The sequence below is a fragment of the Stenotrophomonas sp. TWI700 genome, assembly GCF_039673645.1.
GTDB classification, from domain to species: Bacteria; Pseudomonadota; Gammaproteobacteria; order Xanthomonadales; family Xanthomonadaceae; genus Stenotrophomonas; species Stenotrophomonas maltophilia_AA.
Genome location: NZ_JBDJMB010000006.1, coordinates 1 through 57,188, shown reverse-complemented (window position 1 = coordinate 57,188; position 57,188 = coordinate 1). Strand labels below are relative to the sequence as shown.

48 protein-coding genes and 1 pseudogene (1 of these 49 running past the window's edge) are annotated in these 57,188 nt (G+C 67.3%); 24 read left to right on the top strand and 25 right to left on the bottom strand.

The window, feature by feature from the left end:
- Positions 1-265, top strand: partial view of a DUF4105 domain-containing protein gene (locus tag ABE473_RS06865; RefSeq protein WP_346488926.1) — the final stretch only. It extends 1,553 nt beyond the left edge of the window; only the last 265 of its 1,818 coding nucleotides appear in the window; its start codon lies beyond the left edge, outside the window; it ends in the stop codon at positions 263-265.
- On the opposite strand, the gene ABE473_RS06860 is transcribed toward ABE473_RS06865, so the two are convergent.
- Together ABE473_RS06860 and ABE473_RS06855 are read right to left on the bottom strand one after the other, a co-directional pair.
- Entirely contained in the window at positions 243-1,310 is a 1,068-nt protein-coding gene (locus ABE473_RS06860; protein WP_346479431.1) for an ATP-binding protein, read from the bottom strand. The two genes, ABE473_RS06865 and ABE473_RS06860, sit on opposite strands and share 23 nt — an antisense overlap.
- A complete protein-coding gene (locus ABE473_RS06855) occupies positions 1,310-2,059 on the bottom strand; it encodes a response regulator (protein ID WP_346489004.1) in 750 nt (249 codons plus the stop codon). Before ABE473_RS06855 ends, ABE473_RS06860 begins: the two co-directional genes overlap by 1 nt.
- Before the next feature lie 224 nt (positions 2,060-2,283).
- On the opposite strand from ABE473_RS06855, the gene ABE473_RS06850 reads away from it, so the two are divergent.
- Both ABE473_RS06850 and ABE473_RS06845 read left to right on the top strand, forming a co-directional pair.
- Entirely contained in the window at positions 2,284-2,679 is a 396-nt protein-coding gene (locus ABE473_RS06850; RefSeq protein WP_346488925.1) for a nuclear transport factor 2 family protein, read from the top strand.
- A 103-nt stretch (positions 2,680-2,782) separates the two neighbouring features.
- The gene (locus ABE473_RS06845; RefSeq protein ID WP_346488924.1) at positions 2,783-3,520 is read left to right on the top strand and encodes an MliC family protein; all 738 of its coding nucleotides are present in this window, start codon (positions 2,783-2,785) and stop codon (positions 3,518-3,520) included.
- 45 nt (positions 3,521-3,565) lie between these two features.
- On the opposite strand, the gene ABE473_RS06840 is transcribed toward ABE473_RS06845, so the two are convergent.
- From ABE473_RS06840 to ABE473_RS06815, 6 genes are all read right to left on the bottom strand, one after another.
- On the bottom strand, positions 3,566-4,030 hold the full coding sequence (locus tag ABE473_RS06840) for a hypothetical protein (RefSeq protein WP_346488923.1): 465 nt from the start codon (positions 4,028-4,030) through the stop codon (positions 3,566-3,568).
- Positions 4,020-4,586, bottom strand: a complete 567-nt coding sequence (yeiP, locus tag ABE473_RS06835) for an elongation factor P-like protein YeiP (protein ID WP_121036675.1) — start codon at positions 4,584-4,586, stop codon at positions 4,020-4,022. The genes ABE473_RS06840 and yeiP overlap by 11 nt, the downstream gene beginning before the upstream one ends.
- Positions 4,587-4,654: 68 nt before the next feature.
- Positions 4,655-5,425, bottom strand: coding sequence for an SDR family NAD(P)-dependent oxidoreductase (locus ABE473_RS06830; RefSeq protein WP_176989098.1), 771 nt, complete (start codon positions 5,423-5,425; stop codon positions 4,655-4,657).
- Between the two features lie 52 nt (positions 5,426-5,477).
- Complete coding sequence (locus ABE473_RS06825; RefSeq protein ID WP_346488922.1) at positions 5,478-8,066, bottom strand: EAL domain-containing protein; 2,589 nt, start codon at positions 8,064-8,066, stop codon at positions 5,478-5,480.
- Positions 8,063-8,956: a hydroxymethylglutaryl-CoA lyase gene (locus ABE473_RS06820; protein WP_346488921.1), complete on the bottom strand. Its 894-nt coding sequence runs from the start codon at positions 8,954-8,956 to the stop codon at positions 8,063-8,065. The genes ABE473_RS06825 and ABE473_RS06820 overlap by 4 nt, the downstream gene beginning before the upstream one ends.
- Before the next feature lie 181 nt (positions 8,957-9,137).
- Positions 9,138-9,926 carry an enoyl-CoA hydratase-related protein gene (locus ABE473_RS06815; RefSeq protein ID WP_346488920.1) on the bottom strand — a complete coding sequence of 263 codons (789 nt, stop codon included), beginning with the start codon at positions 9,924-9,926 and terminating at the stop codon, positions 9,138-9,140.
- 114 nt (positions 9,927-10,040) lie between these two features.
- On the opposite strand from ABE473_RS06815, the gene ABE473_RS06810 reads away from it, so the two are divergent.
- The 3 genes from ABE473_RS06810 to ABE473_RS06800 are packed head-to-tail and all read left to right on the top strand — an operon-like array spanning position 10,041 to position 12,408.
- A complete protein-coding gene (locus ABE473_RS06810) occupies positions 10,041-10,298 on the top strand; it encodes a FeoA family protein (RefSeq protein ID WP_346479423.1) in 258 nt (85 codons plus the stop codon).
- Entirely contained in the window at positions 10,295-12,154 is a 1,860-nt protein-coding gene (gene feoB, locus ABE473_RS06805) for a ferrous iron transport protein B (RefSeq protein WP_346488919.1), read from the top strand. The genes ABE473_RS06810 and feoB overlap by 4 nt, the downstream gene beginning before the upstream one ends.
- Positions 12,154-12,408 carry a DUF6587 family protein gene (locus ABE473_RS06800; RefSeq protein ID WP_176989092.1) on the top strand — a complete coding sequence of 85 codons (255 nt, stop codon included), beginning with the start codon at positions 12,154-12,156 and terminating at the stop codon, positions 12,406-12,408. Before feoB ends, ABE473_RS06800 begins: the two co-directional genes overlap by 1 nt.
- Before the next feature lie 44 nt (positions 12,409-12,452).
- On the opposite strand, the gene ABE473_RS06795 is transcribed toward ABE473_RS06800, so the two are convergent.
- The gene (locus ABE473_RS06795) at positions 12,453-13,034 is read right to left on the bottom strand and encodes an NAD(P)H-dependent oxidoreductase (protein WP_346488918.1); all 582 of its coding nucleotides are present in this window, start codon (positions 13,032-13,034) and stop codon (positions 12,453-12,455) included.
- Between the two features lie 54 nt (positions 13,035-13,088).
- Positions 13,089-13,490: a MerR family transcriptional regulator gene (locus ABE473_RS06790; RefSeq protein ID WP_346479420.1), complete on the bottom strand. Its 402-nt coding sequence runs from the start codon at positions 13,488-13,490 to the stop codon at positions 13,089-13,091.
- Between the two features lie 190 nt (positions 13,491-13,680).
- On the opposite strand from ABE473_RS06790, the gene dapB reads away from it, so the two are divergent.
- The 6 genes from dapB to ABE473_RS06760 all read left to right on the top strand — a co-directional run bounded on the left by dapB (position 13,681) and on the right by ABE473_RS06760 (position 21,036).
- Complete coding sequence (dapB, locus tag ABE473_RS06785) at positions 13,681-14,421, top strand: 4-hydroxy-tetrahydrodipicolinate reductase (protein ID WP_346488917.1); 741 nt, start codon at positions 13,681-13,683, stop codon at positions 14,419-14,421.
- A 240-nt stretch (positions 14,422-14,661) separates the two neighbouring features.
- Complete coding sequence (gene carA / locus ABE473_RS06780) at positions 14,662-15,792, top strand: glutamine-hydrolyzing carbamoyl-phosphate synthase small subunit (RefSeq protein WP_346488916.1); 1,131 nt, start codon at positions 14,662-14,664, stop codon at positions 15,790-15,792.
- A complete protein-coding gene (locus tag ABE473_RS06775; RefSeq protein WP_346488915.1) occupies positions 15,789-16,340 on the top strand; it encodes a hypothetical protein in 552 nt (183 codons plus the stop codon). Before carA ends, ABE473_RS06775 begins: the two co-directional genes overlap by 4 nt.
- Before the next feature lie 54 nt (positions 16,341-16,394).
- Positions 16,395-19,637 carry a carbamoyl-phosphate synthase large subunit gene (carB, locus tag ABE473_RS06770; protein WP_346488914.1) on the top strand — a complete coding sequence of 1,081 codons (3,243 nt, stop codon included), beginning with the start codon at positions 16,395-16,397 and terminating at the stop codon, positions 19,635-19,637.
- Between the two features lie 8 nt (positions 19,638-19,645).
- Positions 19,646-20,110, top strand: coding sequence for a transcription elongation factor GreA (gene greA / locus ABE473_RS06765; RefSeq protein WP_026069738.1), 465 nt, complete (start codon positions 19,646-19,648; stop codon positions 20,108-20,110).
- Between the two features lie 5 nt (positions 20,111-20,115).
- Entirely contained in the window at positions 20,116-21,036 is a 921-nt protein-coding gene (locus tag ABE473_RS06760) for a phosphoglycerate mutase (protein ID WP_346488913.1), read from the top strand.
- 49 nt (positions 21,037-21,085) lie between these two features.
- Here the strand turns inward: ABE473_RS06760 and ABE473_RS06755 are convergent, their stop codons facing one another.
- Positions 21,086-22,156, bottom strand: coding sequence for a DUF1176 domain-containing protein (locus ABE473_RS06755; RefSeq protein WP_346488912.1), 1,071 nt, complete (start codon positions 22,154-22,156; stop codon positions 21,086-21,088).
- A gap of 253 nt (positions 22,157-22,409) precedes the next feature.
- On the opposite strand from ABE473_RS06755, the gene recJ reads away from it, so the two are divergent.
- Positions 22,410-24,074 carry a single-stranded-DNA-specific exonuclease RecJ gene (gene recJ, locus ABE473_RS06750; RefSeq protein ID WP_346489003.1) on the top strand — a complete coding sequence of 555 codons (1,665 nt, stop codon included), beginning with the start codon at positions 22,410-22,412 and terminating at the stop codon, positions 24,072-24,074.
- Positions 24,067-24,687, top strand: coding sequence for a hypothetical protein (locus ABE473_RS06745; protein WP_346488911.1), 621 nt, complete (start codon positions 24,067-24,069; stop codon positions 24,685-24,687). The genes recJ and ABE473_RS06745 overlap by 8 nt, the downstream gene beginning before the upstream one ends.
- Positions 24,688-24,715: 28 nt before the next feature.
- On the opposite strand, the gene ABE473_RS06740 is transcribed toward ABE473_RS06745, so the two are convergent.
- Positions 24,716-25,765, bottom strand: coding sequence for a DUF1176 domain-containing protein (locus ABE473_RS06740; protein WP_346488910.1), 1,050 nt, complete (start codon positions 25,763-25,765; stop codon positions 24,716-24,718).
- 148 nt (positions 25,766-25,913) lie between these two features.
- Between ABE473_RS06740 and ABE473_RS06735 the strand changes: the two genes are divergently transcribed.
- The gene (locus tag ABE473_RS06735) at positions 25,914-28,793 is read left to right on the top strand and encodes a VIT domain-containing protein (RefSeq protein ID WP_346488909.1); all 2,880 of its coding nucleotides are present in this window, start codon (positions 25,914-25,916) and stop codon (positions 28,791-28,793) included.
- 97 nt (positions 28,794-28,890) lie between these two features.
- Here the strand turns inward: ABE473_RS06735 and ABE473_RS06730 are convergent.
- A pseudogene (locus ABE473_RS06730) lies at positions 28,891-29,016 on the bottom strand (acyltransferase); the annotation flags it as partial.
- A 147-nt stretch (positions 29,017-29,163) separates the two neighbouring features.
- Here ABE473_RS06730 and ABE473_RS06725 point away from each other — a divergent pair.
- A complete protein-coding gene (locus tag ABE473_RS06725) occupies positions 29,164-30,033 on the top strand; it encodes a LytTR family DNA-binding domain-containing protein (protein WP_346488908.1) in 870 nt (289 codons plus the stop codon).
- Positions 30,034-30,083: 50 nt separating this feature from the next.
- Here the strand turns inward: ABE473_RS06725 and ABE473_RS06720 are convergent, their stop codons facing one another.
- Entirely contained in the window at positions 30,084-30,833 is a 750-nt protein-coding gene (locus tag ABE473_RS06720) for a M48 family metallopeptidase (RefSeq protein ID WP_346488907.1), read from the bottom strand.
- Between the two features lie 204 nt (positions 30,834-31,037).
- Here ABE473_RS06720 and prfB point away from each other — a divergent pair.
- The 4 genes from prfB to ABE473_RS06700 all read left to right on the top strand — a co-directional run bounded on the left by prfB (position 31,038) and on the right by ABE473_RS06700 (position 37,323).
- Positions 31,038-32,163, top strand: a protein-coding gene (prfB, locus tag ABE473_RS06715; RefSeq protein ID WP_346488906.1) for a peptide chain release factor 2 whose coding sequence is annotated in 2 segments (ribosomal slippage) — positions 31,038-31,112 and positions 31,114-32,163 — 1,125 coding nt in all. Because the reading frame shifts where the segments join, the coding sequence is not laid out codon by codon here.
- A 125-nt stretch (positions 32,164-32,288) separates the two neighbouring features.
- Positions 32,289-33,806, top strand: a complete 1,518-nt coding sequence (lysS, locus tag ABE473_RS06710) for a lysine--tRNA ligase (RefSeq protein ID WP_179459036.1) — start codon at positions 32,289-32,291, stop codon at positions 33,804-33,806.
- 201 nt (positions 33,807-34,007) lie between these two features.
- Positions 34,008-35,147 (top strand): two-component system response regulator, encoded by a 1,140-nt coding sequence (locus tag ABE473_RS06705; protein WP_346488905.1) that lies wholly within the window; start codon positions 34,008-34,010, stop codon positions 35,145-35,147.
- Between the two features lies 1 nt (position 35,148).
- A complete protein-coding gene (locus ABE473_RS06700; RefSeq protein ID WP_346488904.1) occupies positions 35,149-37,323 on the top strand; it encodes an ATP-binding protein in 2,175 nt (724 codons plus the stop codon).
- 50 nt (positions 37,324-37,373) lie between these two features.
- Here ABE473_RS06700 and ABE473_RS06695 read toward each other — a convergent pair whose 3' ends face one another.
- The 4 genes from ABE473_RS06695 to bamE form a co-directional block, all read right to left on the bottom strand.
- Positions 37,374-38,243, bottom strand: a complete 870-nt coding sequence (locus ABE473_RS06695) for a crotonase/enoyl-CoA hydratase family protein (protein ID WP_346488903.1) — start codon at positions 38,241-38,243, stop codon at positions 37,374-37,376.
- 158 nt (positions 38,244-38,401) lie between these two features.
- Positions 38,402-40,078: a long-chain fatty acid--CoA ligase gene (locus tag ABE473_RS06690; RefSeq protein ID WP_346488902.1), complete on the bottom strand. Its 1,677-nt coding sequence runs from the start codon at positions 40,076-40,078 to the stop codon at positions 38,402-38,404.
- A 247-nt stretch (positions 40,079-40,325) separates the two neighbouring features.
- A complete protein-coding gene (acnA, locus tag ABE473_RS06685) occupies positions 40,326-43,082 on the bottom strand; it encodes an aconitate hydratase AcnA (protein ID WP_346479401.1) in 2,757 nt (918 codons plus the stop codon).
- 247 nt (positions 43,083-43,329) lie between these two features.
- On the bottom strand, positions 43,330-43,707 hold the full coding sequence (gene bamE, locus ABE473_RS06680; RefSeq protein WP_346462216.1) for an outer membrane protein assembly factor BamE: 378 nt from the start codon (positions 43,705-43,707) through the stop codon (positions 43,330-43,332).
- 200 nt (positions 43,708-43,907) lie between these two features.
- On the opposite strand from bamE, the gene ABE473_RS06675 reads away from it, so the two are divergent.
- The 4 genes from ABE473_RS06675 to ABE473_RS06660 all read left to right on the top strand — a co-directional run bounded on the left by ABE473_RS06675 (position 43,908) and on the right by ABE473_RS06660 (position 47,964).
- Positions 43,908-44,132, top strand: a complete 225-nt coding sequence (locus tag ABE473_RS06675) for an AbrB/MazE/SpoVT family DNA-binding domain-containing protein (RefSeq protein WP_123729167.1) — start codon at positions 43,908-43,910, stop codon at positions 44,130-44,132.
- 7 nt (positions 44,133-44,139) lie between these two features.
- The gene (locus ABE473_RS06670; protein WP_123729168.1) at positions 44,140-44,538 is read left to right on the top strand and encodes a type II toxin-antitoxin system VapC family toxin; all 399 of its coding nucleotides are present in this window, start codon (positions 44,140-44,142) and stop codon (positions 44,536-44,538) included.
- A gap of 49 nt (positions 44,539-44,587) precedes the next feature.
- Entirely contained in the window at positions 44,588-47,173 is a 2,586-nt protein-coding gene (gene acnB, locus ABE473_RS06665) for a bifunctional aconitate hydratase 2/2-methylisocitrate dehydratase (protein WP_346488901.1), read from the top strand.
- 332 nt (positions 47,174-47,505) lie between these two features.
- A complete protein-coding gene (locus ABE473_RS06660; protein WP_346488900.1) occupies positions 47,506-47,964 on the top strand; it encodes a hypothetical protein in 459 nt (152 codons plus the stop codon).
- Between the two features lie 541 nt (positions 47,965-48,505).
- Here the strand turns inward: ABE473_RS06660 and ABE473_RS06655 are convergent.
- The 7 genes from ABE473_RS06655 to ABE473_RS06625 all read right to left on the bottom strand — a co-directional run bounded on the left by ABE473_RS06655 (position 48,506) and on the right by ABE473_RS06625 (position 57,032).
- Positions 48,506-49,576 carry a chemotaxis response regulator protein-glutamate methylesterase gene (locus ABE473_RS06655; RefSeq protein WP_346488899.1) on the bottom strand — a complete coding sequence of 357 codons (1,071 nt, stop codon included), beginning with the start codon at positions 49,574-49,576 and terminating at the stop codon, positions 48,506-48,508.
- Positions 49,573-50,169, bottom strand: coding sequence for a chemoreceptor glutamine deamidase CheD (gene cheD / locus ABE473_RS06650; protein WP_121036713.1), 597 nt, complete (start codon positions 50,167-50,169; stop codon positions 49,573-49,575). The genes ABE473_RS06655 and cheD overlap by 4 nt, the downstream gene beginning before the upstream one ends.
- Positions 50,166-51,026, bottom strand: coding sequence for a CheR family methyltransferase (locus ABE473_RS06645; protein WP_179459021.1), 861 nt, complete (start codon positions 51,024-51,026; stop codon positions 50,166-50,168). The genes cheD and ABE473_RS06645 overlap by 4 nt, the downstream gene beginning before the upstream one ends.
- A 52-nt stretch (positions 51,027-51,078) precedes the next feature.
- Positions 51,079-53,361 (bottom strand): methyl-accepting chemotaxis protein, encoded by a 2,283-nt coding sequence (locus ABE473_RS06640; protein ID WP_346488898.1) that lies wholly within the window; start codon positions 53,359-53,361, stop codon positions 51,079-51,081.
- Between the two features lie 166 nt (positions 53,362-53,527).
- Positions 53,528-55,888, bottom strand: a complete 2,361-nt coding sequence (locus ABE473_RS06635) for a methyl-accepting chemotaxis protein (RefSeq protein WP_346488897.1) — start codon at positions 55,886-55,888, stop codon at positions 53,528-53,530.
- Between the two features lie 95 nt (positions 55,889-55,983).
- Entirely contained in the window at positions 55,984-56,367 is a 384-nt protein-coding gene (locus tag ABE473_RS06630) for a hypothetical protein (protein ID WP_346488896.1), read from the bottom strand.
- A 173-nt stretch (positions 56,368-56,540) separates the two neighbouring features.
- Entirely contained in the window at positions 56,541-57,032 is a 492-nt protein-coding gene (locus ABE473_RS06625; RefSeq protein ID WP_176989053.1) for a chemotaxis protein CheW, read from the bottom strand.
- Positions 57,033-57,188: the final 156 nt, after the last annotated feature.

Below are 57,188 nucleotides of genomic sequence, written 5' to 3'. Positions count from 1 at the left end.
ACTGGTCAGCCCGGCGGCCCTGGTGAAGGGTGGGGGCTACGGTCTGCCCTCCGCCGGTGAGCGCGCGATGGCCGCCGAGGCCGCCGTGCAGCTGAGTGCGCAGGGCGCGCCGGCCTGGAAGGCGCTGCAACGGCAGTTGAAGCAACGCCTGCCGGTGCGGCAGCAACGCGAGCTGGCCACGATCGACAGCTCGCTGGCCCGGCTCGGCGCGCGGATGCGCGAACTGGCCCGGGAAGACGGTGTTACTGCCGCGGCAGCTCGATGACGAAGCGCGCGCCGCCCAGCGTGCTGGCTGTGCAGGCGACGTGGCCGCCATGCGCATCGGCGATTGCCTTGACCACCGCCAGCCCCAGCCCGCTGCCACCGCGCTGACGCGAGCGCGAGCCATCGCCGCGCAGGAACGGATCGAAGATCTGCTCACGCAGCCCCGCGTCGATGCCGGGACCTTCGTCGTCGATGGCGATCTGTACGTGGGTGGCGGTGTCGTGCACGGCGACGCGGACCCTGCCGGGCGTGGCGTAGCGCCGCGCATTCTCCAGCAGCGCCATCAGCGCCTGGCGGACCCGGGTCGGGTCGCAATGCGCCGGATGCTCCTCGCGCGAGGTTTCCAGCTCCAGCACGAAGCCACTGCTGCGGAAGCCCGGGTCGACCAGGGTCATCACCGACTGCACTTCCTGCACCACATCGTTGCGGGCACGGCGGACATCCAGGCGGGCGCTGTCGGCCAGGCTCAGCACGCGCAGGTCCTCGATCAGCCGCGACAGCCCTTCGACCTGGGCCAGCAGGCTGCGGAACTGCCCTTCATCCGGGGCGAACACCCCTTCGGCCAGGCCCTGCAGGCGGCCGCGCAGGATGGTGACCGGCGTGCGCAACTCGTGCGCGATCGCCGCGTGCCACATCACCCGGTCCGCCTCGATGTTCTGCAGCCGGCGCGCCATCGCGTTGAAGTCGTCCACCAGCAGCGCCACTTCGCCGAGCGAGCGATCACTGATTGCGGCGCGCGCGCCCAGGTCGCCATCGGCAAGCCGGCCGATGCTGTCCACCACCGCATTGAGCGGGGTCAGGATGCGCTGGGACAAACGCACCGAGGCAGCGACGGCCAGGGTCAGCCCGATCAGGGTCACGCCCACCATCCAGACCAGCTCGGGGCCGCTGGGCACCCAGCTGACCGGCTCCGCGGCGCCACCGGGGTAGAACGCCACCAGCACGGCATACAGCAGGTAGGAGCTGAGGATCACCATCACGATGACCGCCAGCACCATCATCGACATCGACAGCACGATGTGCCGGCTCAGGCCCGAGCGGCGCATCAATGGTCCGCCGCCAGCCGGTAACCGACGCCGCGCACGCTGGCCGGCACGTTGGCCAGGCCGACATCATCGAGTTTGCGCCGCAGCTTGCTGACGTGGCTGTCCACGGTGCGCTCCAGCGCTTCGCTTTCCGGCAGGCACGCGTGCATGAGTTCGCTGCGGCTGAAGATGCGCATGGGTGCCAGCGCCATGCAGTGCAGCAGTTTGTATTCGGTCAGGGTGAGCAGCAGTTCGTGACTGTAGCCATCGCCTTCGACATGCACGGCGTGGTGCTCCGGATCGATCACCAGGCTGCCCACGCGCAGGATCTCCGGTGCGCTCGGGCGCGGCGCATTCAAGGTGCGGCGCAGCACCGCACGCACCCGCGCGGCGACTTCGGCCGGGTTGAAGGGCTTGACCACGTAATCGTCCGCGCCCATCCGCAGCGCGGTGAGCTTGTCCAGGTCCTGGTCCAGCGCGGTCAACATGATCACCGGCGTATCGCCGCGCTGGCGCAGCGTGTTGAGCACGGTCCAGCCGTCCATGCCCGGCATCTGCACGTCGAGCAGGACCAGGTCCGGCCGCGCGCTGCGATGCAGGGCGAGGGCGCCGAGGCCGTCCTGCGCGCGCAGCGTGCGCAGGCCTTCGCGGGCCAGGTAGGCCGCGACGATGTCGGCGATCTCGGGTTCGTCCTCGACGATCAGGACCAGGGCGTTGAGCGAATGATCCCAACGCGCGGTGGGGGCGCCGGGTGAATCGGAGGCGGGCATGCAGGGCAGGGCCGGAAGGTGCTTGTGCTCCATCGTATCTCCACACTTCCTCCATCGAAACCCCACCGAGCCCACGCAGACTGCCGCCATCGTGATTTCAGCCGGTGTTCCGGCCCTGTGCTGCGGATGAAGAACTCCAGATGGATGCCCGCCCTTGGGGCGGCGAACGAGACACGGCGCGTGCGCGGTGGGCGCATGACGCTGCGACGATGGCGGGTGCACACATGAACGCGCTCCTGCAACCGGCACACGTCGAGGCAGCCGAGGCGCGGCTCTGGGATGCGCTGGTCCAGTGGCAGCCGCAGCAGTTGCGTGCGTTGCTGTCGCCGGCACTGTTCCTGACCGACCACGCTGGCCACCGCCAGGATGCGTCCCCGCTGCTGGCGGGCTGGAACGCACGGCGCATCCGCATCGCCGCGATCGAGCGGCAGCAGACCGAGCAGCTCGCCTGCGGCGCGATGGTGCTGGTCACCGGCGAGCTGCGCATCCACCTCGATGGCGAGCACGGCAGGCGCCTGCACACGATGCGCCTGCTGCGGGTCTGGACGCGCAGCAGCGCCGCGCCGGGCGTGCATCTGCTGTCGATGTGCGTGCTCCCTGCATCGCCACCGCTGCACTGAACCGCGCGTTCAGCAGGGCGGGCGGGGTCAGCGCCGCTTCACCTGTCCTCACGGCGCGGCAGGTACGATCAAGTGTTGTCGACGTTATCGCAAGGAGTTCCTCATGCGCGCATCTCCCTGGTTGTTGAGCCTGGCCGTTACCGGCGTACTCGCCGCCTGCCAACCGGCCACCGAGAGCAGCCCCGCCGCCGACGGCAGCGAAGCGCCGCCCCCCCTCGATGCCTCCACGGCCGATGAGCGCAGCTACGCCTTCCGCTGTGGCGAGCTGGAAGTGCATGCCACCTACCGCGGCCAGGATTCGGCGACGGTGGTGGTGGGCGACCGCACCTTCCCGATGTCGTCGCAGCCGGCCGCGTCCGGTGCCAAGTATGGCGATGGGCAGGGCAACGAATTCTGGACCAAGGGCACCACCGACGGGATCCTGATCCTCAAGGGCGAGCCGGACCGCACCTGCACCGGCACCGGCGAGCAGGGCGGCGAAGCACCGCCGGCCAACGCCACGGCCAATGCGGATGCCGATGCGGCGGGCGGGTTCCGCGCGACCGGCAACGAGCCCGGCTGGCTGGCCCAGGTCGGTGCGGGTGCGACGCCGGCGCTGCACATCGAGATGGATTACGGCGAGCGCAAGCTCGAGATTCCCAGCCCCACGCAGGGCCGTGATGGCTGGTCCGGTACCGCTGCGGATGGCACCCCGGTCAAGCTGACCTTCCAGCGCACGGTGTGCCAGGACGACATGAGCGGCCAGGCCTTCGGGGCCACCGCGATGCTGACGGTCGGTGCGCGCCAGTACCATGGGTGTGGCGATTTTGCCGGTGCGCCGTCGCTGGCGGCCAAGCCCTGATCGATCCGTCGTCACCGGATGCGCGCGTGCGCGTCCGGTGAGGCATCACATGCCGCGCGGGCAGGGATTGGGCAGCGCGCGGCTGCGCGTATCGAGGACCAGTTCGTTGCGGGTGCCGAGCAGCATCAGCTCGGTGTGCACCAGACAATTGTCCGCATGACGCTGCAGAAGCTGGTTGAACAGCCCGGCGCGGTCGTCGCAGTACTCGTGGATCGCATACGCCAGTTCGCGGGCGCGGTCCTCGTCGTAGGCTTCTTCGCCAGCGAAGTGCTGGCACGCGCTTTCGCGGCCCAGGAACGCCTGCACGTCGCCCGGCATCGCGCAGTACATGCGGATGTCTTCGGCCACGAACAGCTCGGCAGGCACGTCGCAGCGTGCATTGCCGGTGGTATCGACCGCGGCGGCCGCGGCTTCGGGGTCGAGCGTCTCGCTCTCCACTGCCCGCGGCGAGCACGCCGCGAGCAGCAGGAGCAGGAGCAGGACGGTCGGTGCGGACCGCTTAGTCGGCACGGCCGGCGAATTCACCGGTGGTGGTGTTGACCAGCACGCGCTCGCCGTTGGCGATGTACTCCGGCACCATGATCTCGATGCCGGTGCTGAGCTTGGCCGGCTTCGGGCGCTTGGTGGCGGTGCCACCCTTGAGCTCCGGCGGGGTCTCGACCACTTCCAGCACCACGCTGGTCGGCAGCTGCACGCCCACCGGGGTCTCGTCGATCACCTGCACGTAGATGCCGGTCAGGCCGTCGGTGATGTAGCCGGCGTCATCGCCGAGCACGTCCGCGTCGACCATGTACGGGGTGTAGTCCTCGTCGTCCAGGAACACAAACGCGTCGCCGTCCATGTACGAGTAGGTCGCCTGGCGGCGCAGCAGCTCGACTTCCGGCAGGTTGTCGTCGGCATCGAAGCTGGAATCGAGCTTGTTGCCGCCGGGCACGCTGTACATGATGAAACGGAAGCGGACATTGCCGCCGCGGCCCTGCGGGGAGCTGCGTTCGATGTCGCGGATCTGGTAGACGCCGTTGTTGAATTCGACGACGTTGCCTTTCTTGATGTCGCTGGCTTTCATGGGAATGAAGGTCGGTTCGTGGAGGTGGCGGGTGCCGGAACCGGGCACCCAGCGGGTTGCGTGCTCGATTACTTCGGCGCCAGACGCACGGCGCCGTCAAGGCGGATGGTCTCGCCGTTGAGATAGGTGTTGCCCAGGATGTAGGCGACCAGGCCGGCGAAATCGTCCGGCTTGCCCAGGCGCGGCGGGAACGGGATGGAGGCGGCCAGCGATTCCTGCACGGCCGGCGGCATGCCGTCGACCATCGGGGTCCAGAAGATGCCCGGGGCGATGGTCATCACGCGGATGCCGAAGCGCGACAGCTCGCGGGCCATCGGCAGGGTCATGCTGACCACGCCGCCCTTGGAGGCGGCGTAGGCGGCCTGGCCGATCTGGCCCTCATAGGCGGCCACGCTGGCGGTGTTGATGATCACGCCGCGCTCGCCGTCCTCGCCCGGGGTGTTGTGCTGCATGCGGTTGGCGGCGGCCTTGGCGACGTTGAAGCTGCCGACCAGGTTGACCATCACCGTGCCCTGGAAGTTGGCCAGCGGCATCGGCGCTTCCTTGCCCAGCACGCGGCCGGCGCCGAGGATGCCGGCGCAGTTGACCGCCACGTTCAGCCCGCCCAGGAAGTCGCAGGCGGCCTCGATCTGCGCGGCCACGGCGGCTTCATCGCTGACGTTGGTGCTGTAGTAGCGCGCATTGGCCTGGCCCAGTTCGGCCACGGCGGCGGCACCCTTCTCGTCATTGAGATCGAACAGGGCCACCTTGGCGCCGTGGGCGACCAGGTGCTGGGCCACGGACAAGCCGAGGCCGGAGACACCGCCGGTGATGACGGCGCGGACAGAAGACAGCTGCATTGCACGATCCCGCTGGTTCAAGAACCGCCGATTCTAACGGAAGCGGTCGCGATCACTGTTGTGCACTGCCCACGGCGACCCTCGCGCGCAGCGCCAGCCGCCGGGCGAACTCATCCGGTGCCAGCCCCGGCGCGAACAGGAAGCCCTGGCCGACCGACACCCCCAGCGTCTGCAGGAACTGGCGCTGGGCCTCCGATTCGATACCCTCGGCCACCAGTCCCAGCCCGAGGCTGCGGGCGATCCCGCACACGGCTTCGCAGACGGCGACATCCGATCGGTTGCCCGGGACCCCCTCGACGAACAGCTGGCTCAGTTTGAGCCCGTGGATCGGCAGCCGGCGCAGGTAGTTCAGCGCGCTGTAGCCTTCGCCGAAGTCGTCGATGGTGAGCAGCACGCCCATCTCGCGCAGCTGCGCGAAGGTGCGCAGGGTGTCCGGAGCGTCCTCGATCAAGACCCGTTCGGTGAACTCCAGCTCCAGCGCGCTGCCGGGCAGGTGGAACTCATCCAGCACCGCGCGCACGTGCCGGGCCAGGTCTTCGCCGACGAACTGCCGGTAGGACACGTTGACCGCCACCCGTACGATGCCGAGCCCGTCATCCTGCCAGCGGCGTACCTGCCGGCAGGCCTCGCGGAGCACCCACAGGCCGATCCGGACGATGTCGCCGGTGGTCTCGGCATGGCCGATGAAGATATCCGGGCGCAGCTCGCCCAGCTGGGTGTTGCGCCAGCGGATCAGTGCCTCGGCGGCGATCAGCTGGCCGCTGTGCAGGTTGACCTGCGGCTGGTACACCAGATGGAACTCATCGTCGTCCAGCGCGCGGTGCAGGCGGCTCTCGATCTGCAGGCGATCGTGCTGGCGCTGGGCCAGCTCGGGCGAGAATACCTGCCAGCCGTTGCGGCTGCGCCGCTTGCAGTCGTACATGGCGATGTCGGCGTTCTGGATCAGCTGCTGGGGGCGCAGTCCGTCCTGCGGCGCGCGCGCGATGCCGATGCTGGTGGTCACCGGAAACTCGTCGGCGCCGAAACGGAACGGTGTGCTGAAGGCGCGGGTGATGGCCTCGGCCAGCTGCTCGGGCTGGTCGGCCTGGTCGCGGGTATCGCAGACCACCAGGAACTCGTCGCCGCCGAACCGCGCCAGCAATCCTTCGGTGCCGATCGCGGTGGCGATGCGGCGGGTGGCATCGATCAGCAGTTCATCGCCGGCGTTGTGGCCGAGCAGATCGTTGACGATCTTGAACCGGTCCAGATCGATGTAGAGCACGGCGACCCGGCAGTGCGTCGGGTTGGCCATGCGCGTGGCCAGGTCATTGAGCACCGCGTCGCGGTTCATGATCCCGGTGAGGGGATCGGTGCGCGCCTGGATGCGCAGTGTCTCCTCGGCCTGCTTGCGCGCGGTGATGTCCTGCACGGTGCCGGCGATGCGCGCGGCATCCACATCCCCGGCCTCGGCCTCGCCGATCATGCGCACCCAGAACGAGTGGCCGTCGCTGCGCTGGCCCTGCAGTTCCAGCTCGAAGGAGACCTGTTTGTCGATCACGTCCAGCAGTGCCTGCTGCAGCTGCGAACGGTCATCCAGGCGCAGGCATTCGAGCAGCTCGGCCATGTCGCGCATCGGCAGCGCCTGGCCGAGGATGCGGGTCGCCTCGTCGGTCAGGTACAGGCGCTGCAGCCCGCGGTCCCACTCCCAGCCGCCGATGTGCGCCAGTGACTGCGCGCGGTCGAACAGGGTGTTGTTCCGTTTGAGTTCGGTGATGTCACTGAACAGCGCGAACACATGGTCGGGTGCATCGCGCCCGTTGCCGTACACCGGCACGTTGGTGGTGGAGATCCAGATCATCCGTCCGCGCGGGCGGTGGTACAGGCCGACGATGGTGCTGCGCACGATGCGGCCGCTCTGCAGTGACACGGCGGCCGGCCACTGCTCGCGGGTGAGCGGGTGACCGTGCTCGTCCACGCTGATCCAGTCTTCCGGCGCCAGCATCGCCTGCAGGCTGCCGCCATTGCCGGCCGTGCCGAGGATGCGGTGCGCGGCCGGGTTGGCCGAGACCACGCGCAGCTGGCGGTCGAACAGGATCACGCCCTTGTCGATCGATTCCATCAGCAGCCGGTAGCGCGATTCGGCCTGCCAGCGGCTGCTCAGATCCCGGGCCACCGCCACGATGCAGTGCTCGCCCTGGTGTTCGAAGCCGGCCGAATGCACCTCGACGGGAAACCGGCTGCCGTCGCCGCGCATGTTGGTGACTTCGATGACATAGGTTTCGCCCCGGTGCAGGGCCTCCCACACCGGGTCCAGATGATCGCCGGGCAGGTCGGGGTTCAACAGCTCGATCGGCTGCCCGACGATCTCCTCGCGGGGGCGGCCGTAGGCGCGCACGCCGGCCTTGTTGAGGTCCAGCACCACGCCGCTTTCGCTGAGGATGCTGACCGGGTCCGGGACCGCATCGAACAGCGCGGCATAGCGACGCAGGGCAAGCTGGCGCTCGTCCATGGCTTCCTGCAGGGCCTGCTGGACATTCTCCAGCAGGCCGCGCAGCTCACCGGGCGAGCGGGCCAGTGCATGTTCCAGGGCGGCCAGCGCGTGGACGTGGGCGGTGAGGTGATCACCGACCGCAGCGTCCTTGCGCCGGCCGCCGCTTTTCATGTCGCCGCCAGCGCCTTGCCAGCCTTGCTGCCGGTCTCGCGCCCCAGGCGCGCGGCCAGCCAGCGCCCCGTGGCGGCCAGCGCCGGCAGATCGATGCCGGTGCGCATGCCGATGCCGTGCAGCATGTAGACGACATCCTCGCTGGCGACGTTGCCGCTGGCGCCCTTGGCATACGGGCAGCCGCCCGCACCGGAGACGGCCGAGTCGACCACGCGCACGCCTTCTTCCAGGCAGGCATCGATGTTGGCCAGCGCCTGGCCATAGGTATCGTGGAAGTGCACGGCCAGCGCGGCAATGGGCAGCTCGCTGGCGACGGCCTTGAGCATCGCGCGTGCCTTGCGCGGGGTGCCGACGCCGATCGTGTCGCCGAGCGAGATTTCGTAACAGCCCATCTCGTGCAGCGCACGGGCGACGCGCACCACCTCGCTCACCGCGACCTCGCCCTGGTATGGGCAACCGAGCACGGTGGACACGTAGCCACGCACCTTGACCCCATCCGCCTTGGCCCGCTCCAGGATCGGCGCGAAGCGCGCCAGCGACTCTTCGATGCCGGCGTTGGTATTGGTCCGGTTGAACGTCTCCGAGGCGGCGGTGAACACCGCCACTTCCTGGACACCCACCGCGCGGGCCCGGTCGTAGCCCTGTTCGTTGGGCACCAGCACCGGGTAGTCGATGCCGGGACGGCGGTCGATCCCGGTATAGACCTCGGCGGCGTCGGCCAGCTGCGGCACCCAGCGCGGGCTGACGAAGCTGGTGGCCTCGATGGTGCGCAGCCCGGTGAGCGAGAGCTGGCGGATCAGCTCGATCTTGTCGGCGGTGGCGACCGGCTGGCCTTCATTCTGCAGCCCGTCGCGCGGGCCGACCTCGACGATGCGGACGAAATCATCCATGGGCCAGTCCTCCGCGAACGGAGCGACGGACGACCAGCAGGGGGCGGGGCGGGGTAGAGGTCACGGAGATTCCTGTCAGACGAAAGGCGGCCCACGGTCCCCGGCAGGCCACGAAAAAGGGATACGCGGGATGGGCGACAAAGCGGCCATCCCGCCGGCGTAGGAGGGAGCCCTGAGGGGCTCAGTCCTGGGTGACCCAATGCGGGGCGCGTTTGTCGAGGAAGGCGCCGAGGCCCTCCTGACCTTCGGCCGAGACCCGCAGGCGGGCGATCAGGGCCGCGTTGTCGCGATCGGTGGCGTCGCGGTCGCGGCCCAGCGCGACCCGGCGGACCAGGTCCTTGGCCGAGGACGAGGCCACCGGGCCGGCCTTGTCGAGCAGGCCAAGCTGGCGCTGGACGGCCTCGTCGATCCGTTCCGGTTCGATCAGCTGGTGGACCAGGCCGATGCGCAGGGCGGTCTCGGCATCGAAATGCTCGCCGGTGGCGAACCAGCGACGCGCCTGGCGGGGCCCGATCGCATCGATGACATAGGGCGAAATCACCGCGGGCAGCAGGCCCAGGCGACTTTCGGTCAGCCCGAAGCGGGCGCTGGTGCTGGCAATGGCGATATCGCAGCACGCGACCAGGCCGACCCCGCCACCAAAGGCGGCGCCCTGGACGCGGGCGATGGTCGGCTTGGGCAGCTCGTCCAGGGTCCGCATCAGGCGGGCCAGGGCCAGCGAGTCCAGACGGTTGTCTTCCTCGCTGGCGGCGGCCATGCCACGCATCCACTGCATGTCCGCGCCCGCCGAGAACGAGGCGCCTTCACCGGCCAGCACCACCGCGCGGACGTGGTCGTCGCGACCGGCGGCTTCCAGGGCGGCCGTCAGCTGGGCGATCAACGAGGCGTCGAAGGCGTTGTGCAGGGCGGGGCGGTTCAGCCACAGGGTCAGCACCGAGGCGCTGCGTTCAATCCGTAGTGCATCACTCATGGGTCGGCTTGCTCCGTTACATGTACAGATCATAGCGGGCCATGGGTCACGGGCAATGACGCGGTGCGCCGATGGTACAATTGATAACCATTCCTATCATCGAGAAGGCGCTCCGTGACGTTGTCCGATCTGGCGCTGTACAGCTCCGCCGTGGTGGAGTCCGTGCAGGAACTACACGCAAACGATGCGATCGCCCGCCGACTGAAGGAGCTTGGCTTCGTCAAAGGCGAAGAAGTGCGTCTGGTCGCCCGTGGTCCAGTCGGCGCCGAGCCGCTGCTGGTGCAGGTCGGGTTCACGCGCTTCGCGCTGCGCCGCAGTGAGGCCGCCCGCATCGTGGTCACCGCGTTGCAGGCCCGTGAGGCCCACGCATGAGCGCCGCGACCAACGCCCTGCGCATCGCCCTGGTCGGCAACCCCAACAGTGGCAAGACGGCGCTGTTCAACCAGCTGACCGGCAGCCGCCAGAAAGTGGCCAATTACACCGGCGTGACCGTCGAGCGCAAGGAAGGCCGCCTGCGTGCGCCGTCCGGCCGTGAGTTCGCCGTGCTCGATCTGCCCGGCGCCTACAGCCTGCAGCCGGCCAGCCTGGACGAGGCGATCACCCGTGATCTGTGCCGGGGCTTCTACCCCGGCGAGGCCGCCCCGGACGTGCTGCTGTGCGTGATCGATGCGACCAACCTGCGCCTGCACCTGCGCTTCGCACTGGAGCTGCGTGAGCTGGGCAAGCCGATGATCGTGGCGCTGAACATGGTGGATGCGGCCGAGCGCCGCGGCATCAGGATCGACGTCCAGGCGCTGGAACAGGCGCTGGGCGTGCCCGTGGTCGAGACCGTGGCGGTGCGTCGCAATGGCGCGGCCAGGCTGGTCGAGCGCCTGGATGCGATGGTGCCGCACCTGCAGGCGCCGGTGGCAGTCCCCGCGGCCGAGACCGATTACCACGCCCAGGTGCGCGACATCCTCTCCGCCTCGGTGAGCATGCCGACGCGCACGGCGAAGATCGACGACGCGCTGGACCGCTGGCTGCTGCACCCGGTGTTCGGGCTGCTGACCCTGGCGGTGGTGATGTTCCTGATCTTCCAGGCCGTCTACGCCTGGGCCACCCCGGTCATGGACCTCATCGAGGCCGGCACCGCCGCGCTGGGTGGGTGGATCGGGGGCGCGCTGCCGGAAGGCCCGCTCAACAGCCTGCTCACCGACGGCATCATCGCCGGCGTGGGTGGCGTGATCGTGTTCCTGCCGCAGATCCTGATCCTGTTCGCCTTCATCCTGGCGCTGGAGGAGTCGGGCTACCTGCCGCGCGCGGCCTTCCTGCTGGATCGCATGATGGCTGCGGCCGGCCTGTCCGGGCGCTCGTTCATCCCGCTGCTGTCCAGCTTCGCCTGCGCGGTGCCGGGCATCATGTCCACCCGCAGCATCCAGGACCCGCGCGACCGGCTCGCCACGATCCTGGTCGCTCCGCTGATGACCTGTTCGGCGCGCCTGCCGGTGTATGCGCTGCTGATCGGCGCCTTCATCCCGCAGAAGCAGATCTGGGGCGTGTTCAACCAGCAGGGCCTGGTCCTGTTCGGGCTGTACGCGGCCGGCATCGTCAGCGCGCTGCTGATGTCCTGGACGATGAAGAAGTGGCGCCGCGACAAGAACGAGCACCCGCTGATGCTGGAACTGCCGTCCTACCGCATCCCGCACCCGCGCGATCTTGCGGTCGGGCTGTACGAACGCGGCATGATCTTCCTCAAGCGCGTGGGCGGCATCATCCTGGCGCTGACCATCCTGCTGTGGTTCCTGCTGTCTTTCCCGGGGGCGCCGGAGAACGCGACCATGCCGGCGATCGACTACAGCTTCGCCGGCCAGATCGGTCATGCGATGGCGGTGTTCTTCGCGCCGCTGGGCTTCAACTGGCAGATCTGCATCGCGCTGATCCCGGGCCTGGCCGCGCGCGAAGTGGCGGTGGCCTCGCTGGCCACGGTGTACGCACTGTCGGCTGCCGATGACGATGCGGCCAGCCAGGCACTGACGCCCTTGATCAGCGATGGCTGGTCGCTGGCCACCGCGCTGTCGCTGCTGGTCTGGTACATCTACGCCCCGATGTGCATCTCCACGCTGGCCACCATCAAGCGCGAGACCAACTCGTGGAAGCAGATGGGCTTTGCCACGTTCTACCTGTTCGCGGCCGCCTACATCGCCTCGCTGATCACCTACCAGGTGACCGTGACCCTGGGCGGCGGCTGATGGAGACCGGCCTGCTGCTGCAGTACGCCGTGATCGCGCTGGCCGTGCTGGTCAGCGCGTGGGTGGTGATGAAGAAGCAGTTCCCGGGCACCGTGCGCCGGGCGCGCGGTGCGATCGCGCTGGGGCTGGTCAAACCGCAGCGTGCGGCCTGGCTGCAGGCGCTGGGCCGCAGGATCGCGCCACCGGCCACGGGTGGCGGTGGTGCGTGTGGCGGCTGCGACAGTTGTGGACCGACGCCGCCGAAGCAGCACTGAGGGGCGGGATCCACGCCTTGCGTGGATTCCCTGCAGGAACACAGTCAGCGGCCCTGGCTGCCCAGTCGCTGCGCCTGCCGCAACCAGGCCTCACGCTGCGCCAGCGTGGTGCTGCGCACCGGGCCGAATCCGCTGATCCTGACCGGCTTGATCCCGCAGAATTCCAGGATCGTGCGGCGGATCTGCTGATATCCCGGCATGCGGTACACCCAACGGTAGTACCAGGGCGGGGTGTCCAGGGTCGTGATCACCCGCGCGCTGCGCCCACTGAGCAGCCGGTCCCACCACACCGAATCCTTGCGATAGCGGAACGCGACGCCAGGCAGGAAGGAGCGGTCAAAGAAGCCCTTCAACAGCGCCGGCATGCCGCCCCACCAGGTCGGGTAGACCAGCACCAGGTGGTTGCATTCGGCAATGGCGGCCATGATTTCCTGCAGGTCGGGCTCCAGCGGCTGGATCTGGCGGTAACCATGGCGCAGGACAGGATCGAAATCGGCCTCGCCCAGGGCGAACAGGTGGACGCAGTGCCCGGCCGCCTGCGCGGCGTCCCGGTAGCGCTCGGCCATTGCGCCGCACAGGCTGTCACGGTCGGGGTGGCCAAGCAGGATGACGATGGAGCGGGACATGGACGTACTCGCAGGAGGGGAGCGCAAGCCTGCGGTCTGCCCCATGGGGCAGAGTCAAGCGGCCCGGCAGTCGCCCGCGGCCATGCAGCTTTCCAGTGCGCCGGTATCCCCGTGGACGACGAGTTCGGCCACCTCATCGCGTAGAACGGTGAGCGCCTGGTCCAGCTGGTGGAGGCGCTCCATGTCTGCGCGCACCGCCTGTTGGCGCGTCACCAGCAGTGTCTGCACGCGGGGCCAATCGATGCCGCCATCGGCACGACGCAGGCAGGCCACGTCGGCGAGCCGGAACCCGAGCGTCAGCGCCTGGCGGATCAGCTGGACCAGATGGAGATCCTGTTCGCTGTAGTCGCGGTAGCGATTGACCCGCGGGACCGGCGCCAGCAGGCCGCGTGCTTCATACAGGCGGATGGCCTTCTGGCTGGCGCCGCTGCGTCGGGCGATGTCGGAGATGCGCATGGATCAATCCCGCATCGGCCCGCCATGCACCACCAGGTGATGGCCGAGGCGCGGTGCGCTGCGGGTGACGGGAAGGCGCGGTTGCGAACGCTGCATGGAGAGGCTGCCAGAGGGACCGGTCGGCCAGCGTAGCAAGCCGCGGGTGGTTTTCCTCTTGTACATCCTCGCCACCACCCGCTAGCCTGCGGGCATGACTACCACTCCCCTACGTTTGCTCATCCACGGTGCCTCCGGCCGCATGGGCCAGACGCTGCTCCGCCTTGCCGCCGACACTCCCGCCCTGCAGGTCGTGGCCGCGGTCACCCGCCGCTCGCCGGCCCAGCGCGTGGTCGAGGGTGTGCCGCATTTCTCCAGCAGTGAGCTGGGCGGTGCGCCCCAGTTCGACGTCGCCATCGATTTCAGCCTGCCCGAGGGGTTCGATCCGGTGCTGGCGCTGTGCGTGGAGCGCGGCGCCGGCTTCGTCTCCGGCACCACGGGCATCAGCGAGGCGCAGCGCCAGGCGCTGATCCAGGCGGCCGGCCGGATTCCGCTGGTCTGGGCCTCCAACTTCAGCCTGGGCGTGGCGGTGCTGGACGAGCTGGTCGAGCGTGCGGCCGCCGCGCTGAAGGGCTGGGACTGCGACATCGTCGAATCCCACCACACCCAGAAGAAGGACGCACCGTCTGGCACGGCCCTGACCCTGGGCGCGGCGGCGGAGAAGGGCGGGGCCGAGCCGCACTACGCCAGCCTGCGCGCCGGCGACATCGTCGGTGAGCACCTGGTCCAGTTCACCGGGCTGGGCGAGCGCATCGAACTGACCCACCGCGCGACCAACCGCGACATTTTCGCCCGAGGGGCGCTGTTTGCCGCCCGCCAGCTGCCGGGCCGTGCGCCGGGCAGCTACCGCGTGCGCGACCTGCTGGATGGGGCGACGCCGCCGCCTGCCGTCTGAATGGGCCCCGCGGGGCCAGCGGGGCGCGCGCCTGAACCGGCGCTGCGCCCTTTATCGGCCTGAACAGGGCAATTGCACGCGGATACTGGCGTCGAACCCGGCTTCCCTTTACAATTCCCGCTCGCCGAATCACGACAGCCGGACCGGTCCAGAACCGCAGTCCGCGCTTTTTTGCAGCCGCTTTTTCGTGAAGCGCAGGCGTGACTTCGGCGACCCCTCGGTAGCCAAAGTGAGATTCCCGTGACCCAAGCCGCAATCCTCGTCCTCGAAGACGGCACCGTATTCGAGGGCGAATCCGTAGGCGCGCCCGGCCTGTCCGTCGGTGAGGTGGTGTTCAACACCGCCATGACCGGTTACCAGGAAGTGCTGACTGATCCCTCCTACGCCCGGCAGATGGTCACGCTGACCTACCCGCATATCGGCAACACCGGCATGACCGACCAGGACGATGAAGCGGCCAAAGTATGGTCGGCCGGCCTGATCGTGCGCGATGTCCCGCGCCGCCCGAGCAACTGGCGCAGCCAGGTGTCGCTGCAGGATTGGCTGCTCCAGCGCGGCGTGGTCGCCATCTCCGGCATCGATACCCGCAAGCTGACCCGCATCCTGCGCGAGCGCGGCGCCCAGAACGGTGCGCTGATGGCTGGCGAAGGGCTGAACGTGGACACGGCGCTGGAAGCGGCGCGCAAGTTCCCGGGCCTGAAGGGCATGGACCTGGCCAAGGTGGTCAGCACCGACAAGAGCTACACCTGGACCGAGGGCCAGCTGGATCTGGACAGCAACGCCTTCGTCAACGCCGCGCCGCGCTTCAAGGTGGTGGCCTATGACTTCGGCGCCAAGCTGAACATCCTGCGCATGCTGGCCGAGCGCGGCTGCGAGCTCACCGTGGTGCCGGCGCAGACCCCGGCCGCCGAAGTGCTGGCGATGAATCCGGACGGCGTGTTCCTGTCCAACGGCCCGGGCGATCCGGAACCGTGCGATTACGCGATCGGCGCGATCAAGACCTTCCTGGAAAAGAAGGTGCCGACCTTCGGCATCTGCCTGGGCCACCAGCTGCTGGCGCTGGCCTCCGGCGCGAAGACGGTCAAGATGGGTCACGGCCACCACGGTGCCAACCACCCGGTGCAGGACCTGGACGACGGCCGCGTGATGATCACCTCGCAGAACCACGGCTTCGCGGTGGATGAAGCCACGCTGCCGGCCACCCTGCGCGTGACCCACCGTTCGCTGTTCGACGGCACCAACCAGGGCATCGCCCGCACCGACGTGCCGGCGTTCTCCTTCCAGGGCCACCCCGAAGCCTCGCCGGGCCCACACGACGTCAGCCCGCTGTTCGACCGCTTCATTGCCCTGATGGCCGGAGCCAAGGCGTGATCCAGCGCGCCGCGCTGCTGCTGATCCTGTGCTGCGCCACCGGCGCGGCACAGGCCGCAGCTGCTGCCGATGCCGATCTTGCCGCGCTCATGCAGACATTGAACAAGGGTTCGATGGGTGCCGCGTCGGCCGCGATGCTGGTCAACGAGGCGCCGGCGCTGAAGGTGCTGCCGGAAGCGGATCGCCAGTGCGCGTTGAGCACCCTCCAGTCCTTGCTTCAGCGGCAGGCCCGCCAATCGGTGATCAACAGCCTCGGCAGCGACGGCGACATGGTCATCGCTGAGTGGACCCGCTTCCTGGCCACGCCATCCGGCAAAGGCTACCTGATCATGACCGGCGCACTTCCCGAGTCGGCAGCAGACGCCTCTGTCGACGCACAGGACGAGGCCTACGCGGCTGCATTCGAGACGTTTCTTGGTGGTGCGCCGTTCGCCCGGCTGAATGCCGCTTTCGACGCCATGAGCGCGCCTGACGACATGATGGTGCAGCTGACCCAAGGACTGCAGGACCAGTGCCGGATCGCGCTGAAACCCGACGATATTTCCTGATCGACAGCGTGCGATCACCCCCATCCGCTACGCTGCCCTGACTTAGAGAAGACAATGCCCAAGCGCACTGACCTTAAAACCATCCTCATCATCGGTGCCGGCCCGATCGTCATCGGCCAGGCCTGTGAGTTCGACTACTCCGGCGCGCAGGCCTGCAAGGCGCTGCGCGACGAGGGTTACCGCGTGGTGCTGGTCAACAGCAATCCGGCCACGATCATGACCGACCCGGAGATGGCCGACGCCGTCTACATCGAGCCGATCAACTGGCAGACGGTCGAGAAGATCATCGCCAAGGAAAAGCCCGATGCGCTGCTGCCGACCATGGGTGGCCAGACCGCGCTGAACTGCGCGCTGGACCTGGCCGACAACGGTGTACTGGAGAAGTACAACGTCGAGCTGATCGGCGCCAAGCGCGATGCCATCCGCATGGCCGAAGACCGCGAGCTGTTCCGCGTGGCCATGGGTGAGATCGGCCTGGAGTGCCCGTCCGCCGCGGTCGCGCACACGCTGGAAGAAGCGATCGAGATCCAGACCCGCGTCGGTTATCCGACCATCATCCGCCCCAGCTTCACCTTGGGCGGCAGCGGTGGCGGCATCGCCTACAACCGCGAAGAGCTGGTCGATATCGTGACCCGCGGCCTGGAGCTGTCGCCGACCACCGAAGTGCTGGTGGAAGAGTCGGTGCTGGGCTGGAAGGAATTCGAGATGGAGGTGGTGCGCGACACCGCCGACAACTGCATCATCGTCTGCTCGATCGAGAACCTGGACCCGATGGGCGTGCACACCGGTGACTCGATCACCGTGGCCCCGGCCCAGACCCTGACCGACAAGGAATACCAGCGCCTGCGCGATGCCTCCATCGCCGTCCTGCGCAAGATCGGCGTGGATACCGGCGGTTCGAACGTGCAGTTCGGCATCAGCCCGACCACCGGCCGCGTGGTCGTGATCGAAATGAACCCGCGCGTGTCGCGTTCCTCGGCGCTGGCCTCCAAGGCCACCGGCTTCCCGATCGCCAAGGTCGCGGCCAAGCTGGCCGTGGGTTACACCCTGGACGAATTGAAGAACGAAATCACCGGCGGCCTGACCCCGGCCTCGTTCGAGCCGTCCATCGATTACGTCGTCACCAAGATCCCGCGCTTCGCCTTCGAGAAGTTCCCGGCCGCCGATGCGCGCCTGACCACCCAGATGAAGTCGGTGGGCGAGGTGATGGCGATGGGCCGCACCTTCCAGGAGTCGCTGCAGAAGGCACTGCGTGGCCTGGAAACCGGCAAGATCGGCCTGGACCCGACCGGCTTGGACCTGTCCAACGAAGACGACATCACCACGATCAAGCGCGAGCTCAAGGCCCCGGGCCCGGAGCGCCTGTTCTTCGTCGGTGATGCATTCCGCGCCGGTTTCAGCGTGGAAGACGTGTTCGCCCTGTCGCACATCGATCCGTGGTTCCTGGACCAGATCGAAGAGATCATCCAGGCCGAGGCCGGGGTGGCCGCCGATGGCATCGATGCGCTGGACGCCGCGCGCCTGCGCAAGCTCAAGCGCGCCGGTTTCTCCGATGCCCGCCTGGCCGAACTGACCGGCACCAACGAAGCGGCCGTGCGCGCGCTGCGTCGTGCCCACAAAGTGCGCCCGGTGTACAAGCGCGTGGATTCCTGTGCCGCTGAGTTCGCCACCAGCACCGCGTATCTGTACTCGACCTACGAGGACGAGTGCGAAGCGGCGCCGAGCAACCGCGACAAGATCATGATCCTGGGCGGCGGTCCGAACCGCATCGGCCAGGGCATCGAGTTCGACTACTGCTGCGTGCACGCGGCACTGGCGCTGCGCGATGATGGCTTCGAAACCATCATGGTCAACTGCAACCCGGAAACCGTCTCCACCGATTACGACACCTCCGACCGCCTGTACTTCGAGCCGCTGACGCTGGAGGACGTGCTGGAGATCGTCGAGCTGGAACAGCCGAAGGGCGTGATCGTCCAGTACGGCGGCCAGACCCCGCTGAAGCTGGCGCGCGCGCTGGAAGCCAACGGCGTGCCGGTGATCGGCACCTCGCCGGACTCCATCGATCTGGCCGAAGACCGTGAGCGTTTCCAGCAGCTGGTCGACAAGCTCGGCCTGAAGCAGCCGCCAAACCGCATCGCCCGCAACGACCAGGAAGCCCTGCTGCTGGCCCGCGAGATCGGCTACCCGCTGGTGGTGCGCCCGAGCTACGTGCTGGGCGGCCGTGCGATGGAGATCGTCTACGGTGAATCCGATCTGGCCCGCTACGTCCGCGACGCGGTGAAGGTCTCCAACGATTCGCCGGTGCTGCTGGACCGCTTCCTCGACAACGCCGTGGAAGTGGACGTGGACATCATTGCCGACAAGGACGGCAACGTGCTGATCGGCGGCGTCATGGAGCACATCGAAGAAGCCGGCGTGCATTCGGGCGATTCGTCCTGCTCGCTGCCGCCGTACTCGCTGTCCGCCGAGACCCAGGCCGAGCTGCGTCGCCAGGTCGTCGAGCTGGCCAAGGCCCTGAACGTGGTCGGCCTGATGAACACCCAGTTCGCGATCCAGGCCGGCGAAAACGGCGAAGACATCGTCTACCTGCTGGAAGTGAACCCGCGTGCCTCGCGCACCGTGCCGTTCGTCTCCAAGGCCACCGGCATGCCGCTGGCCAAGATCGCCGCGCGCTGCATGGCCGGCAAGACCCTGGCCGAGCAGGGCGCGACCAAGGAAATCGTGCCGGGCTACTACTCGGTCAAGGAAGCGATCTTCCCGTTCGCCAAGTTCCAGGGCGTCGATCCGATCCTCGGGCCGGAGATGCGCTCCACCGGTGAGGTGATGGGCGTGGGCCGCAGCTTCAGCGCCGCCTTCGCGCGTGCGCAGGAAGCCGGTGGCATCAAGGCGCCGCCGCTGGGCAAGGCCTTCGTCTCGGTGCGTGATCCGGACAAGAAGCGCGTGCTGCCGGTGGCCAAGGCCCTGCTTGAGCGCGGCTACAGCCTGGTCGCCACCCGTGGCACCGGCGCGTGGCTGCAGGAGCACGGCATGGACTGCGAGATCGTCAACAAGGTCGTCGAAGGTCGTCCGCACATTGTCGATTCGATCAAGAACGGCGAGATCGTCTATATCGTCAACACGACCGAAGGTCGCGCGGCGATCAACGACTCGTTCTCGATCCGTCGCGAAGCGCTGCAGCATCGCGTGACCTATTCGACCACCATCGCCGGCGCCATGGCGCTGGTGCAATCACTGGAATTCCGCGGGACCGGCCCGGTCTGGTCGCTGCAGGAACTGCACAAGGAGTTGAACGCATGAGAGCACCGATCACCCTGAAGGGCGCGCAGCGTCTGCGCGAAGAGCTTGACCACCTGAAGTCGGTCAAGCGCCCGAAGGTCATCGCGGCGATCGCCGAGGCACGCGAGCACGGCGATCTCAAGGAGAACGCCGAGTATCACGCCGCGCGTGAGGAGCAGGGGTTCATCGAAGGCCGCATCAAGCAACTGGAAGGCGAGCTTTCGCATGCCGAGATCATCGACATCACCAAGCTCAACGCCGGCAGCAAGGTAGTGTTCGGCGCCACCGTCGAGCTGTCGGACGTGGAAAGCGATGAAGAGAAGCGCTACCAGATCGTGGGTGACCTGGAAGCGGACATCAAGCTGGGCCTGATCGCGATCTCCTCGCCGCTGGCGCGTGCCTTGATCGGCAAGCTGGAAGGCGATGCGGTCACCATCGACGCACCGGCCGGCCAGCGCGAGTACGAAATCGTCAGCGTCCAGTACCTGGACTGACGGCGATGGCCACGGCGACGTTGTTGCTGCCGGCGCGCAGCCGGTTTCCGGCGGCGCCGCTGCCCGATGACGTCGCCAAGGCGCTGGGGCGTGCGGAACGCCGCAGCGCCGAGGCGGGCGAGCGCGCCCAGCTGCGTCGGCACTTCCAGACGCAGCCGGACGCGTGGTCGGCCGCAGCCCTGACCCGCCAGCTGGATGTCGGCGACGCCGACGGGGCGGTGTGGCTGCGGGCCGATCCGGCCAACGTGGTGCCGGACATGCATGGCGCACGCCTGATGGGGCACGGGGATACCCTGCGGCCCGATCTGGCCGATGTGATGCATCTGCTGCCGGCCTTGCAGCCATTGTTTGCCGGCTACGGTTTCGTGCTGGATGCCCCGGTGCCGTCGCGGTGGTATCTGCGCCTGCCGCCCGGCACCACGCTGCCGGTATTCGCCGAGCCCGATGAGGTGCTCGGCGATGATCTGTTTGCCCACCTTCCCGAAGGCGATGCAGGCCGCCGCTGGCGCGCCCTGCTGACCGAGGCGCAGGTGGTGTTGCACCAGCACGCGTGGAACCAGCAGCGCGTGGCCGACGGCAAGCGGGCGATCAACTCGTTGTGGTTCTGGGGCGGCGGTGAGCTGCCCGAACGCGTGACCACCGCGCATGCCCAGGTCCGCAGCCGTGATGCGCTGCTGCAGGCGCTGGCCAAGGCGGCAGGCCTGCACGCCGATGGCGAGCAGACCGTGGATGCCCTGGTGGACCTGCGCCAGCTGCGTTCGCTGGAGCAGTTGGGCAACGATGCGATACGGCCGCTGCTGGCGGCGATCGCGCGCGGGGAATTGACGCGGCTGGTCCTGGATTTCGAGGACGGCACGTGCGTGGAGATCGACAAAGGCCAGCGCTGGCGGTTCTGGAAGAAGCCGGTGCAGCTGCACGACACCTGAGTGCAGCGCCGACCGAGGTCGGCGTTCCTGCCTCTGGCCAGCCCTGGGCTCAGCGCAGTTCCGTCTCGAACGTGGCCAGGTGCCAGAAGCCGCCCGGCATGGCCCGGCACAACCCGGTCACGTATTCGCGGCTCACCACGAACCGCGTGCCATCCCATACCCAGGACCGTCCAGATCCGCAGCGCCCCAGCAACCGTTCGTCCATTTCTTCTTCCAGCACTGCGTCAGGGTGTTTCAGGAAGACGCGTGCGCGGGTCACCAGGACCGGTTCGAACGGCGGTTGCGCGCGGATCACCCAGCTTGGGCCGGTCACGAAGCGGCCCGGGATATGGCAGGCCATCGAGACCAGCAGGTGCACCTGGTCCAGTCGCTCTACCTGCAGCGAGGTCGATTCAATTCGATCGTCATCCCACCCGCATACCGCCTGCGTGTCGCGGCCGTCCAGCAGCGCGTCCATCAGGTCCTGCCGCCCCTCGAGCAACGCGTCCGCCGGACGGGCCTCCGCCAGCCGTGGGGGACCGTTCAGCACCGGTCTCGGCAACGCTGGCGGTACGCTCGCCTCCGGGCGGGTGCCGCGCTGGATCAGCGCGCCGGGCGTGTCCAGTCGGTCCTGCACCGCATCCATCTTCAGCAGCGTTGACGTGGCACCGCGGTTGGAGATGGGCCAGGCGCTGCCGGCCGCATCAACGATCGCGATGGGCGCACCGCGTCGCAGCGCGACGAGCAGCGCATCGGCCTGTGCGCGGCTGAGCGTGGCCGGGCGGTCGTGCTGGGTGGGAACCACCGTGCCCAGTGGACGGCCATCCACGTGCAGCTGCAGTGCGCCATCGGGTTTGGGCGTCGGCGTCCCGTTTGCTGCACCGGCGTACTCCTCGCCGTCCACATAGCCCAGCATCGCGGTGACCCGGGTATCCGGCCCGCCGGCACGTTCGAACAGCAGGCTGAAGGCAATCGGTGCGTCGGCAGTGAACCCGGCGGCGCGGCAGGTACGGGTGTTGTCACAGGCCAGCAGCCAGTCGTGCTCGAAGAACGACGTACCCAGTGAAGAAGCCGCTGCGGCGGCGACCGGTGCCAGCGAGAGGGCCATGGCGAGGCGCAGCGGGAAAGCAGATGCACGCATGAAGGGAGGGCGGTGGTGAGGTGGGCAGGGAGTATCGGTCATCAGCGCACGAACAGGAACGCACGCGGCGACGGATACGCGGGGCAGAGCAGCGGTCGGAGCCAGCCAGTATCATGGGGGCACTCTCTGCAACCCGGCGATGCCGATGTCTTCCACCGCCGCCGCTGCGCCGCTCGCCGCTTCCCCGACCACCACGCACGCCGTCACCCTGCAGCGTCGCGACGCCGTGCCCGTGGCCGGCTGGCCCGAGGACATGCTGCCGCTGCTGCAGCGCCTGTATGCCGCACGCGGGGTCACCGATGCCGCGCAGGCGCAGCCAAAGCTGGCGCAGCTGCATGCGCCGGAGCTGATGGGCAGCATGCAGGACGCGGTGGAACTGCTGGCCGGGGCGATTGCCAGCAACGCCCGCATCCTGGTGGTTGGCGATTTCGACTGCGACGGCGCCACAGCGTGCGCCGTGGGCGTGCGCGGGTTGCGCATGCTAGGTGCGCGCGACGTGGTGCACGCGGTGCCGAACCGCGTCCTGCACGGATATGGATTGTCACCGTCGCTGGTGGCTGACCTGGCGCACCTGCAGCCGGGCCTGCTGGTCACGGTCGATCACGGGATCGCCTGCCACGCTGGCGTCAACGCGGCCAAGGCACTGGGCTGGAAGGTACTGGTCACCGATCACCATCTGCCCGGCGAGCACCTGCCGCCCGCGGATGCGATCGTGGACCCCAACATCAGCGGCGATGCCTTCCCAAGCAAGGCGCTGGCCGGCGTCGGGGTGATCTTCTACGTGTTGATGGCGCTGCGCCGCCACCTGCGCGGGCAGGGCGCGTTTGCCACGGCGCCGGAGCCGGACCTGCTGACCCTGCTGGATCTGGTCGCGGTGGGTACGGTCGCCGATCTGGTCGCGCTGGATGACAACAACCGCGCCCTGGTCTCGGCCGGCCTGCGCCGGCTGCGCAGCGGCAAAGGCTGCGTCGGCCTGCAGGCGCTGATCGGGGCCAGCGGGCGCGATGCCTCGCGCCTCACCGGCAGCGACATCGGTTTCGCGCTCGGCCCACGTTTGAATGCGGCCGGACGGCTGGAAGACATGGCGCTGGGCATCGAGCTGCTGCTCACCGAAGACCGCGCCCACGCGCGTGAGATCGCCACGACGCTGGAGTCGATCAACACCGAGCGCCGTGCGGTCCAGCAGTTGATGACCGACGACGCGGAGCTGGCGGTGTCCCGTGCGGTGCTCAGCGCCGAGGGTGTGCGTCCGGTCGCCGCCTGCTTGTTCGATGCCGAGTGGCATCCGGGTGTGGTCGGTCTGGTCGCCTCCAAGATGAAGGATCGCCTGCATCGCCCGGTGATCGCCTTCGCGCCGTCCGAGCCGGGCGGCGATTCGCTGCGTGGCTCGGCGCGCTCGATTCCCGGCTTCCACATCCGTGATGCGCTGGCGCTGGTCAACGCCGCGCACCCGGGCCTGATCGAGAAGTTCGGTGGCCACGCCATGGCCGCCGGTCTGAGTCTGCCGCACGCGCAGCTGCCCGCGTTCGAGCAGGCCTTCGTGGACGTGGTGGAGCGCACGCTGGATCCGCTCTCGCTGCAGCAGCTGCTGCTCACCGACGGCGAGTTGCTGCCGCAGGAGCTGGATTTCGCCCATGCCGAGGCCCTGCGTCTGGCCGGGCCGTGGGGGCAGGGCTTCCCCGAGCCGCTGTTCGATGGTCACTTCCAGGTGGCGCGCTGGCAGGTGCTCAAAGAGAAGCACCTCAAGCTCAGCCTACGCGTGCCGGGCCGCCCCGAGCCGGTCAGCGCGATCCACTTCAGCGGCTGGACCGGCAACGCGCCTGCCAACCACGTCCACATCGCCTATCGGCTGGTCAGTGATGACTACCGGGGAGGCGGCGCGATCCAGCTGATCATCGAGCACTGCGCGGATGCCTGACCTGCTCCCATCGCCCACCGAACGTTTCGATCTGCAGAGCCGCATCGTGCTGCAGGGTGACGAGACCGCACGCACTGAACTCTCCGCCCGCGAGGGCTTCGAATTCCCCGACCTGGAAGGCTCGCGCCAGAGCGTGGCGTGGCTGCTGCGGCACGAACTGGCCGCACGGATCGAGGGCGGAGACGGCGCGTCCACCGGTCCGATCACAGTCGACGACGCGGTTGCCGCGGTGATGGCGCGGCTGAGCAGGACCCGCTGCGTGGCCACGGACTACCAGCCATCGGACGACCCGGACGATTACCGGGATGCGGACGATCAGTCCGGCGCGTTGGCGTACACCTGCCAGCTGCCCGATCCCGCAACGCTGCGCCCCGTGTATGCAGCGCTGCGCGCGACCCAGGACGGTCCGGATCGGCATCAGGCCGCGCAACGCCTGCTGGCCGCCTACGTTGAACACCTCTCCAACGCACCGGACCGGCCAGTGCACGCGCTCCACGACGTATTCTCGCGCCCATACTCGGCCGACCACGCCGTGATGCAGAGCATGGCGATCATGGAAACGATCCTTCCCGCGCTGTTCCCCTTCGACGGCTGGGAAGACGACGACGGCTGAGCGTCGCCGCGCGTGGCAGCGTAATGGCTTACTCCTGGACCTCGGTCACCAGCGTCGGCATCTCCCACGCGCCACCGGCGGCCACCAGCCGGCACAGGCCAGTGCTGCTGTCAGCGGTCCTCACGAACTCCGTGCCGGTCCAGCCCCAGGTGGTGGAGTACCAGCAATCGCCGAGGCCACGGCCCTTGTGCGCCTCCTGGATGGTGCGCACCTCATCACCCACGGCTGCCGTGGTGACCAGCCGCGGCTGGTACGGCGCGCGGTCGTTGATCACCCAGTAGCCGTCACCGGTGTTGTACGCGGCGCGCCAGCAGCTCAGCGAGACCAGCAGTTTGTCGGCGCTGAGCCGCTGCACGGTCAGTGCCTCGGGTTCGCCATCCGGCGACAGGCTGCCGCTGGGTCCCAGCGCTTCGCAATCGTCGGACGAGGTCACCGCCGCGAGGGCGGCGCGCAGCGCAGGTGATGCGGCCAGCGCCTCGTCTGCCGGGCGGGTCGCCACCGGCTTGCCCAGCCGCACCACCGGCACCGGCAATGCAGGCGGCACCGAGGATTCGGCGAGGGTGCCTTTGCGCATCAGGGCGCCCGGCGTGCCCAGGCGGCCCTGGAATGCATCCATCTTCAACAGCACGGCCGAAGCCCCTTTATCGGACACCGTCCAGCGTGCGCCGTCGTCGCCGATCAGCTCGATCCGGCTGTTGCGTGCCAGCGAAGCGAGCAGGGCCGCGAGCTGCTTCGCGGAAAAAGTGGCGGTGCCCTCGGCGGCATCGAACTGCATCGGGCCGAGCGAGGCGCCATTGATCTGCAGGCTGAGCCGCTGGGTTGAGGTGTTGTCGTCGTACTGGCCGAGCATCAGTTCGGCATGCACTGGCTGGCCCGGCCCACCCGCGCGGGTGAGCAGGATCGAGACCGGGTCGCCACCATTCTCATCGGCCTGATAACCGGCGGCGCGGCAGGTGCGGGTGTTGTCGCAGGCCAGCATCCAGTCGCGGTGGCCGAACGTCACGCCCTCAACGGGGGCGGCGGCGTAGCCGGGCAGGGCAAGCCCCATCAACAGCGGGGCGGTCAACAACAGGCGCATGCGGCATCCTTGGTCCATCAATCCGTGGAGGGCGATCTTGGCCCAGCACGGGTGAGGCGTCCATGACCGGAACAGGCGGTTGCCAGCGCTCAACCCCGTTGTGGATCGCCATGCGTTCAAGGAAGTGTCATCGGATCAGGAGCGTCACATGGGACTCGCACTGCGCAGTATCGGTCTGCTCGCTCTTCTGTGCTGGCAGCTGCCCAGCGTCCACGCCCAGGCGCGGCGTTTCCCGCCGCCACGGCCGCCCATCCTGCAGGTGGCGGGCGCCGAAGTGCCGGTGCGGCTGACCGAGGCCCGTATCGACAGCCGTGTCATGGCGGGACTGGGCGAAACCACGATCGAGATGACGTTCCACAACCCCAATGCCCGGGTGCTGGAAGGGCAGCTGGCGTTCCCACTGGCCGCGGGCCAACAGGTGGCCGGGTTCGCACTGGATATCGGTGGTGAGCTGCGCGACGCGGTGCCGGTCCCCAAGGCGCAGGGCCGCCAGGTCTTCGAAGCGATCGAGCGTCGCCAGGTCGATCCGGGGCTTCTGGAGCAGACCGCCGGCAATCAGTTCCGGCTGCGGCTTTATCCCATCCCGGCGCGTGGTGAGCGTCGCGTCCGTCTGGTGCTGCGCGACAGCCTGCCGACCGTACCGCAGGGCCTGCAGTGGTCACTGCCCATGTTCTTCGCACGGCAGGCGGAGCAGGTAACGGTCCGGCTGGAGGCCAGCGGCACGGGCAACCCGGTCGCTGTGGGTGTCAATCCACTCGGGTTTACGTTGAAGACCGGCGCCTATGCGGCGCAGTGGCAAGGCCGGGGCGCGGATCTGCCTGCACAGCTGCAGTGGAGCCTTCCGCTCGCACGCAGCACTGACGTGGTCACTGGCCTGCATGAGGGGCAGCGCTATCTGCTGGCCAGCGTGCCGGTTCGCACGTCCACCGCTGCGCGTGTCCTGCCTCGGCGCATCGGCCTGCTGTGGGATGCATCGGGCTCGGCCGGTACACGCAACGGTGCGGCTGAACGCGCTGTGCTGGATCGCTACTTCCAGGCCTTCGGCACCGGCCAGGTCCAGTTGACCGTGCTGCGTGACCGCAGCGAAACGCCGCGGGAGTTCACCATCAACAAGGGCGACTGGTCGGCACTGCGCGAGTACCTGCGGGCGCTGCCCAACGATGGCGCCAGCGCACTGGGCGACTGGACCCCCAGTCCCGCCATCGGCGAGTACCTGATGGTCAGCGATGGCCTGGCCAACTACGGCAGCCAGACGCTGCCCACGCTGGCGCCCGATCAACGCCTGTATGCGCTGAGCGGCGCCGGTGCGAAGACCGACACACCGCGCCTGCGTGCCTGGACCAGCGCCCATCATGGCCAGCTGCTGCAGGTGAGCAGCGAGGCGGAGGTGCCAGGCGTGATGCCGCTGCTGCTCCAGCAGCCCGTCGAGGTTGCCGAGGTGCGGGCACGTGGCGTGGAGGACGTGAACGTGGATGCCTCCAGCGCAACGCAGGGTTGGATCCGCGTCACCGGCCGCGTCCTGCGTCCCGATGCGACGGTGCTGCTGTCTCTGCGCGGTGGCGGCAGCGATCCGCAGCCGATCACCCTCGACGTCGCGGACGCACGCGTGGCGGAAAGCGGCCTGGTCGCCCACGCATGGGCGAATGCGCGGTTGGCCGCACTGGCGGCGGACCCGGCCGGGGCGCCGGCGGCCAAGGCGTTGTCGCAGCAGTTCGGTGTGGTGACCGCCGATACCTCGCTGCTGGTTCTTGAAACGTTGGAGGATTACCTGCGCTACGGCATCCGTCCGCCGGCCCCGTTGCGCGCGGCCTACGACCAGCGCCATGCGTTGACGGTGGCGGATGTGGCAAGCGAGCGGAAGCGCCGCCTGGATGGCATCGCCCGCCAGTTCGCCGAGCGCGAGCAGTGGTGGAATACCCGCTGGCCCAAGGATGCGCCACCGCGGCCCAAGCCGGACGTGCACGCCGTCGCCGCGCCGGTCGCCATGGCGATGGCCGCGCCACCGCCGGCACCTGCGGCGCCGATGGCGCTGGACCGTGTCGAGCTGACTGCCTCGGCGGTTGCCGATCAAGCAGAGGCCACCACTGGACGTCGCGCCAAGTCGGCACCCAAGGCCAACAGCGGCCAGATCACCCTGACCCTGGCGCCGTGGGCGCCGGATTCGGTCTATGCACGCCGCCTGCGCGATGCCAAGCCGGCGCAGCTGTATCCGCTGTATCTGCAGGAGCGCGAACAGCACGCTGGCAGCAGCGCCTTCTATCTGGACGTGGCTGATCTGCTGCTGGCCAGCGGACAGCGCGACCTGGCCCTGCGCGTGCTCTCCAACCTGGCCGAGATGGACCTGGAAAACCGCCACGTGCTGCGCGTGCTCGGCTACCGCCTGATGCAGGCCAAGGCGCCGGCGCTGGCGGTGCCGGTGTTCCGCCAGGTGCTGGCGATGGGCGAGGAGGAGCCGCAGAGTTTCCGTGACCTCGGCTTGGCGCTCGAAGCGGCCGGGGAGTACCAGGCGGCGGTGGCATCGCTGTATGAAGTGGTGGTGCGCCCGTGGGATGGCCGCTTTGACGGCATCTCGCTGATCGCGCTGGATGAGCTGACCCGGCTGATCGCCCGCGAGCGCGTCGACGCCTCGGCCATCGACCCGCGCCTGCGCCGTGCGATGCCGCTGGACCTGCGCGTGGTGCTGAGCTGGGACAGCGACAACAGCGACATGGACCTGTGGGTCACCGATCCCAATGGCGAGCGCGCGTACTACGGCAACCGGCTGACCTACCAGGGCGGGCAGATGTCGCAGGACTTCACCGGCGGCTATGGCCCGGAGCAGTTCTCGTTGCGTGATGCCAAGCCGGGCATCTACAGGATCGAAGCGAACTACTTCGGGAGCCGCGAGCAGCTGGTCACCGGCGCGACCACGCTGATGCTGCGCCTGAGCACGAAGTGGGGCAGCCGCGACCAGCGCGACCAGCAGGTCACGCTGCGCTTGAAGGACCGCGCGGAGACGGTGCTGGTCGGGGAGTTCGAGGTGAAGTAGCTGCTCAGCTCGTTTCCGGCGATCCCGCCGCTGCGCCACCGGCGGCGGGACACATCGGCGGCAACCGCTGCCGGCGCAGTCCGAACAGCGAACGCAGTCAGCCGACGCGCCGGATCAGCCCCTCGTGCAGCTGCAGACAACCTGCCACCGTCCCGGCCACGACCAGCAGCGGCTCCCACCACGGCCCCAGCTGCAGCGGCTGGAGCCAGAACAGCAGGGCGATACGGTGCGCAGTCGCCGCGCGGTCCGCCATGGCGAAGGGGCCTGCCGCCGTGGGCAAGTGACGAATGGCGGTCGCCAAGGGACGGGTGGGGCGCACTACCATGGCGGGATGAGTCAGGCTGACGACCCTTTGCGAATGGACGATTCAATGGCGAACGGACGTGCCGCGCGGTGGCGGCCGGGTGCGCGGATGCTGGTGTGGTCGGTGATCCTGCTGACCACCGCGGTGGCGAATGCGCTGGTGGAAGTGATGGATGCGGGTCGCCGTGGCGAAGACCTGGGCCTGTGGCAGCCGATGATCTGGGAGCTGAGCAGCGTCACGATGATTTTGCTGACGCTGCCGGTCCTGTGGTGGGGCTGCCAGCGTTGGCCGCTGCACGCCGATACCTGGAAGCGGCGTCTGCCGCTGTACCTGCTGGCCAGCGTGGCGTGGTCGCTCGTGCATGTCACCGGGATGATGGGGCTGCGCCATCTCGCCTATGCCGCGCTCGGCTACCACTACCAGGACGATGCCACCTGGCCGGTGCGCCTGATGTACGAGTACCTCAAGGATGTCCGTGCCTTCTTCACCTTCGTGGCGATCGAGCACTTCTTCAGCTGGTTCGGGCGGCGCCGGCAGGGCGAGGCGCATCTGCTGGCCGCGCCGGACGATGCGCCGCCGGTGGACGCCGTGGAGCGTCCAGAACGGTTCCTGGTGCGCAAGCTGGGCCGCGACTTCCTGGTCGCCACCGGTGATATCGAGTACGCCCAGGCGGCCGGCAACTACGTCAACCTGCGGGTGCGCGGGCACGACTACCCGCTGCGCAGCACCATGGCGGCGCTGGAAGAACGATTGGATCCGGCGCTGTTCGTGCGTGCCCACCGCAGTTGGCTGGTGAACGTGCGGCACCTGGTCTCGATCGAGCCGCTGGACGGGGGCGAGGCCCTGCTGCACATGGACGATGGGAGCCGGGTACCGTGCAGTCGCCGGCAGCTGCCCTCGTTCCGGCAGGCGCTGGCCGTGCAGGCACCGGCCTGATCCTGCCGGGCTGACCGGCACCCTGGCGGAGCAGGGTGCCGGCAGGGAACTCAGCGCTTGCTGTCTTTCTTGATCATCGCGTCGATGCGACCGGCGCGGGCTTCCGAGCCCGGGTGCGAGGACATCAGGCCGCCCTCGCTGGACAGCTTGCGGAACATGCTGGCCAGTGCGGCCGGGTCGTACTGGTGGCGCTTCATGAAGCGGTAGCCGTACTCGTCGGCCGCGCTTTCTTCCTTCTGCGAGAACTGCGCGTTGACGAAGCCTTCGGCCAAGGCGCCGAGCTGGCCCTGGGTCAGGGTGGCGACGTTGGCATTGCCCGAGGCGGCCAGCGTGTCGCGACCGGCCGAGGCCAGCAGTGCGGTACGCATCTTGGTCTTGGAGTGGCCCAGCTTCACGTGGCCGATCTCGTGGCCGATCACGCCGCGCACTTCGTCGTCCGAGGCCATGTCCATCAGGCCGGAGTACACGCGCACGCAGCCGTTGGCCATGGCCCAGGCGTTGACGTCTTCGGTCAGGTAGACCTTGAAGCTCAGGCTCATGCCATCTTCATTGGCCAGGCCCTGGGTGATCTTGGCCAGGCGCTGGGCGTACGGATTGTTGGCGGGGGCGACCTTGTTCTGCTGGTCCATGTAGACGCAGGCTTCGTCGGCGGCCTTGGCCACGTCCTGGTCGGACAGGGTGAGCGCCTGGCCGGCTTTCAGGCCGGTGCTGGTCAGCTGCTTGAGGTCCAGGGCCGAGGCGGTGGTGGAAGCGGTCAGGCAGGCGAGAGCCAGCAGCAGGGCGGAGGATGACGTCCTCATCGGGGTGGTGCTCCATGTAGTGCGTTGGGGAACCGCAGGGCAGGAGGCCGCGCGGCGGGGCGGAAGTCTACCGCCTGGCCGGCCGCCCGTGTTCAGCGAAGTCGTTTTTCCCCCACCCCACGCGACGCCCAGCGCCCCGGCCACCGCCGGAAAGCCCCGGATAGGCTATGATGGACAGTCTTTTCGCACGCATTAATCGCCGACATGATCGAGCTCAATCCTGTCCGCCAGCGCATCACCGATCTCACCGATCGCGTGCTCTCGCTCAGGGGGTATCTTTGACTACGACGCCAAGAAAGAGCGTCTGGAAGAAGTAACCCGGGAACTGGAAAACCCGGATATCTGGAACAACGCCGAATACGCCCAGAACCTTGGCCGCGAACGCGCCAATCTGGAGAAGACCGTCGGCGGCATCGCCACGATCCTCGACGGCCTGGCCGAGTCGGGCGAACTGCTGGAACTGGCCGAAAGCGAACAGGACGAAGAAACCGCCCTGGCCGTGATCAGCGACCTGGACAAGTACCAGAAGCACGTAGAACAGCTTGAGTTCCAGCGCATGTTCTCCGGGCAGATGGATACCGCGGCGGCCTTCGTCGACATCCAGGCGGGTGCCGGCGGTACCGAAGCCCAGGACTGGGCCGAGATCCTGCTGCGCATGTACCTGCGCTGGTGCGAATCGCGCGGCTGGAAGACCGAGCTGATGGAAGTCTCCGGCGGCGACGTCGCCGGCATCAAGTCGGCCACGCTACGCGTGGAAGGCGATTACGCGTATGGCTGGCTGAAGACCGAGACCGGCGTGCACCGCCTGGTGCGCAAGTCGCCGTTCGATTCGGACAACCGCCGCCACACCAGCTTCACCTCGGTGTTCGTGTCGCCGGAAGTCGATGACAACATCGAGATCGACATCAACCCGGCCGATCTGCGTACCGACGTGTACCGCTCCTCCGGCGCAGGTGGCCAGCACGTCAACAAGACCGAATCGGCGGTGCGTATCACGCACATCCCGACCAATACGGTCGTGGCCTGCCAGACCGGCCGCAGCCAGCACCAGAACCGCGACAACGCGATGAAGATGCTGGCCGCCAAGCTGTACGAGCTGGAAATCCAGAAGCGCAACGCCGAGCGCGACGCGGTGGAAGCCACCAAGTCCGACATCGGCTGGGGCAGCCAGATCCGCAACTACGTGCTCGACCAGAGCCGTATCAAGGACCTGCGCACCGGCATCGAACGCTCCGATACGCAGAAGGTGCTGGATGGCGATCTCGACGAATTCGTCGAAGCCAGCCTGAAGTCCGGCCTGGCCGTGGGTGCCAAACGCACCGACGCCTGACCGTCGGGGCCGCCACGCGCGGCCCCGATCCGTTGTGCCCGGGCACGCCCGGTTTCGCAATCCGCCCCGACCATCGGCATGATGGCGGGGACCGTACCTCCCCCCGACATACATAGACCCACGCCATGAACGATCAGACCGCCGCGCCGCAGCCCCCCGTCGACGAGAACAGCCTCATCGCCGAGCGCCGCGCGAAACTGACCGCCCTGCGCGGGCAGGGCATCGCCTACCCGAACGATTTCCGCCGCGAGCACTTCGCCGGCACCCTGCAGGCCGAGTTCGCCGATGCCGAACAGTGGACCGCCGAAGCACTGGAAGCCAGCGGCCGCCAGGTCAAAATGGCCGGCCGCCTGATGGCCAAGCGCGTGATGGGCAAGGCCAGCTTCGCCCAGATCCAGGACGAGTCCGGCCGCATCCAGCTGTTCCTCCAGGGCAGCACCCTGGGCGATGCCTACACCGCCTTCAAGGGCTGGGACGTGGGCGACATCATCGCCGTCGAGGGCGGGCTGACCCGGACCAAGACCGGCGAGCTGTCGGTCAAGGCGACCAGCCTGCGCCTGCTGACCAAGTCGCTGCGCCCGCTGCCGGACAAGTGGCACGGCCTGGCCGACGTGGAGCAGCGTTATCGCCAGCGCTACGTCGACCTGATCGTGACCCCGGAGTCGCGCGAGGTATTCATCAAGCGCTCGCGGATCATCCGCGCCATGCGCGCCTGGCTGGACAACCGCGACTTCCTCGAAGTCGAAACGCCGATGATGCATTACATCCCCGGCGGCGCCACGGCCAAGCCGTTCACCACCCACCACAACGCGCTGGACCTGGACCTGTACCTGCGCGTGGCCCCGGAGCTGTACCTCAAGCGCCTGGTCGTGGGTGGGCTGGAGCGCGTGTACGAGATCAACCGCAACTTCCGCAATGAAGGCGTCAGCACCCGCCACAACCCGGAATTCACCATGATGGAGCTGTACGAGGCCTACGCCACGTACACCGAAGTGATGGACCTGACCGAAGGCGTGATCCGTGACGTGGCCAGCAAGGTGCTGGGCACCACCACGGTGGAGTGGGATGGCGCCACCATCGACCTGGCCCCGGCGTTCCGCCGCTGGCGCATGGACGAAGCGGTGCGCCACCACAACCCGGAGATCAGCGCGGCCGACTGCACCGACCGCGACGCGCTGGCCGCCCATTGCGAACGCCTGAAGATCCGCATCAAGCCATCCTACGGCTGGGGCAAGCTGCTGCTGGAGATCTTCGAAGCCACCGTCGAGCACACCCTGATCCAGCCGACCTTCATCACCGACCACCCGGTGGAAGTCTCGCCGCTGGCCCGTGCCAACGATGACCAGCCGGGCTATACCGACCGCTTCGAGCTGTTCATCAACGGCAAGGAACTGGCCAACGGCTTCTCCGAGCTGAACGACCCGGAAGACCAGGCGGCCCGGTTCCAGGCCCAGGTGACGGCGAAGGAAGGCGGCGACGACGAGGCCATGCACTACGACGCCGATTACATCCGCGCGCTGGAGTACGGCATGGCCCCGACCGGCGGCCTGGGCATCGGCATCGACCGCCTGGTGATGCTGCTGACCGGCAGCAGCTCGATCCGCGACGTGCTGCTGTTCCCGTATATGCGTCCCGAAAACTGAGACCTGCGTCCGGGCGTGCTTGGGGCACGTCCGGATGGGGGTTCCGCTCCCGTGGCCGCGCGAGTATGGTTTCTGCGTGGCCTTAACAGGCGCTATGGCGTGATGGCCACAGACCATGACGGGTTGCAGGGGGATGCCCACACCGGCATCACACTGTGACGACGATCATGAACTGGGGTGTTCATGACGGGAGGCGGACCCATGCAAGGTGCCAGTGTGCTGAGCGGCGGAGTATCCTCTCCGCAGCATGTTCCAGTGTGGTCAAGGAAGAAGGCAGAAGCAGCCTTGAATATTGTCATCGTTGACGACCAGACGTCCGCGCGAACCATGCTGCGCCATGTCATCGAGGACATCGCGCCGGAACTGTCCGTGCACGACTTCGGCGATCCACTGACGGCGCTGGCCTGGTGCGAGTCGCACGGCGTGGATCTGCTGCTGCTGGATTACCGCATGCCGGAGATGGACGGGTTGGAGTTCGCCCGCCGTTTCCGTCGCCTTCCCAAGCACCGCGACATTCCCGTGATCCTGATCACCGTGGTCGGCGACGAGCCGGTCCGGCAGGCCGCGCTGGAGGCCGGGGTGATCGATTTCCTGGTCAAGCCGATCCGCCCGCGCGAACTGCGCGCGCGCTGCTACAACCTGTTGCAGCTGCGCCAGCAATCGGAGAACGTCAAACAGCGTGCGCTGTCGCTGGAGCAGCGGCTGCTGGCCAGCATGCACGAGGTCGAGGAACGCGAGCGCGAGACGCTATCGCGGCTGGCGCGGGCGATCGAGTTCCGTGATGCGGGCACCAGCGCCTACCTCGAGCGCATGGCGCATGTCGCCGGCCTGATCGCCGAGCAGCTCGGGCTGCCGGAAGAGGAGGTGAAGCTGATCGAGATGGCCGCGCCCCTGCACGACATGGGCAAGATCGCCATTCCCGATGCCGTGCTGCTCAAGCAGGGCAAGTTGAACGACGAGGAGCAGGCGATCATGCGCCGGCACCCGCGGATCGGCTATGAACTGCTGAGCGGCAGCCAGAACCGTTTCATCCAGGTCGGTGCGCTGATCGCGCTGCGCCATCACGAGCGTTACGACGGCAGCGGCTACCCCGATGGCCTGGTCGGCGATGCGATTCCGCTGGAAGCGCGGATCGTGGCAGTGGCCGACGTGTTCGATGCCCTGATCTCACCCCGTCCGTACAAGGAAGCATGGACCATGGAAGCCACGCTGGCTTATCTGTACGCCCAGCGTGGTCGGTTGTTCGATCCGCGCTGCGTCGATGCCCTGCTGCGCGGCCGCCTCCAGCTTGACGAGATCTGCGCACAGCACTCCACTGCGTCATCCCGCCCGGGGATGTGATATGCGTCGTCTGTACCCGCGCCTGAAGCAACGTCTGGCGCAGCGCCCGGACACCGAGCACGGCCAGGCGATCGTGCGCATCGTGCTGATCACCCTGATCCTGCTGTATGTCCTGATGCCGGGGCCCCGCCACGACCTGCCGCCGGAGCAGTACCACGGCGTGCTGGCCATCGTGCTGACCGGCCTGACGCTGTCGCTGGGCCTGTTCGGCTGGCTGCTGTGGCGGCCGGGGCGCTCGGATCCGCGCCGCGTGGCCGGCATGCTCGCCGACTACGGTCTCATCGCCGCCGGCATGGTGCAGATGGGCGAGCCGTTGGCCTGGGTCTACATCGTGGTGATGTGGGTGACCGTCGGCAACGGCATGCGCTACGGCAACAACTATCTGTACGTGGCCGTGGCGATGGCCATGGTCAGCTTCGGCAGCACCGCGCTGCTCACGCCGTACTGGGAGCAGAATGCCCGGCTGGCGTTCGGCCTGTGGCTGGGCCTGGCGGCGGTGCCGCTGTATTTCTCCACGCTGCTGCGCCAGTTGACCCGGACCATGGCCGAGGCGCGCCGCGCCAACGAGGCCAAGAGTCGCTTCCTGGCCAACATGAGCCATGAATTCCGCACCCCCCTCAACGGGTTGTCGGGCATGACCGAACTGCTGGCCACCACCAAGCTCGATGACGAGCAGCGTGAGTGCGTCAACACCATCCAGGCCTCCTCGCGCAGCCTGTTGGCGCTGGTAGAAGAGGTGCTCGACATCTCCGCGATCGAAGCCGGCAAGCTGCGCGTCAACGCCGAGGATTTCGCGCTGGCCGATGTGATCCAGGCGATCGGGCTGATCCTGCTGCCGCAGGCCAAGGCCAAGCGGTTGGACTACCGGGTCAAGGTCGCCGATACCGTGCCGCCCTTGTTGCGCGGCGATCTCGGTCACCTGCGCCAGATCCTGCTCAATATCGCGGGCAACGCGGTCAAGTTCACCGACCACGGCCGGGTCGAGATCCGCGTCGCGGTGCTGCATGCCGAATCCAACGGCGGGGTGCGCCTGCGCTTCGACATCCTCGATACCGGTATCGGCGTCGCGCCGGAAATGCGCCCGCGGCTGTTCGAGGCATTCGAGCAGGCCGACGTCAGCATGGCGCGCCGCCACGAAGGCACCGGCCTGGGCACCACCATCGCCAAGGGCCTGGTCGAGGCGATGGGGGGCGACATCGGCTACGAAGAGAATCCGCCGCAGGGCAGCCATTTCTGGTTCGAGCTGCCGTTCGCGCCGCCGCGCGTGCCGCTGGGCACGGTCACCCCGGCCCTGGTCGGCGACGGGCTGCCGGACCGCAACGGCAACGTCATCGCCTTCGCCGATCCCTTCCTGCGTCATCGCGCGCGCGTGCGCAGCATGCACATCCTGGTCGCCGATGATCACGAGGCCAACCGGATGGTGCTGCAGCGGCTGCTGCAGAAGGCCGGCCACAAGGTGCTGTGCGTCAACGGCGGCGAAGCGGTGCTGGATGCGATGGCCGAGAGCGATTTCGATGCGGCGATCGTCGATCTGCACATGCCCGGGATGAGCGGCCTGGACATGCTCAAGGAGCTGCGCGTGATGCAGGCCGGTGGCGGTCCGCGCACGCCGGTGCTGGTGCTCAGCGCCGATGTCACCCCCGAGGCGATCCAGCGCTGCACCCAGGCCGGTGCGCACACCTTCCTGGCCAAGCCCGTCGTCGCGGTGCGGCTGCTGGACGTGCTGGCCGACATCGCCTCGAATGGCCAGCTCAAGGCCAGTGCGCCGATCGTGCGCACTGCCACCGTACTCGATGGCGTGCTGGATCCGGGCGTGCTCGACGAGCTCGCCTCGCTCGGCATGGGTGATGGCTTCGAACGCGAGTTCATCCGCCAATGCCTGGCCGATGCCGAGCAGTGCGTCGGCGTGGCGCTGGCCGACGGTGAGCGCAGCGACTGGGTGCATTTCCGTGAGCAGGCGCATGCGATCAAGGGCGTGGCGAGCAATCTCGGCCTGGTCCGCGTCGCCAATCGTGCCGGCGACCTGATGCGCATGGCCGACTGGCAGCTCAAGAGCGAATGGCGGCAGCGCGTGACCCTGCTGCAGGCGGGGATCAAGGAAGGCCGGCAGGCACTGGACGCGCGTGCGCAGCGCCGGACCCAGGGGCAGGCAGACGACGGCAGCGACATGCGCTGAAAAAAAGCCCGGCGGCCGCCGGGCTTGAACAACACAGGGGAGGGGAGGACTCAGGCAACGTCGAGGGTGGCGCGGCGGGTCTGGGCCTTGATCAGGCGATCCATGGTGCGCAGCGACTTGTCGCCCAGCGCGAGCGCGGAGTCCACCCACACCTTGGTGATTTCCAGCAGCTCGTCGTAACGCACGGCCTGGGCCAGGTTGCGTGCGGCATTCATCGCCAGGTAGGAATGCGGAATGCGCTGGTGCTGGCGGATCAGGTCCTCGACCGCCTTGACGCCTTGGCCCTTCGGCACCAGCACATCGACCACGCCCATCGCATGCATCTCCTCGGACGAATACACGCGGCCGTCGAGGATGATCTTCTCGGCCAGCTGCGGCGCCACGCGCTTGCACAGGAACGAGTAGGCCCCCATGCCCGGGAACAGCCCGAACAGGACTTCCGGCAGGCCCATGCCGCAGCCTTCCTCGGCCACGATGGTGTGGCAGGCCAGCGCCATCTCCAGGCCGCCGCCCAGCGCGTCGCCCTGGATCAGCGCGATCGAACGCACGTCGCCACCGAAGCCGGTGTGCAGGTGGTGCACGCCCTCCACGCAGCGCTGCGCGTAGGTCAGCAGGCGGTCGCGGTTGCCCTCGCGGATCAGGCGGGTGAACAGGTCCAGGTCACCGCCCAGGTTGTATGCGTTCGCATCGGAGGCGAGCACGAAATGGCGCAGCTTGCCGCTGTTGCGCTCGGCCGGGGTGCGGGTGATGGCGCTCATGAAATTCCACATTTCATCGAGCATGTCCTTGCGGCAGCACGGGCGGATGCCGCTGCCGGCATCCGCATGCATGTACAGCCAATGGGCGTCGTCGTTGCCCGTGGTCTCGGTGCGGATCGTGGCGTAGCGGTGGTTGACGGGCAGCTTTTCAATGGTGCTCATGGCGATTTCCTCGGAGGCTGGCCCGCTGGGAGGACGGTGGGCGGCGGGCCTGACGGGTCCACACGCCGCGATCCTACACCCCCGCCATCTCACGCAACGCAAAAGGCCCCCGCCGTTGCCGGCAGGGGCCCTGTGAAGATGAAACCGTTGGGGAACCGTTACGGCGCGGGCGTATCGCGCAGTTCGCGACGCAGGATCTTGCCCACGTTGGTCTTCGGCAGCTCCTTGCGGAACTCCACGATCCGCGGGTGCTTGTAGCCGGTCAGGTTGGCACGCGCGTGCTCCTTGACCATCTCGGCGGTGAGGTTGGGGTCCTTCTTGACGATGACCACCTTGACCACTTCGCCGGACTTTTCATCGGGCACGCCGACCGCCGCGACCTCGAGCACGCCGGGCATCATTGCGATGACGTCTTCGACCTCGTTGGGGTACACGTTGAAGCCGGACACCAGGATCATGTCCTTCTTGCGGTCGACGATGAAGAAGAAGCCCTGTTCGTCCATCCGCGCCATGTCGCCGGTGTGCAGCCAGCCCTCGGCATCGACCGCCTGGGCGGTGTCCTCCGGGCGCTGCCAGTAGCCCTTCATGACCTGCGGACCCTTGATGCACAGCTCGCCGACTTCGCCGGCGGCCAGGGTCTTGCCGGCGTCATCCTTCACGCAGGCATCGGTGGAGGGAATGGGCAGGCCGATGGCGCCGTTGTACTCGGCCAGGTTGAGCGGATTGATACAGGCGGCCGGCGAGGTCTCGGTGAGGCCATAGGCCTCGATCAGGGTCACGCCGGTGGCTTTTTTCCAGCGCTCGGCGACGGCGCGCTGCACCGCCATGCCGCCACCCAGGGTGATCTTGAGCGAGGAGAAATCGACCTCTTCGAAGCCGGGAGTGTTGAGCAGGCCGTTGAACAGCGTGTTGACGCCGGTGATCGCGGTGAAGCGGGTCGCCTTGAGCTCCTTGACGAAGCCCTTCATGTCGCGCGGGTTGGTGATCAGGTAGTTGCAGCCACCGAACTTCATGAAGACCAGGCCGTTCGCCGTCAACGCGAAGATGTGGTACAGCGGCAGGGCGGTGATGATCACCTCCTTGCCCATCTCGATCCCCGAGGCGGAGATCCAGGCCGAGGCCTGCTGCATGTTGGCCACCAGGTTGCGGTTGGTCAGCATCGCGCCCTTGGCCACGCCGGTGGTGCCGCCGGTGTACTGCAGGAAGGCGACGTCGTCGTGGTCGATCTCGACCTTGGGCAGGGTGTGGCGGCTGCCCAGCTTGAGTGCCTGGTTGAAGCGGATCGCGCCACGCAGGCTGTAGTTGGGCACCATCTTCTTGATGTACTTCAGTACGAAGTTCACCACGATGCCCTTGGCGCCGAGCATGTCGCCCAGGCCGGTGGTCACCACCTGCTTGATCGGCGTATCGGCGATGACCTGCTGCACGGTATCGCAGAAGTTGTCGACCACCACCAGCACGGCCGCGCCGGAATCCACCAGCTGGTGCTTGAGCTCGCGGGCGGTGTACAGCGGATTGACGTTGACCACGGTCAGGCCGGCACGCAGCACGCCGAAGGTGGCGATCGGGTACTGCAGGCAGTTGGGCATCATCAGGGCGACGCGGTCGCCCTTCTTGAGCTGCAGCTCACCGAGCAGGTAGGCGGCGAACTGTTCGACCAGCGCGTCCGTTTCCCCGTAGGTGAGGACCTTGCCGAAACTGGAGTAGGCGGGGCGGTCGCGGAACTTGGCCACCGAGGTGTCGAAGACGGCCGAAACCGAATGGAACTCGTTGACGTCGATCTCGGCGGGTACGCCTTTGGGATAACTCTGCAGCCAGGGTCGTTCCAGACTCATATTCCCCCTCCAGGAAACGTGGATGATGTGATGCGATGACGGAGAGTATCCGTCGTTTCATGCCTCGGCAGCATACCGTCCCGAATGGAAAACGCGAAGGGTCGGTGAAGAAAGGGGGAGGCGGGGCAGCGGGGCGCGTTGTTTGCGACATGCGCGGTGCCTGCCCACGACCAACGGTCGTGGGCTACCGGGAGGTCACGACCGCGCGGGGGCGTGACCCGGTGCCGCCTGAAACGCGGCGGCTGGCTTACTTCTTGCCCGCCAGCTGACGCAGCACGTACTGCAGCAGGCCGCCGTGCTTGAAGTACTCCACTTCCTTCGGCGTCAGCAGCATCACATGGGCCTCGAAGGTCTTCTTCGTGCCGTCGGCCCGGGTCGCGGTGAGGGTGGCCGACTTGCTGGCGCCATCCTGCAGGCCGGTGATGTCCACCACTTCCGAGCCATCCAGGCCCAGGCTCTGCGCGTTGTCGCCATTCTTGAACTGCAGCGGCAGCACGCCCATGCCGACCAGGTTGGAGCGGTGGATGCGCTCGAAGCTCTCGGCGATCACCGCCTTGACGCCCAGCAGGTTGGTGCCCTTGGCCGCCCAGTCGCGCGAGGAGCCGGTGCCGTATTCCTTGCCGGCGAACACCACCAGCGGGATGCCCTCGGCCTTGTACTTGACGGCCGCATCGTAGATCGCCAGCTTCTGCGGCTCGCCCCCGTCCTTCGGGAAGTACAGGGTGTTGCCGCCTTCTTCGCCGCCGAACATCAGGTTCTTGATGCGGATGTTGGCAAAGGTGCCGCGCACCATCACGTCATCGTTGCCACGACGGCTGCCGTAGCTGTTGAAGTCGGCCGGCTGCACGCCACGTTCCTGCAGGAAGCGGCCTGCCGGGGAATCCTTCTTGATGTTGCCGGCCGGGGAGATGTGGTCGGTGGTGATCGAGTCGCCGAACAGGCCCATCACGCGGGCGCCATGCACGTCGTCGATGTGGCCGACGTCCATCGTCATGCCTTCGAAATAGGGCGGGTTCTTGATGTAGGTCGAACTGCCGTCCCACTCATACAGATCGCCGTCGGGCGACTTGATGGTGTTCCAGCGGGTGTCGCCCTTGAACACGTCGGCATAGTTCTTCTTGAACATTTCCGGCCCGATGGTCGCGGCGATCACATCGCCGATTTCCTTGTTGCTCGGCCAGATGTCACGCAGGTACACCGGCTGGCCATCGCTGCCCGTGCCCAGCGGCTCGGTGGTCAGGTCGATGTCGGTGGTGCCGGCGATGGCGTAGGCGACGACCAGCGGCGGGCTGGCCAGGTAGTTCATTTTGACTTCCGGGTGTACGCGGCCTTCGAAGTTGCGGTTGCCCGACAGCACCGAGGCCACCACCAGGTCACCGGCGGCGATGCCGGCACTCACTTCGGTCGGCAGCGGGCCGGAGTTGCCGATGCAGGTGGTGCAGCCATAGCCGACCACGTAGAAACCGATCTTCTCCAGCTCGGTGAGCACACCGGCCTTTTCCAGGTAATCGGTGACCACGCGCGAGCCCGGGCCGAGCGAGGTCTTGACCCACGGCTTGCGGTCCAGGCCCTTGGCCGCCGCGTTGCGGGCGAGCAGGCCGGCACCGATCATCACCGCCGGGTTGGAGGTGTTGGTGCACGAGGTGATCGCGGCGATGACCACCGCGCCGTCCTTCAGGCGGAACTTCCTGCCCTCCAGCTCCACGTCGCTGTAACCCTTGGCCAGCTGTTCGTTGCCGACCGCCGCGCCGCCGCCTTCGTTGACGAACTTGGACACGTCATCGTTGCGCTTGTCGCGGTTGGTGGTCAGGCCGACCAGGTTCTCGCGGTAGTTCTGCTTGACGTCTTCGAGCAGCACGCGGTCCTGCGGGCGCTTCGGGCCGGCCAGCGACGGCTTGACCTGGCCCATGTCCAGTTCCAGCGTGGCGCTGTAGCTGGCATGTGCGGTGTTGGCGTCGTGCCACAGGCCCTGGGCCTTGGCATAGGCTTCGACCAGGTCGATCTGCGCTTCGCTGCGGCCGGACAGGCGCAGGTAGGTCAGCGACTCTTCATCGATCGGGAAGATGCCGCAGGTGGCGCCGTACTCCGGGGCCATGTTGCCGATCGTGGCCCGGTCGGCCAGCGGCAGGTGCTGCAGGCCTTCGCCGAAGAACTCGACGAACTTGCCGACCACGCCGTGCTTGCGCAGCATCTGGGTGACGGTCAGCACCAGGTCGGTGGCGGTGGCGCCTTCGGGCATGCGCCCGGTCAGCTTGAAGCCGACCACCTGCGGGATCAGCATCGACGACGGCTGGCCGAGCATGGCGGCCTCGGCTTCGATGCCGCCGACGCCCCAGCCCAGCACGCCGATGCCGTTGATCATGGTGGTGTGGCTGTCGGTGCCGAACACGGTGTCCGGATAGGCCACTGCCTTGCCGTCCTTGTCCGCAGTCATGACGACGCGGGCCAGGTTCTCCAGGTTCACCTGGTGGACGATGCCGGTATTGGGCGGCACCACCTTGAAATTATCGAAGGCCTTCTGGCCCCAGCGCAGGAAGCCATAGCGTTCCTGGTTGCGCTGGAATTCGATCTTGCCGTTGAGATCGAGCGCGTCCGGCGTGCCGAACACATCGACCTGCACCGAGTGGTCGATCACCAGCTCGGAGGGAATCTGCGGATTGATCTGCTCCGGCCGACCGCCGAGCTTGACCACCGCATCGCGCATCGCGGCCAGGTCGACCACGCAGGGCACGCCGGTGAAATCCTGCAGCACCACGCGGGCCGGCATGAAGGCGATCTCGATGTCCGGCTCGGCCTTGGGATCCCACTGGGCCACGGCCTGGATGTGGTCCTTGCCGACGGTGACACCGCCATCCTCATGTCGGAGCAGGTTCTCCAGCAGGATCTTCATCGAGTAGGGCAGGTGGGAGATGTCGAACGTCTGTCCGAGCTTGGGCAGGCTGAAGTAGTCGTAGGTGGTGCCGCCGACGTCCAGCTGGCTGCGGGTGGAGAACGAATCGCTCATTGCAGATGACTCCTTTGCTGATGGCTTGCAACGGCTGCGCCGGAACGCGCGCCTGCTTGCGGCTGCCGTCGGGCTCGCTGCGCCCGCCGATCCCTCGCAGTATGCGACAGCGGCAGCGGCGTGCCAGCCCTTGGGCTCAGGACGGAAGGTTACACAGGCATGTGTAGTGCCGATGTCATCGCCTGGGTACCGAATGCAGACGGGGCGCCATGGGCGCCCCGTCTGGAAGTGGCTAGCCCGCGGCCGATTACTTGCCGTTGGCGGCGTCGATCAGCGGGTTGCCGGTCTTGCCCACGGCATTGGTCTTGGACTTGGCCGACAGCACGCCGGTCTTGCCGAACTCGAACACGGTGGCTTCCTGGATGTTCTTGCCGAACGACTTGATCTTGACGAAGTCGTAGTACCAGACCTGCGTGTCGCCGAGTTGTTCGCGGCGGCTGGGGGCACCGAAGGCGCCACGCACATCATCCTGGGTGGTTTTGCCCACTTCGGCGGCATCCAGTTGCTGCTGGGTGATCTCGGTGCCGGTGGTGTAGGCGCCAAAGGGGTTGGCATGCGCCGACGGGGCAGCCAGGGCAAGCGGGGCAGCAATCAGCAGGGCAAAAGCGAGGGTGGTGGCGCGCATCGTGGGATGTCCTTGTCTATCGATGGGTGTGCGGGTCGCCAGGGAGACGGCAAGCGTCCGGGTCCGGGCGGCAGCGGTTGCTGCCCGTTCAGTCTAGCCTGCCTGCACTTCCCGGGACGCCTGCGAGGCAGGCGCGGCCTGGATTTGCCCCTGAACGCCAAAGTACGTACAATTCATACATACTTTTTGAGGCGTACCCCATGGAAGCCACCGTCGCAGAACGCGGACAGATCACACTGCCCAAGGCCGTGCGTGACGCCTTGGGGCTGACCAAGGGCACCCAGCTTACCGTCGAGCTGGAAGGCGGGCGCATCATCCTGCGCAAAAGCGTGGACGATGCGATCTCACGCGCCCGCGGCAAATTCGCGCTGGACGGCTTCGAGTCGTCCGAGGCTGCGGTGAAGGCCGTCCGTGACGAAGACTGAGCCTGCGATGATCGCCGTCGATTCGCCGGTGCTGATCGAACTGCTCAGCAACGGCCCGCAGGCCGACGCCGTGGAAGCCTGCCTGCGCCAGAACCTGGTCGGCGGCCGCGTGGTGGTCTGCGGGGCGACCCTGGCCGAACTGTGCGCCTCGTTGCGCGGCGGTGCCGAAGTGCTCGAGGCGCTGGAGGAAATGGGGGTCCATTTCAACGCGCTGGAAGCCAAATCCGCCCTGCGTGCGGGCGAGATGCAGCGCCGCCACCGGCAGCGCGGCGAAGGCCGCCGCAGCCTGGACGACTTCATGGTGGGCTCCCACGCACTGCTGCAGTGCGACGGCCTGATCACTTGGAACGACAAATTTTACCGCGACTACTTCAAGGGCCTGAAGCTGATCGTGCCGCACGCCTGAGCCCATACTTTTAAACCGCATTCTTTCAAAGAATCACCCGGGAGTTGTCATGTTGGAAGCCTACCGCCACCACGTAGCCGAGCGCGCCGCGCTTGGCATCCCGCCGCTGCCGCTGAGCGCCCAGCAGACGGCCGACGTCATCGAACTGCTGAAGAACCCGCCCGCCGGCGAGGCCGAGTTCCTGCTGGAACTGCTGACCCACCGCGTGCCGGCCGGCGTCGATGACGCTGCCAAGGTCAAGGCCTCGTACCTGGCCGCGATCGCCCTGGGCAGCGAAGTCAATCCGCTGATCACGCGCGAGCGCGCCACCGAACTGCTGGGCACCATGCTCGGTGGCTACAACGTCGCGCCGCTGGTCCAGCTGCTGGACGACGCCGCCGTCGGTGCTATCGCCGCCGATGCGCTGAAGAACACCCTTCTGGTGTTCGACGCCTTCCACGATGTGCAGGAAAAGGCCAAGGCCGGCAATGCGAACGCTCAGGGCGTGCTGCAGAGCTGGGCCGATGCGGAATGGTTCACCAGCCGTCCGCAGGTGCCGGAAAGCCTGACCATCACCGTGCTCAAGGTGACCGGCGAAACCAACACCGACGACCTGTCGCCGGCCCCGGACGCCACCACCCGCCCGGACATCCCGCTGCACGCCCTGGCGATGCTGAAGAACAAGCGTGATGGCATCGAGCCGGAAGAAGACGGCAAGCGCGGCCCGGTGAAGTTCATTGAATCGCTGAAGGACAAGGGCCACCTGGTTGCCTACGTGGGCGACGTGGTCGGTACCGGTTCCAGCCGCAAGTCGGCCACCAACTCGGTGCTGTGGTTCACCGGCGAAGATATTCCGTTCATCCCGAACAAGCGCTTCGGCGGCGTGTGCCTGGGCTCGAAGATCGCCCCGATCTTCTACAACACGATGGAAGACGCCGGCGCCCTGCCGATCGAACTCGACGTGTCGCAGATGAACATGGGCGATGTGATCGAGCTGCGCCCGTACGACGGCAAGGCGCTGAAGGACGGCGCCGTCATCGCCGAATTCAAGGTCAAGTCCGATGTGCTGTTCGACGAAGTGCGCGCCGGTGGCCGCATTCCGCTGATCATCGGCCGCGGCCTGACCGCCAAGGCGCGTGAAGCGCTGGGCCTGGCCCCGACCGATCTGTTCCGCCTGCCGATGGACCCGCCGGATACCGGCAAGGGCTTCTCGCTGGCGCAGAAGATGGTCGGCCGCGCCTGTGGCCTGCCGGAAGGCCAGGGCATGCGCCCGGGCACCTACTGCGAACCGAAGATGACCTCGGTGGGCTCGCAGGACACCACCGGTCCGATGACCCGTGACGAACTGAAGGACCTGGCCTGCCTGGGCTTCTCGGCCGACCTGGTGATGCAGTCGTTCTGCCACACCGCGGCGTACCCGAAGCCGGTGGACGTCAAGACCCACCACACCCTGCCCGAGTTCATCTCCACCCGTGGCGGCATCTCGCTGCGCCCGGGCGACGGCGTGATCCACAGCTGGCTCAACCGCATGCTGCTGCCCGACACCGTCGGCACCGGCGGCGACTCGCACACCCGTTTCCCGGTGGGCATTTCGTTCCCGGCCGGCTCGGGCCTGGTCGCCTTCGCGGCTGCCACCGGCGTGATGCCGCTGGACATGCCCGAATCGGTGCTGGTCCGCTTCAAGGGCAAGATGCAGCCGGGCGTGACTCTGCGCGATCTGGTCAACGCGATCCCGCTGTACGCGATCAAGTCCGGTCTGCTGACCGTGGCCAAGGCCGGCAAGAAGAACATCTTCTCCGGCCGCATCCTGGAAATCGAAGGTCTGCCGGAGCTGAAGGTCGAGCAGGCGTTCGAACTGTCCGATGCCTCGGCCGAACGTTCGGCGGCCGGTTGCTCGGTGCACCTGAACAAGGAGCCGATCATCGAGTACCTCACCAGCAACATCACGCTGCTGAAGTGGATGATCGCCGAGGGTTACCAGGACGCCCGTTCGCTGGCACGCCGCATCGAGAAGATGGAAGCCTGGCTGGCCAACCCGGAGCTGCTGGCCCCGGATGCCGACGCCGAATACGCCGCCGTCATCGAGATCGACCTGGCCGACATCCACGAGCCGATCGTGGCCTGCCCGAACGACCCGGACGACGTCAAGACGCTGTCCGACGTGGCCGGTGCGGCCATCGACGAAGTGTTCATCGGTTCGTGCATGACCAACATCGGTCACTTCCGTGCAGCGGCCAAGCTGCTGGAAGGCAAGCGCGACATCCCGACCAAGCTGTGGGTGGCCCCGCCGACCAAGATGGATGCCTCGGAGCTGACCAAGGAAGGCCATTACGGCACCTTCGGCACCGCCGGCGCACGCATGGAAATGCCGGGCTGCTCGCTGTGCATGGGCAACCAGGCGCAGGTGCGTGAGGGCGCGACGGTGTTCTCGACCTCGACCCGCAACTTCCCGAACCGTCTGGGCCGCAACTCCAACGTGTATCTGGGTTCGGCCGAACTGGCCGCGATCTGCTCGCGTCTGGGTCGCATCCCGACCAAGGAAGAGTACATGGCCGACATCGGCGTGCTGGATGCCAGCAGCAAGGACATCTACCGCTACATGAACTTCGACCAGATCGAGGATTACCAGGACGTGGCCAAGACGGTCGCTGCCTGATCCGGTGCCGGGCGCTGCCCGGCGACCGGTAGCCATCGACCGTTGGTCGATGGGCTGAAAACAGAAACCCCCGGTGAAAGCCGGGGGTTTTTTGTTTGCGGCCAATCCCAATCCCAATCCCAATCCCGCAGCCGGTAGCGCATGACCGTTGGCCGTCCGCCGCGCCAAGGCCTGTGGTGCGACTCGTTCGACGAAGAGAGTTTTTTGCGTAGACTGAGCCAGCTTTGGATCAAGGACGAAAGAACATGCGTTGGGTCAGTGCAGTACTGTGCGGAATCCTGTTCGCTCTCGTGTGCGGCGGGGCGTCAGCAACGCCACGGCGATGTGGGGGCGTGGGTGAAGATGCCATTTGCTATGTTGCTTTTGGCGATCTCTGGGCCCGCTCTGAACAGTACGACGGACGGAAAGTCATCCTCAACGGCTTTCTGGTCTCCGGATTTGGAAGGCTGATCCTGTATCCGGGGTTCGACTATTTCTTCTTCCAGCGTGGCATCGGGGGAATCTCCATCGAGATGGATCATGCTGGTTTCGAGGCGGCGCGCGCAGAGATGCGCAAGGTAGCGGAGGAAGACATGAGTGACTGGGAGTACTTCGCGCCCTGCCCGGTATCCGTCGTCGGTGTGTTCAGGGATGGGGGCGTCGCTGATTTCGGATCCATGGGAAGGATAGAGGCAGGCGGCATACGTCTGAACATTCAATCGGATGGTGCGGACTGCCCGATGTCCGATCCAGCAACCAAATTGAAGATGCCCGGTGGCCGACCGCCCAAGCCCAAGGACTGGGACCGGTGACTCCTGGCGTGAGTGTGTGCTCTTGGCGGCTCATCAGCGCGGTAGTTGGAGGTCTTCTGCTGGCCGTTATCTGTGAAAAGGCCGTCGCAGCGAACAGTCCGGCGGCACAGATGACCCACGCGACATCTGTTGCGGCAACAGGAAGATGCCAATCCCTCAGTGGTGCCCGGGAAGGCGTGCAGTACTGCCAAGCACCCATCCACGCCATGCTTGCCAACTCGGATTCGTTTGACGGCAGGCAGATGCCACCTTCGGTTACCTGCTCCACGAGAAGGGACCTCGAGACGTTCTCGGACCATTTCCGGACGCACTGCGGCGTATCGACTTTCTGAGCTGTATCGATGTCGACCTGGCCGGCGTGCGGTACGAAGACTCCACCACCGACCTCGAATCGGGCATTTACTTCGTGATGGTGCAAGGGCGCTACACGGATGGCGCAGTGAATGGCGCCTGCGTGGGATCTTTCTCTGAGCCATACATCTCACGCATCTTGCGGGTCAAGGAGCCATGAGGCGGTGAGCCGACCTGCACCAGAGGTGCGTCAACCCCGCGCCAACGCCATCAACCGCTCGGCAATCCGCTCCAGCGGCACCATCTCCTCCGCTGCGCCCAGCTTGAACGCCGCACCCGGCATGCCCCAGACCACACTGGTCGCTTCGTCCTGCACCAGGGTCGGGGCGCCGGCGTTGCGCAGATCGAGCAGGCCACGGGCACCGTCGTCGCCCATGCCGGTGAGGATCGCACCGATCGCGTTCGCCCCGGCGCTTTCGGCCACCGAACGGAACAGCACGTCCACTGCCGGCTTGTGCCGGTTGACCGCCGGGCCGTCGTCGACGCGGCAACGCCAGCGGGCGCCGTCGCGGATGATCCGCAGGTGCTTGCCGCCCGGCGGCAGGTACGCGTGGCCGGGCAACACCGCTTCACCATCGCTGGCCTCGCGCACCGACATCGCCGAATGGCGGTCCAGGCGTTCGGCGAACGGGGTGCTGAAGGTGGCCGGCAGGTGCTGGGTCAGTACCACGGCGGGGGCGTCGGCCGGCATGCCTTCGAGCACCACGCGCAGGGCCTCGGTGCCGCCGGCGGAGGCGCCGATGGCGATCAGGCGGTCGGTCGTGCGGAACTGGATGCTGCGCGGGGGCGCCTTCGGTGCCACCGCATCCAGGGTGATGCGCGGCGTGGGGGGACGCGCGAGCGTACGTACCCTCGAGCGGGCCGCCATCTTGACCTTGCCGATGATTTCTTCGGCATACGCCTGCAGGCCACGGGCGACGTCGAACTTCGGCTTGGAGACGAAGTCCACCGCGCCCAGCGCCAGCGCTTGCAGGGTGGTGTCGGCGCCGCGCTCGGTCAGCGAGGAGATCATCACCACCGGCAGCGGATGCAGGCGCATCAGGTTTTCCAGGAAGGCCAGGCCGTCCATGCGCGGCATTTCCACGTCCAGCGTGATCACGTCCGGGGCCAGGCGCTTGATCTTCTCGCGCGCCAGCAGCGGGTCGGCGGCGGTGCCGACCACTTCGATACCGGGATCGCTGGCGAGGATTTCGCTCAGCATCTGACGCACGACCGCGGAGTCGTCGACGATCAGGACTTTGCAGGGTACACCGTGGGTCATTCGAACAGCTCCACGCCGCCGGTGACCGGGGCCTTGGACAGGCGGGCACGCACGGCCGATTCGGTCGCGGCCACTTCGGCTTCATGGGCATGCGGCAGGCGCTGCACCACCACGCGGCCGGTATCGGCGAAGAACCACACCTTGCGCGGGTGGATGCCGCACAGGTCCTCGGCGATGATCGGGATGTGCTCGGCCTGCAGGTACTGGCGCACGAACTCGGCGTTGCGGGTGCCGACCGGGTTGCTGGTGAAGCCCTTGAGCACGTTGGCGCCGCCGAAGACCTTGGCTTCCAGGCGCTTGCGGTGGGCGCCGCGCTTGAGCAGGTCGTTGATCAGCAGTTCCATCGCGTAGCTGCCGTAGCGCGCGGGTGCGCCATCGCCGACGTTGCCTTCGGGCAGCAGGAAGTGGTTCATGCCGCCGATCTTCAGCACCGGGTCTCGCAGGCAGGCGGCCACGCAGGAGCCCAGCGTGGTGGTCAGTGCGGTGTTGTCGTCTACCGCGAGGTACTGGGTCGGCAGCAGCTTGGCGGCGGTGACCTGGAAGCGGCTGTCGAAATAGCGCATCACCTCGTCGTTGCGGATCGGCAGGCTCATGCCGGCGCTCCGGGCGCACGTTTGTACAGGGTCCGGCCGCAGGGCTGGATCAGGTCGGCAGCGTGCAGGTAGTTCTCCGAATGGCCGGTATACAGCAGGCCGTCATCGCCCATGTGCTGGATCAGCCGCGAGAGGATGCCGCGCTGGGTCGGTTTGTCGAAATAGATCATCACGTTGCGGCAGAACAGGGCATCGAACGGGCCGCCGACGTCGTAACGGTTGGCGAGCAGGTTGAGCGGGCGGAAGTCAATCAGGTCGCGCAGGGCCGGGTTGACCCGGCAATGGCCTTCGTTGGGCCCGCTGCCGCGCTGGAAATAGCGCTTCTTGATCGCAGGGTCCAGCCCGGACACGCGGTCGATGGCGTACACACCACGACTGGCGGTGGCCAGCACCTGGGTGTCGACATCGGTCGCCAGGATGCGCACCGGCGGTTTGAGCGTGCCGAAGGTCTCGCAGGCGGTGATCGCCATCGAGTAGGGTTCCTCGCCGGTCGAGGCCGCGCACGACCACAGCTGCAGGGTGCCGTGGCCAGCGCGCAGACGCAGTTCGTCGGCCAGCTTCTCGAAGTGGTGGGGCTCGCGGAAGAACGCGGTGAGGTTGGTGGTCAGTGCGTTGGTGAACGCCTGCCATTCGTCGCCGCCGTGGGACTCGAGCTGGTCCAGGTAATCGCTGAAGCTGCGCATGCCAAGCGCACGCAGCCGGCGCGACAGCCGGCCGTAGACCATATCGCGCTTGGCCGGCGCCAGCGAGATGCCGACGCGCTGGTAGATCAGCTCGCAGACGCGGCGGAAATCACGATCGGCGAACTCGAATTCGCGAGCATTCGGTGAAGCGGCGTTGGCTGGGGGCGTGGACACGGGCGGACTCGCAGGGAAAGGGGGTGCGGCGATCAGGGATCGCCGCGGGGACTCAGAACTCTTGCCAGTTGCCGTCATCGGCCGGCGTGCTGCGCGGTGTGCGTACCGGCGCGGCGGACCGCAGGGCAGGAGATGCCGGCGGTGCCGGGCGGCTGGCCGGGCGTATCGGCCCCATCGCGGCGACAGCGCGCGCGGTGACCGCGCTCACGGCCTGGGCGACCTCGTTGTCGAGGCGGAAGATCGCCACGGCGTCGGCCAGCTGGGTGGCCTGTTCCTCCATTGCGCGGGCGGCAGCGGTGGCTTCTTCCACCAGCGCAGCGTTCTGCTGGGTCGTCTCGTCCATCTGCACCACGGTCTGGTTGACCTGGTCGATGCCGGCGGACTGCTCCTGCGAGGCGGCGGAAATCTCGGCCATGATGTCGGTCACGCGCTGCACCGAGGCGACGATCTCGCCCATGGTGGCGCCGGCCTGGTTGACCAGCTGCGAGCCCTCGGCGACCTTGCCGACCGAGTCATCGATCAGCCCCTTGATCTCCTTGGCCGCCCCGGCCGAGCGCTGGGCGAGGGTGCGCACTTCGGAGGCCACGACCGCGAAGCCGCGGCCCTGCTCACCGGCGCGTGCAGCTTCCACCGCAGCGTTCAGTGCCAGGATGTTGGTCTGGAACGCGATGCCGTCGATCACCGAGATGATCTCGGCGATCTTCTTCGAGGAGGTCTGGATCGCGCTCATGGTCGTGACCACCTGGCCGACGACGTCACCGCCCTGCGAGGCGACGGAGTGCGCGCCGATCGCGAGCTGGTTGGCCTGGCGGGCATGCTCGGCATTCTGACGCACGGTGGAGGTCAGTTCCTCCATCGAGGCGGCGGTCTCTTCCAGGTTGGCGGCCTGCTGCTCGGTACGGCGCGACAGGTCGCTGTTGCCGGTGGCGATTTCGCCGGCGGCCAGGTTGATGCTGCCGGCGGCCTCCTGGATCTGGCCGACGATCTGGGTCAGCTGGGCGACGGTGGCATTGGCATCGTCACGCATGGTGGCGAACACGCCCTGGAAGTCGCCCTGCATGCGCGCAGTCAGATCGCCCTCGGCGATGGCCGACAGCAGCTGCGAGAGCTTGCCCAGGTTGTCGTCGCTGACCTGCATCATCGCGTTGAGGTGGCCGATCATCCGGCGGAAATCGTGGTCGAAGCGGGTCGTGTCGCCGCGCTGGCTGAAATCGCCGGCGGCGGCGGCCGCCGCCAAGCGCTGGATTTCGCCGTTGATGCTGCCCAGGTTCTGCTTGACCGCATCGACCGTGTGGGTGATCGCGGCCTTCTCGCCCGGGTAGCGCACGATGTCCGCGCTGAGGTCGCCCTGGGCATAGCGCTGCACCACGGCCAGCACATCGTCCATGGTCTGCACGTGCGCGCCGACCAGGGCATTGGTTTCATGCACCATCAGGCCGTACTCGCCGGGAAAGGCGGTCTCGTCCATGCGGTAGCCGGTATTGCCCGCGTCGTGGCGACTGGCCATCTCGCGCTGGCCACTGATCACGGCGTGCAGCTGTTCCTGCATGCGGGCCATGCTTTCCAGCAGGCGGCCGGGCTCATCGTGGGCCTGCTCACCGATGCGGCTGTCCAGCTTGCCGCGGGCGATGCTCTCGGCCACGTGGGTAGCCTGGCGCAGGGGCAGCGTGATGCGGTTGCCGATCAGCCAGCTCAGCGCCAGCACGATGAGGACCACGCCGCCGCCGGTGGCTGCCATGATCGCGGTGAACACCAGCGCCTGCTGCTGCACATCGTCCATGTAAGCGCCGGTGCTGACCACCCAGTTCCAGGGCGCGTACATGCCCGCAAAGGCGACCTTCTCGACCTCCTTGTCGGTGCCCGGCTTGGCCCACTGGTAGGAGACGAAGCCGCCGCCCAGGCGAGCCATGCCGATCTGGTCGTAGTACACGCGCACCCCGTCATCGGTGCGGAAATCCTTCATGTCCTGGCCGATCAGTTCCTTGCGGAACGGGTGCATGAGCATGCGGTAATGCGTGTCGTAGACGTTGTAGTAATAGGTATCGCCGTCGGCGCGCATGCTTTCCAGCGCCATCAGCGCGGCCTGCTTGGCCGCCGCCTCGGTCAGTTCACCGCTGTCCGCCAGCCGATGGTAATGCCCCAGGATGCCGTAGGTCAGTTCGACCTGGGTCTTCAGACTGTCCTTGCGGGTGTCGGTCAAATCCAGGTACTGCATGCGCGCGGCGACCACCGACAGGGCGATGACGCCCAAGGCGATCAGCAGGGTCAGCAGGTTGAGCTTGCGCCTGACGGACAGGTTGGAGAAGGACTGGTTCCAGCGGCTGAGTAGATTCATGGGCAGGGGTCTTTGATCGACAAACATGTCGCGGCAATGCTGTTATCGGCCGCAGGTCGCCACGATTGAGCCCGGGCGGCTGAGCGTATTCAGGTTTCGGTGGGCACAAACAAAAAGGCCCCGATGCAAGTGCATCGGGGCCTTTGAACGAAACGCCCGGCAGGGCTTAGAACTCCTGCCAGTCGCCGTCGGCCAGTTCGGTGGCCACCGGGCGCGAGGCCGGGCGACGCACGGCCGCCTGCGCCAGCGGCGCACGCGCGGCACGCGGCGCGGCGGCCACGACCGGAGCGGGTGCGAGCTCGTGCTCGTCCAGCTTGAAGATCGACACGGCATCGGTCAGCTGGCCGGCCTGTTCTTCCATCGCACGGGCGGCGGCGGTGGCTTCTTCCACCAGCGCGGCGTTCTGCTGGGTGGTTTCATCCATCTGCACGACGGTCTGGTTGACCTGCTCGATGCCGGCCGACTGTTCCTGCGAGGCGGCCGAGATCTCGGCCATGATGTCGGTCACGCGCTGCACAGAGGCGACGATCTCGCCCATGGTGGCGCCGGCCTTCTGCACCAGCGCCGAGCCGTCGTTTACCTTGCCCACGGAGTCGTCGATCAGCCCCTTGATCTCCTTGGCTGCACCGGCCGAACGCTGGGCCAGGGTACGCACTTCGGAGGCGACGACGGCAAAGCCGCGACCCTGCTCGCCGGCACGTGCCGCTTCCACCGCGGCATTCAGCGCCAGGATGTTGGTCTGGAACGCGATGCCGTCGATGACCGAGATGATCTCGGCAATCTTCTTCGACGAGGTCTGGATCGCGCTCATCGTCGTGACCACCTGGCCGACCACGTCACCGCCCTGCGAGGCGACGGTGTGCGCGCCGATCGCAAGCTGGTTGGCCTGGCGGGCATGCTCGGCGTTCTGGCGCACGGTGGAGGTCAGTTCCTCCATCGAGGCCGCGGTTTCCTCCAGGTTGGCGGCCTGCTGCTCGGTGCGGCGCGACAGGTCGCTGTTGCCGGTGGCGATCTCGCTGGCGGCCGAGTTGATCTGCTGGCTGGAGTGCTTGATCCGGGTGACGATGCCGCTGAGCTGCTCTGCGGTAGCGTTGGCGTCGTCGCGCATCCGGGCGAACACGCCCTGGAAGTCGCCATGCATGCGCACCGTCAGGTCGCCCTGCGACAGGGCGGCAAGCAGGTTGGAGACCTGTTCGATGCTGGCCGAGTTGGCGTCCAGCAGGCCGTTGAGCTGCTGGGCCAGCTGCAGGAAGAAGCCGTCCTTCCCTTCGCTGTCGATGCGGCCGGACAGATCGCCAGCGGCGGCCTGGGCGATCACGCGGGCCACTTCGGCTTCCACCAGCGCTTCGGGGGTGCGGTCGCGCCATTCGATGACGTGGCCGACGGTCTCACCCTGCTCGTTGGCGATCGAGGAGATGACCTGGGCGAACTGGGCTTCGCCGAACTGCATCGGGCGACGGCTGACGCCGTGCTGTTGCAGCTGGGCGAGGGTCTTGGCATCCATCTCGCTGCCGTGTTCAAGCGTGGCGGCCGACTTGCCGATCAGCGAGGCGGCGGCATCGAAGTCCGGCAGATCCTTGCGGATGTCGGCTTCGTACTGGCTCAGGGTCTGCTGCAGCGCGCGGTTGCTGTAGACGATGGTGTGCTGGGCATCGGTCAGGTAGACGCCGGTGGAGCTGTAATCCAGCGCGGTCCGGATGCGCAGGTTCTCGCGGGCGATCGCCTGGTCGGTTTCGGTGCGTTCGCGCAGGTCGCGCTGCATGCGCTGCATGGCCTGCAGCAGGTCGCCGACTTCATCCTTGCGGCTGACGTCGATGTGGCCGTCCAGCTTGCCGCTGGCGACATCATTGGCGACCGATACGGCACCGCGCATGCTGCCCACCAGCGAACGGGCGAACAGATACACCAGCACCAGGCCCAGGGCGGCGCCGGCGAGCAGGGTGATGACGGTCAGCGTGGCCGAGGCGGCATACGTGGATTCGGCTTCTTCGCGCGAGGCGCGCGAGAGGCGGTTGTCTTCGGCGATCAGCGCCTCGAGGGCGGAGGAAGCCTTGAGATGCTTGGCGCGGGTTTCACCGACGAAGGTGTCCACGGCATCGTCAGGCAGGTCCAGCTCGAGCATTTCGGTGACGGCGTCGTAGGACGCCAGCGAGTCGGTCCAATCCTTGGCGAAGGTGTCGAACAGCTTCTTCTGCTGGGGATTGTCGATCAGCGCGGGGTACTTCTTGATCGAGGCGTCGATCTGGGTGCGCAGCTGCGCGGCGCGGGACTTGGCTTCAGCCTTCACGTCATCGCTGGCGCGGATGAGGCCCTGATAGGCGGAGTTGCGGTACTCGCCGACCATGCCCCGCAGTTCGCCGGCCAGGCGGATGCTGTCCATCCGGGGCCCGGACAGTGCGGTGGTGACGTTGTTGAGTGAGTGCAGGCCACGATAGGCCACGATGCCCTGCAGCAGCATTACCAGCAGGAGGACGCCGAAAGTCAGCATCAACTTGGGCATCAGTTTGAGGTTGTTGATCCACGGCATGGCAGGTGCGGTCTCCAGTGGCAAACGCGTCCGGCCGTCGGGGCCGGTTGCAGCGACCACGCCGGCCAACGCCGGCGTGGCAGGGCGTACGGGGATTACTTGATGTTGGCGAGCTTGAGGCCGGCCGGCGAGCTGACTTCGATTTCAGCGCGCGAGGCATCGCGGGCGATCTTGCCGATCACGCAGACGGTCTTGCCTTCCAGCGATTCCAGCGGGAAGCTGAACTTGCCGCGGTTGGCACCGGCGATCCGGGCCGAGAAGGTGTGGCGCGGGAACGCGCCGCCCATGTACAGGAAGGTCGGCTGACCTTCGGAGCCTTCAGCGTAGCGGGCCTTCTCGACCTTGCCGCAGACCATGCCGTCCTTGCCGACCGAGCGCGGGGCCAGTTCCGGCGGAATCATTTCACCGGACTGGGCGAATGCGGTGGAAGCGGAGGCGGCGATCACGGCGACCGAGAACAGGGCAAGCAGGGACTTCATCGGGAACATTCTCCGGGGATAAGGGCAGTTGGCCCGGCCATGGGCGATCCAGTGCAGCCGGGTTCTGAAACCAGCTATCGGCCGGACCGGGCGGAACTGAAGCGTGTTTTTTCTTCAGTGGCTGTCACGGTGCGTACCGGGCGCAGTCCACGGGTTGTTCTGTGACGGATGTCTCAGGCTGCGACGTCGTCGATGACCGGGGCCTGGCCCATGTCGGCGCTGTCGAGGAGGGTTTCGATATCCAGCAGGATGAGCATGCGATCGTCCTGGGTGCCGATGCCGGAGATGAAGCGGGTATCGACGGCGGCGCCGAATTCGGGCGTCGGGCGGATCTGGTCGGCGGCCAGCGGGATGACGTCGGAGACGCTGTCGACGACGATGCCGACGACGCGGTCTTCGACGTTGAGCACGATCATGACGGTGAAGGCGTCATAGGTGGCATTTTCCAGGCGCAGTTTGAGGCGCAGGTCGATGACGGGGACGATGGTGCCGCGCAGGTTGATGACGCCCTTGATGTAGTCAGGGGCATCGGGGACGCGGGTGACGGAATCGTAGCCGCGGATTTCCTGGACTTTGAGGATGTCCACGCCGTAGTGCTCGGCGCCGAGGGTGAAGCTGAGGTATTCGCCGCCGTCGCTGGTGGCGTTGCTGTTCTTGTCGTTCATCGAGGGGTCCTGGATCGGGCGTGGCGGTCGAATAACCGGGGGTCACGCTGGATATCGGCCTGGTCGGGGGCGACTTTAGGGGTGCTTGGCAAGAGCACCGGCAGTGGCGGTGCTGCGTTCGGCGGCTGGGCGGGGGGGGGGGGGGGGGGGGGGCGC

Bases quoted from the DNA above. Each gene is read 5' to 3' on its own strand.
- ABE473_RS06860 (WP_346479431.1), bottom strand. From the start codon at position 1,310: ATGCGCCGCTCGGGCCTGAGCCGGCACATCGTGCTGTCGATGTCGATG.
- ABE473_RS06855 (WP_346489004.1), bottom strand. From the start codon at position 2,059: ATGCCCGCCTCCGATTCACCCGGCGCCCCCACCGCGCGTTGGGATCAT.
- ABE473_RS06850 (WP_346488925.1), top strand. From the start codon at position 2,284: ATGAACGCGCTCCTGCAACCGGCACACGTCGAGGCAGCCGAGGCGCGG.
- ABE473_RS06845 (WP_346488924.1), top strand. From the start codon at position 2,783: ATGCGCGCATCTCCCTGGTTGTTGAGCCTGGCCGTTACCGGCGTACTC.
- yeiP (WP_121036675.1), bottom strand. From the start codon at position 4,586: ATGAAAGCCAGCGACATCAAGAAAGGCAACGTCGTCGAATTCAACAAC.
- ABE473_RS06830 (WP_176989098.1), bottom strand. From the start codon at position 5,425: ATGCAGCTGTCTTCTGTCCGCGCCGTCATCACCGGCGGTGTCTCCGGC.
- ABE473_RS06825 (WP_346488922.1), bottom strand. From the start codon at position 8,066: ATGAAAAGCGGCGGCCGGCGCAAGGACGCTGCGGTCGGTGATCACCTC.
- ABE473_RS06820 (WP_346488921.1), bottom strand. From the start codon at position 8,956: ATGGATGATTTCGTCCGCATCGTCGAGGTCGGCCCGCGCGACGGGCTG.
- ABE473_RS06815 (WP_346488920.1), bottom strand. From the start codon at position 9,926: ATGAGTGATGCACTACGGATTGAACGCAGCGCCTCGGTGCTGACCCTG.
- feoB (WP_346488919.1), top strand. From the start codon at position 10,295: ATGAGCGCCGCGACCAACGCCCTGCGCATCGCCCTGGTCGGCAACCCC.
- ABE473_RS06800 (WP_176989092.1), top strand. From the start codon at position 12,154: ATGGAGACCGGCCTGCTGCTGCAGTACGCCGTGATCGCGCTGGCCGTG.
- ABE473_RS06795 (WP_346488918.1), bottom strand. From the start codon at position 13,034: ATGTCCCGCTCCATCGTCATCCTGCTTGGCCACCCCGACCGTGACAGC.
- ABE473_RS06790 (WP_346479420.1), bottom strand. From the start codon at position 13,490: ATGCGCATCTCCGACATCGCCCGACGCAGCGGCGCCAGCCAGAAGGCC.
- dapB (WP_346488917.1), top strand. From the start codon at position 13,681: ATGACTACCACTCCCCTACGTTTGCTCATCCACGGTGCCTCCGGCCGC.
- carB (WP_346488914.1), top strand. From the start codon at position 16,395: ATGCCCAAGCGCACTGACCTTAAAACCATCCTCATCATCGGTGCCGGC.
- ABE473_RS06760 (WP_346488913.1), top strand. From the start codon at position 20,116: ATGGCCACGGCGACGTTGTTGCTGCCGGCGCGCAGCCGGTTTCCGGCG.
- ABE473_RS06755 (WP_346488912.1), bottom strand. From the start codon at position 22,156: ATGCGTGCATCTGCTTTCCCGCTGCGCCTCGCCATGGCCCTCTCGCTG.
- recJ (WP_346489003.1), top strand. From the start codon at position 22,410: ATGCTGCCGCTGCTGCAGCGCCTGTATGCCGCACGCGGGGTCACCGAT.
- ABE473_RS06745 (WP_346488911.1), top strand. From the start codon at position 24,067: ATGCCTGACCTGCTCCCATCGCCCACCGAACGTTTCGATCTGCAGAGC.
- ABE473_RS06740 (WP_346488910.1), bottom strand. From the start codon at position 25,765: ATGCGCCTGTTGTTGACCGCCCCGCTGTTGATGGGGCTTGCCCTGCCC.
- ABE473_RS06735 (WP_346488909.1), top strand. From the start codon at position 25,914: ATGGGACTCGCACTGCGCAGTATCGGTCTGCTCGCTCTTCTGTGCTGG.
- ABE473_RS06725 (WP_346488908.1), top strand. From the start codon at position 29,164: ATGGCGAACGGACGTGCCGCGCGGTGGCGGCCGGGTGCGCGGATGCTG.
- ABE473_RS06720 (WP_346488907.1), bottom strand. From the start codon at position 30,833: ATGAGGACGTCATCCTCCGCCCTGCTGCTGGCTCTCGCCTGCCTGACC.
- lysS (WP_179459036.1), top strand. From the start codon at position 32,289: ATGAACGATCAGACCGCCGCGCCGCAGCCCCCCGTCGACGAGAACAGC.
- ABE473_RS06705 (WP_346488905.1), top strand. From the start codon at position 34,008: ATGCAAGGTGCCAGTGTGCTGAGCGGCGGAGTATCCTCTCCGCAGCAT.
- ABE473_RS06700 (WP_346488904.1), top strand. From the start codon at position 35,149: ATGCGTCGTCTGTACCCGCGCCTGAAGCAACGTCTGGCGCAGCGCCCG.
- ABE473_RS06695 (WP_346488903.1), bottom strand. From the start codon at position 38,243: ATGAGCACCATTGAAAAGCTGCCCGTCAACCACCGCTACGCCACGATC.
- ABE473_RS06690 (WP_346488902.1), bottom strand. From the start codon at position 40,078: ATGAGTCTGGAACGACCCTGGCTGCAGAGTTATCCCAAAGGCGTACCC.
- acnA (WP_346479401.1), bottom strand. From the start codon at position 43,082: ATGAGCGATTCGTTCTCCACCCGCAGCCAGCTGGACGTCGGCGGCACC.
- bamE (WP_346462216.1), bottom strand. From the start codon at position 43,707: ATGCGCGCCACCACCCTCGCTTTTGCCCTGCTGATTGCTGCCCCGCTT.
- ABE473_RS06675 (WP_123729167.1), top strand. From the start codon at position 43,908: ATGGAAGCCACCGTCGCAGAACGCGGACAGATCACACTGCCCAAGGCC.
- ABE473_RS06670 (WP_123729168.1), top strand. From the start codon at position 44,140: ATGATCGCCGTCGATTCGCCGGTGCTGATCGAACTGCTCAGCAACGGC.
- acnB (WP_346488901.1), top strand. From the start codon at position 44,588: ATGTTGGAAGCCTACCGCCACCACGTAGCCGAGCGCGCCGCGCTTGGC.
- ABE473_RS06655 (WP_346488899.1), bottom strand. From the start codon at position 49,576: ATGACCCACGGTGTACCCTGCAAAGTCCTGATCGTCGACGACTCCGCG.
- cheD (WP_121036713.1), bottom strand. From the start codon at position 50,169: ATGAGCCTGCCGATCCGCAACGACGAGGTGATGCGCTATTTCGACAGC.
- ABE473_RS06640 (WP_346488898.1), bottom strand. From the start codon at position 53,361: ATGAATCTACTCAGCCGCTGGAACCAGTCCTTCTCCAACCTGTCCGTC.
- ABE473_RS06635 (WP_346488897.1), bottom strand. From the start codon at position 55,888: ATGCCGTGGATCAACAACCTCAAACTGATGCCCAAGTTGATGCTGACT.
- ABE473_RS06630 (WP_346488896.1), bottom strand. From the start codon at position 56,367: ATGAAGTCCCTGCTTGCCCTGTTCTCGGTCGCCGTGATCGCCGCCTCC.
- ABE473_RS06625 (WP_176989053.1), bottom strand. From the start codon at position 57,032: ATGAACGACAAGAACAGCAACGCCACCAGCGACGGCGGCGAATACCTC.